The organism is Prevotella sp. PTAC, assembly GCF_013166535.1.
GTDB lineage: Bacteria > Bacteroidota > Bacteroidia > Bacteroidales > Bacteroidaceae > Prevotella.
This window is the reverse complement of sequence record NZ_JABKKK010000014.1, coordinates 1-57,671: the sequence shown is the minus strand read 5'-3', so window position 1 is coordinate 57,671 and position 57,671 is coordinate 1. Positions and strand designations below refer to the sequence as shown.

46 protein-coding genes (1 of these 46 running past the window's edge) are annotated in these 57,671 nt (G+C 51.1%); 26 read left to right on the top strand and 20 right to left on the bottom strand.

The features are described from left to right. From pckA to HPS53_RS11110, 21 genes are all read left to right on the top strand, one after another. Window positions 1–1,267, top strand: the 3' portion of a protein-coding gene (pckA, locus tag HPS53_RS11210; protein WP_172206282.1) for a phosphoenolpyruvate carboxykinase (ATP). Its footprint begins 347 nt before the window's first position; the window shows 1,267 of its 1,614 coding nt (coding positions 348–1,614); its start codon lies beyond the left edge, outside the window; it ends in the stop codon at window positions 1,265–1,267. A 403-nt stretch (window positions 1,268–1,670) separates the two neighbouring features. Further along, a complete protein-coding gene (locus tag HPS53_RS11205; RefSeq protein ID WP_172206281.1) occupies window positions 1,671–2,522 on the top strand; it encodes a hypothetical protein in 852 nt (283 codons plus the stop codon). A gap of 25 nt (window positions 2,523–2,547) precedes the next feature. After that, window positions 2,548–3,957 carry an SEL1-like repeat protein gene (locus HPS53_RS11200; protein ID WP_172206280.1) on the top strand — a complete coding sequence of 470 codons (1,410 nt, stop codon included), beginning with the start codon at window positions 2,548–2,550 and terminating at the stop codon, window positions 3,955–3,957. 5 nt (window positions 3,958–3,962) lie between these two features. Then, entirely contained in the window at window positions 3,963–4,790 is an 828-nt protein-coding gene (locus HPS53_RS11195) for a hypothetical protein (RefSeq protein ID WP_146078664.1), read from the top strand. 11 nt (window positions 4,791–4,801) lie between these two features. Next, window positions 4,802–5,449 (top strand): hypothetical protein, encoded by a 648-nt coding sequence (locus HPS53_RS11190; protein ID WP_104369169.1) that lies wholly within the window; start codon window positions 4,802–4,804, stop codon window positions 5,447–5,449. A gap of 42 nt (window positions 5,450–5,491) precedes the next feature. Then, complete coding sequence (locus HPS53_RS11185; RefSeq protein WP_172206279.1) at window positions 5,492–6,142, top strand: hypothetical protein; 651 nt, start codon at window positions 5,492–5,494, stop codon at window positions 6,140–6,142. A 205-nt stretch (window positions 6,143–6,347) separates the two neighbouring features. Beyond that, on the top strand, window positions 6,348–7,226 hold the full coding sequence (locus HPS53_RS11180; RefSeq protein WP_158249560.1) for an O-antigen ligase: 879 nt from the start codon (window positions 6,348–6,350) through the stop codon (window positions 7,224–7,226). Further along, window positions 7,195–7,431, top strand: a complete 237-nt coding sequence (locus HPS53_RS11175; RefSeq protein WP_146078662.1) for a hypothetical protein — start codon at window positions 7,195–7,197, stop codon at window positions 7,429–7,431. The genes HPS53_RS11180 and HPS53_RS11175 overlap by 32 nt, the downstream gene beginning before the upstream one ends. 971 nt (window positions 7,432–8,402) lie before the next feature. Continuing rightward, window positions 8,403–9,791, top strand: a complete 1,389-nt coding sequence (locus HPS53_RS11170; protein WP_172206278.1) for a DUF6242 domain-containing protein — start codon at window positions 8,403–8,405, stop codon at window positions 9,789–9,791. A 65-nt stretch (window positions 9,792–9,856) separates the two neighbouring features. Continuing rightward, a complete protein-coding gene (locus HPS53_RS11165; RefSeq protein ID WP_172206277.1) occupies window positions 9,857–10,543 on the top strand; it encodes a DUF6089 family protein in 687 nt (228 codons plus the stop codon). A 10-nt stretch (window positions 10,544–10,553) separates the two neighbouring features. Continuing rightward, entirely contained in the window at window positions 10,554–11,300 is a 747-nt protein-coding gene (locus HPS53_RS11160) for an isoprenyl transferase (protein ID WP_104369164.1), read from the top strand. Window positions 11,301–11,324: 24 nt separating this feature from the next. Beyond that, the gene (locus tag HPS53_RS11155) at window positions 11,325–13,955 is read left to right on the top strand and encodes an outer membrane protein assembly factor (protein WP_172206310.1); all 2,631 of its coding nucleotides are present in this window, start codon (window positions 11,325–11,327) and stop codon (window positions 13,953–13,955) included. Between the two features lie 71 nt (window positions 13,956–14,026). Next, entirely contained in the window at window positions 14,027–14,560 is a 534-nt protein-coding gene (locus HPS53_RS11150) for an OmpH family outer membrane protein (protein ID WP_104369162.1), read from the top strand. Window positions 14,561–14,603: 43 nt separating this feature from the next. Then, a complete protein-coding gene (locus HPS53_RS11145; RefSeq protein WP_104369161.1) occupies window positions 14,604–15,101 on the top strand; it encodes an OmpH family outer membrane protein in 498 nt (165 codons plus the stop codon). Between the two features lie 147 nt (window positions 15,102–15,248). Next, a complete protein-coding gene (locus HPS53_RS11140; protein ID WP_253942890.1) occupies window positions 15,249–15,854 on the top strand; it encodes an OmpH family outer membrane protein in 606 nt (201 codons plus the stop codon). Between the two features lie 27 nt (window positions 15,855–15,881). Next, the gene (murI, locus tag HPS53_RS11135) at window positions 15,882–16,721 is read left to right on the top strand and encodes a glutamate racemase (RefSeq protein ID WP_104368641.1); all 840 of its coding nucleotides are present in this window, start codon (window positions 15,882–15,884) and stop codon (window positions 16,719–16,721) included. A 644-nt stretch (window positions 16,722–17,365) separates the two neighbouring features. Then, a complete protein-coding gene (locus tag HPS53_RS11130; RefSeq protein WP_104368644.1) occupies window positions 17,366–17,686 on the top strand; it encodes a metal-sulfur cluster assembly factor in 321 nt (106 codons plus the stop codon). Between the two features lie 74 nt (window positions 17,687–17,760). Then, complete coding sequence (locus HPS53_RS11125; RefSeq protein ID WP_104368652.1) at window positions 17,761–18,525, top strand: UDP-2,3-diacylglucosamine diphosphatase; 765 nt, start codon at window positions 17,761–17,763, stop codon at window positions 18,523–18,525. A 153-nt stretch (window positions 18,526–18,678) separates the two neighbouring features. After that, on the top strand, window positions 18,679–20,175 hold the full coding sequence (locus HPS53_RS11120; protein ID WP_172206276.1) for a lipopolysaccharide assembly protein LapB: 1,497 nt from the start codon (window positions 18,679–18,681) through the stop codon (window positions 20,173–20,175). 147 nt (window positions 20,176–20,322) lie between these two features. Next, window positions 20,323–20,685: a DUF3244 domain-containing protein gene (locus HPS53_RS11115; protein WP_172206275.1), complete on the top strand. Its 363-nt coding sequence runs from the start codon at window positions 20,323–20,325 to the stop codon at window positions 20,683–20,685. Between the two features lie 94 nt (window positions 20,686–20,779). Continuing rightward, on the top strand, window positions 20,780–21,169 hold the full coding sequence (locus HPS53_RS11110; RefSeq protein WP_104368647.1) for a hypothetical protein: 390 nt from the start codon (window positions 20,780–20,782) through the stop codon (window positions 21,167–21,169). On the opposite strand, the gene HPS53_RS11105 is transcribed toward HPS53_RS11110, so the two are convergent. The 7 genes from HPS53_RS11105 to HPS53_RS11075 all read right to left on the bottom strand — a co-directional run bounded on the left by HPS53_RS11105 (window position 21,166) and on the right by HPS53_RS11075 (window position 30,680). Further along, window positions 21,166–22,359: an acetate kinase gene (locus tag HPS53_RS11105; RefSeq protein WP_104368648.1), complete on the bottom strand. Its 1,194-nt coding sequence runs from the start codon at window positions 22,357–22,359 to the stop codon at window positions 21,166–21,168. The two genes, HPS53_RS11110 and HPS53_RS11105, sit on opposite strands and share 4 nt — an antisense overlap. 25 nt (window positions 22,360–22,384) lie before the next feature. Continuing rightward, window positions 22,385–23,395 (bottom strand): phosphate acetyltransferase, encoded by a 1,011-nt coding sequence (gene pta, locus HPS53_RS11100; protein WP_104368649.1) that lies wholly within the window; start codon window positions 23,393–23,395, stop codon window positions 22,385–22,387. A gap of 191 nt (window positions 23,396–23,586) precedes the next feature. Next, window positions 23,587–24,363, bottom strand: coding sequence for a diadenylate cyclase CdaA (gene cdaA / locus HPS53_RS11095; protein WP_104368650.1), 777 nt, complete (start codon window positions 24,361–24,363; stop codon window positions 23,587–23,589). A 118-nt stretch (window positions 24,364–24,481) separates the two neighbouring features. Continuing rightward, the gene (locus HPS53_RS11090) at window positions 24,482–25,393 is read right to left on the bottom strand and encodes a dihydropteroate synthase (RefSeq protein WP_172206271.1); all 912 of its coding nucleotides are present in this window, start codon (window positions 25,391–25,393) and stop codon (window positions 24,482–24,484) included. A 179-nt stretch (window positions 25,394–25,572) separates the two neighbouring features. After that, window positions 25,573–28,179 (bottom strand): chitobiase/beta-hexosaminidase C-terminal domain-containing protein, encoded by a 2,607-nt coding sequence (locus HPS53_RS11085; protein WP_172206269.1) that lies wholly within the window; start codon window positions 28,177–28,179, stop codon window positions 25,573–25,575. Window positions 28,180–28,290: 111 nt separating this feature from the next. After that, the gene (locus HPS53_RS11080) at window positions 28,291–29,343 is read right to left on the bottom strand and encodes an acetylornithine carbamoyltransferase (protein ID WP_172206267.1); all 1,053 of its coding nucleotides are present in this window, start codon (window positions 29,341–29,343) and stop codon (window positions 28,291–28,293) included. Window positions 29,344–29,438: 95 nt separating this feature from the next. Further along, window positions 29,439–30,680 (bottom strand): glutamate-5-semialdehyde dehydrogenase, encoded by a 1,242-nt coding sequence (locus HPS53_RS11075; protein ID WP_172206265.1) that lies wholly within the window; start codon window positions 30,678–30,680, stop codon window positions 29,439–29,441. 939 nt (window positions 30,681–31,619) lie between these two features. Here HPS53_RS11075 and xyl3A point away from each other — a divergent pair. The 3 genes from xyl3A to HPS53_RS11060 all read left to right on the top strand — a co-directional run bounded on the left by xyl3A (window position 31,620) and on the right by HPS53_RS11060 (window position 37,814). Then, window positions 31,620–34,208 carry a xylan 1,4-beta-xylosidase gene (gene xyl3A, locus HPS53_RS11070; protein ID WP_172206263.1) on the top strand — a complete coding sequence of 863 codons (2,589 nt, stop codon included), beginning with the start codon at window positions 31,620–31,622 and terminating at the stop codon, window positions 34,206–34,208. A gap of 129 nt (window positions 34,209–34,337) precedes the next feature. Further along, window positions 34,338–36,278: a family 43 glycosylhydrolase gene (locus HPS53_RS12510; RefSeq protein WP_216651926.1), complete on the top strand. Its 1,941-nt coding sequence runs from the start codon at window positions 34,338–34,340 to the stop codon at window positions 36,276–36,278. 87 nt (window positions 36,279–36,365) lie between these two features. Continuing rightward, complete coding sequence (locus tag HPS53_RS11060; RefSeq protein WP_172206261.1) at window positions 36,366–37,814, top strand: family 43 glycosylhydrolase; 1,449 nt, start codon at window positions 36,366–36,368, stop codon at window positions 37,812–37,814. Between the two features lie 202 nt (window positions 37,815–38,016). On the opposite strand, the gene HPS53_RS11055 is transcribed toward HPS53_RS11060, so the two are convergent. From HPS53_RS11055 to HPS53_RS11000, 12 genes are all read right to left on the bottom strand, one after another. After that, entirely contained in the window at window positions 38,017–39,399 is a 1,383-nt protein-coding gene (locus HPS53_RS11055; RefSeq protein ID WP_172206259.1) for a pectate lyase, read from the bottom strand. 351 nt (window positions 39,400–39,750) lie between these two features. Next, window positions 39,751–40,818: a glutamate 5-kinase gene (gene proB / locus HPS53_RS11050; RefSeq protein WP_104368295.1), complete on the bottom strand. Its 1,068-nt coding sequence runs from the start codon at window positions 40,816–40,818 to the stop codon at window positions 39,751–39,753. A gap of 28 nt (window positions 40,819–40,846) precedes the next feature. Beyond that, complete coding sequence (locus tag HPS53_RS11045; protein ID WP_172206257.1) at window positions 40,847–42,541, bottom strand: AMP-binding protein; 1,695 nt, start codon at window positions 42,539–42,541, stop codon at window positions 40,847–40,849. Between the two features lie 65 nt (window positions 42,542–42,606). Further along, window positions 42,607–43,161 carry a helix-turn-helix domain-containing protein gene (locus HPS53_RS11040; protein WP_104368257.1) on the bottom strand — a complete coding sequence of 185 codons (555 nt, stop codon included), beginning with the start codon at window positions 43,159–43,161 and terminating at the stop codon, window positions 42,607–42,609. 180 nt (window positions 43,162–43,341) lie between these two features. Then, window positions 43,342–44,139 (bottom strand): pyrroline-5-carboxylate reductase, encoded by a 798-nt coding sequence (locus HPS53_RS11035; RefSeq protein WP_104368262.1) that lies wholly within the window; start codon window positions 44,137–44,139, stop codon window positions 43,342–43,344. A 61-nt stretch (window positions 44,140–44,200) separates the two neighbouring features. After that, window positions 44,201–45,346 carry an aspartate aminotransferase family protein gene (locus HPS53_RS11030; protein ID WP_172206255.1) on the bottom strand — a complete coding sequence of 382 codons (1,146 nt, stop codon included), beginning with the start codon at window positions 45,344–45,346 and terminating at the stop codon, window positions 44,201–44,203. Window positions 45,347–45,384: 38 nt separating this feature from the next. Further along, entirely contained in the window at window positions 45,385–46,353 is a 969-nt protein-coding gene (gene argC / locus HPS53_RS11025) for an N-acetyl-gamma-glutamyl-phosphate reductase (RefSeq protein ID WP_104368259.1), read from the bottom strand. Further along, a complete protein-coding gene (locus HPS53_RS11020; RefSeq protein ID WP_104368260.1) occupies window positions 46,347–46,538 on the bottom strand; it encodes a PspC domain-containing protein in 192 nt (63 codons plus the stop codon). The genes argC and HPS53_RS11020 overlap by 7 nt, the downstream gene beginning before the upstream one ends. Window positions 46,539–46,544: 6 nt before the next feature. Further along, on the bottom strand, window positions 46,545–47,744 hold the full coding sequence (locus HPS53_RS11015) for an argininosuccinate synthase (RefSeq protein WP_172206253.1): 1,200 nt from the start codon (window positions 47,742–47,744) through the stop codon (window positions 46,545–46,547). A gap of 212 nt (window positions 47,745–47,956) precedes the next feature. Continuing rightward, complete coding sequence (locus tag HPS53_RS11010; protein WP_172206251.1) at window positions 47,957–48,547, bottom strand: GNAT family N-acetyltransferase; 591 nt, start codon at window positions 48,545–48,547, stop codon at window positions 47,957–47,959. 59 nt (window positions 48,548–48,606) lie between these two features. Continuing rightward, window positions 48,607–49,083 carry an arginine repressor gene (locus tag HPS53_RS11005; protein WP_172206249.1) on the bottom strand — a complete coding sequence of 159 codons (477 nt, stop codon included), beginning with the start codon at window positions 49,081–49,083 and terminating at the stop codon, window positions 48,607–48,609. Window positions 49,084–49,224: 141 nt separating this feature from the next. Further along, window positions 49,225–52,551, bottom strand: coding sequence for a hypothetical protein (locus HPS53_RS11000; protein ID WP_172206247.1), 3,327 nt, complete (start codon window positions 52,549–52,551; stop codon window positions 49,225–49,227). Window positions 52,552–53,919: 1,368 nt separating this feature from the next. Here HPS53_RS11000 and HPS53_RS10995 point away from each other — a divergent pair. Continuing rightward, complete coding sequence (locus tag HPS53_RS10995; protein WP_172206245.1) at window positions 53,920–55,716, top strand: hypothetical protein; 1,797 nt, start codon at window positions 53,920–53,922, stop codon at window positions 55,714–55,716. A gap of 32 nt (window positions 55,717–55,748) precedes the next feature. Then, window positions 55,749–57,149, top strand: a complete 1,401-nt coding sequence (locus HPS53_RS10990) for a DUF5723 family protein (protein ID WP_104368234.1) — start codon at window positions 55,749–55,751, stop codon at window positions 57,147–57,149. Window positions 57,150–57,216: 67 nt separating this feature from the next. Here HPS53_RS10990 and HPS53_RS10985 read toward each other — a convergent pair whose 3' ends face one another. After that, window positions 57,217–57,438, bottom strand: a complete 222-nt coding sequence (locus HPS53_RS10985; RefSeq protein WP_172206243.1) for a hypothetical protein — start codon at window positions 57,436–57,438, stop codon at window positions 57,217–57,219. Between the last annotated feature and the right edge of the window lie 233 nt (window positions 57,439–57,671).

Genomic DNA, 57,671 nt, shown 5'->3' with positions numbered 1-57,671 from the left:
TGTGGACGGTTTCTGCGGCGCGAACGTCGACACACGTATGGCCGTTCGTTTCATCGTAGAGGTGGCATGGCAGGCACACTTCGTGAAAAACATGTTCATCCGTCCGACAGACGAGGAGCTTGAGACATTCGAACCTGACTTTATCGTATACAACGCGTCTAAGGCCAAGGTTGAGAACTACAAGGAGCTGGGCCTCAACTCAGAGACAGCCGTTGTGTTCAACGTGACAAGCCGCGAGCAGGTAATCATCAACACATGGTATGGCGGTGAGATGAAGAAGGGTATGTTCTCGATGATGAACTACTATCTGCCTCTCAAGGGCATGGCTTCGATGCACTGCTCTGCCAATACTGACCTCAACGGCGAGAACACGGCAGTGTTCTTCGGTCTGTCGGGTACAGGCAAGACAACTCTGTCTACCGATCCGAAGCGTCTGCTCATCGGCGACGACGAGCACGGATGGGACGACAACGGTGTGTTCAACTTCGAGGGCGGATGCTACGCCAAGGTCATCAACCTCGACAAGGAGAGCGAGCCGGATATCTTCAACGCCATCAAGCGCAACGCGCTGTTGGAGAACGTGACTGTGGCTGAGGACGGCAAGATCGACTTCGCCGACAAGAGCACCACAGAGAACACACGTGTGTCTTATCCTATCGACCACATCAACAACATCGTTCGCCCGAAGAGCGCGGCTCCCGCGGCCAAGAACGTGATATTCCTCTCTGCCGACGCGTTCGGAGTGCTTCCTCCCGTGTCTATCCTGACTCCGGAGCAGACGAAGTACTACTTCCTCTCCGGCTTCACGGCAAAGCTCGCAGGTACCGAGCGCGGCATCACCGAGCCTACACCAACATTCTCTGCCTGCTTCGGCCAGGCATTCCTTGAGCTGCACCCCACAAAGTATGCGGAGGAGCTGGTGAAGAAGATGGAGAAGAGCGGCGCGAAGGCTTACTTGGTGAATACCGGTTGGAACGGAACGGGCAAGCGCATCTCAATCCGTGACACACGCGGTATCATCGATGGAATACTCGGTGGCGCTATCCTGAACGCTCCCACAAAGAATATCCCTGTGTTCAACTTCGCCGTTCCCACAGAGCTTGAAGGTGTTGACACAGGCATCCTCGACCCGCGCGACACTTACGCCGACGCTTCCGAGTGGCAGAAGAAAGCCGAAGACCTGGCCGCACGCTTCCAGAAGAACTTCGTGAAGTACACAGGCAACGAGGCCGGCAAGGCGCTCGTGGCGGCAGGTCCGCAGCTGTAAGAGGCAAAATTTGAATGTTTATATAAGTAAAATCTCCCGCAGGGCAAGCTGTCCCTGCGGGAGATTTTTTTGTTGTGATGGAGTTTTTATAAAAAGGCGCCTCCCCTGTCATTATGGGATTTTCGGAAGTTTGTCTGGAAATTTGGCTTGGCAAATCACCTGTAGGATTTCTTGTGACTCCTTACCGCCATTTTGTATAAAAGGCTGCCGGAATTTGGATTTGTAAGTTCTTTTTATTATATTTGCGGCGGAAATCGGCATAATCATGAAATATTGTGAGAAACTTTCTTGGTATTATCCATTATGCTTACGGAAAGAGACGCCTTGTCATGTCTTGTCCTGATAAAAAGTGATGACGGCAAGATATAGGGCGATAATTAATGAAAAACAATTAACTAAAAAGATGATGGGAAAAAGAGTCTTGTCGTGCGTGCTGACAGTCATTGTGACTTTGGGGGCATACGCACAGAATGAGTTTACCGACAGTGAGCGCAAGGTTTTTGAAGAACATGAGAACGAGATAATATCCCGTTCAAGGATTGCCGGTGAGGACGCACATGCGGAGCTGTGCATGAAATACAATGTTCCTAAAAGCCAAAGTGAGAAATTGGCCTCCATGCTTGTGGAAAGAGAACGGCGGAAAGCGGTCTACGACTATATCTATCCATCGTCGCCGCGATTAAGGGCACAAGCCAAATTGTCTGTCGACAGTGTATATCAGTATCATGTAGACGAGATATTGATTCCTTATAACAAGATGTCGGGAGAAAACATTACGTTTCTGTTGCGCAGGCGCAAGGCATTCAGGCTTGATGACGCACAGTATGAATACTTGATGAAGCATGCGGTTGAAATGTGCCATAAGATGCGTAAAGACCGCAAGGCTGATGTCTGGGACGAGGAAATGGCCGTAATGCGGAATACGCTCGGGAAAAAGATGTTCAACAGTTTCCTGATACAGAAAAACGCTTCCGTAGTGACGAAACGTATGAAAGAGTCATGGAAGAAGTTGCGGGACGCCGGATTGACGGAAGAGCTTGACAGTGTGTCAGACTGTGCCCGCATGTATATGTTCTATATGGAACAAGAGAAAATAAAGAGCGTATATAAGAATTTTTCGACTGAACGGAAGAAAAGATTGGCGGAAAACGACAAGCAGATGCCGAAAGCGGTGAAGATGTATTATGCCCTGGCAAGAAAGGAGCGTGAAGCGAAGAAATCCGAGAGCGAAGAGACAAAGGGACTCGTATGGTAGCGACTATGATATAACCGGAATAATTATGAAGTACTTTATAGGAAAAGTCATGACCGTAGCGTCCGTGCTGCTGTTTGTCGTGGCGGTATGCAATGCGGCGGCAGATGATAAAGTGATAAAGGCTGTCGAAGTGCTTAAAGGAATGGATGGCGCGGGCAACAAGGCGGAGGCTGTAAATATTCTCCGCATTGCGGCAGAACAGGATTCCAATATATATGCGATGAATGCTCTTGGAATAGTTTATATGAACGGTATCGGTACAGAACGAGACACGACGGCGGCCACGATGTGGCTTGAACGTGCCGGAGAACATGGTTCAACGATCGCTCTTCATAATTTAGGAATGATGTATAAGTATTCACGTGGCGGAGTGAGGCAGGATTTCACACGGTCTTACGGATATTTCTCCAAAGCCGTGGATGCAGGTTCGGTGATGGCGCTATACGATAAGGGTTACATGCTGTATAAAGGCCTGGGATGTGCCCAGGACTACAAGCAGGCCATAGACTTGTTCAGGCGTGGTGCCGACAAAGACCATGCTCCGTGTCTTTATATGCTTGGATTGTGCTACCGTAATGGTTATGGAGTTGAGCGTGACGAGGAACGTGCCATGTTCTATCTTGACCGTGCGGCAATGTTTAATTATCGTGACGCGGTGGAAGAACTGAAAAGAGTAAATCCGGAAAACAGCATAAATGACATGGTTGTCATTGTCGAACAGTCGATGGAAGTACCGGAAACAATGCCGGGAATAGCCCCGGCGGCAGTGGATACATCGTCGCTTGCAGGTAACTATCAGGGTGTTCTTGTGGTTTATGATTGGAGCGGACAAAATGTGATTGACCGTCGACCGCTATCTGTGAATATGAAGATGAATGGCGGGTGGCTTCATGGATATTGGTGTGAAGGTAAAGACACTGTCGCTTTCCGGGCGTCGGTATCGGAAAACGGGCGTATAGAGTTTCTCAGCGGCATGACGCGGCAGACAGACAGGTATATGACAAAGGACTCTGTGCTTTATAGATTTGAGAGTGCGGATGTAAATGTAGGAGAAAATTCCGTGACAGGAAGTATCAGGCTCTATTCTGTTTCCGAGCAGGAACCGCAACGGCCGATGTATATATGTCTGCAAAAAGATTATTCTGATGGAGATATAGCAAACGAAATTGCTAAAGACGATACACGGCTCTACGCATGGCCGAATCCTTTCTCAGGAAATGTAACACTTGGTTTAGATTTGTCAGAATCTGTTGAATCCGGTTCTATAACTCTTTATAGCCAGTCTGGTATGCCGGTATTTGCAGCGACTCTTGGCGCGTTACAGCCTGGCAAGCATTCGTTTACGGTGGCACCCTCTATACCTGAGGGGGTGTATGTGCTTCATGTAACAGCCGGAACCTGTCATTATAGAACTGTTGTTGTGAAGAAGAACTGAATAAAATGAAAAAGTATATATTATTTTTAATACTTTTATTAAATTTGTTGCCTGTTTTCAAAGACGGACAAATAGAAGTTGGAATGTCAACGGCTTCTGCTCAAAGGATGGGTAATGAGGGCGGTGATTACTACATTTGTGATGATGAGGAAATAGGAGAATATGTATCTTATTATCCATGTGACCAAGTAATTTGTATCATGCCGTGTCCTCATTGTGACGATTCTTTTCCTTGTGATGAAGCTGGATTGCATGAATGTAATAATTCCGGTGGAGGTGATGAATGGGAAGATGGATGGCATGACGGTGGAGGCAGCTCGACCGGTGGAGGCGGTGGTTCCTCTTCGGGAGGAAGTTCAACCGGCGGTTCTTCTCAAACAAGTAGCCATAAAAAGACAGCTTCACAGATAACAAATATGGCTAAAAGTGTAGCCAAGAGTATTCCGGGGACGGATGCACAATGTAGCGAAGGAGTGAGAAGAGCTTTTAAAAGTCTATTTGGTAAATTGCCGGCCGGCATGAATTGCAATGCAAACAGTATGGTAAAATATTGGATGAATAATCCTTCTTTGTGGCAGGAAATAGCAATGTCACAAGCTCAAGGATATGCAAATCAGGGCTATTTTGTTGTGGCGGGGTGGATAAACCCATCTGGTGGTTCTGGTCATGTTGTTGTCATTGTTCCGGGAACAGAACGTTATAGTGAAAATTGGGGTAAAAAAGTTCCTAATACAATGGATACAGGTTATAATATGAGATCAAGTTCCCAAAAATTAAGCAACAGTTTTGCAAGGGAAAAAATAAGTGGAGTTAAGTTCTTTTTATATAAATAATATCATCAATCATGAAACAAGTTTTTTTATTTGTTATTCTTTTTGTCAGTGTCACATCTTATTCACAGAATAGTAAGACATTGATATATAATGAAAATAGTATAATTGCAGTGACAAACAATGTAGAGTCTTTTGATAATTTATCTCGAGCGGATATTACTCCATACACATTGAAACATACGGAATCGGTAACTCAATACGGTTTGACTTATACTGTAAATGTGCTCAGATATAAAGGATGGGAAGATGAGACCGGCGACTATAATGTGATAGATATCAGTTCAGGAAGTTATAAATCACAGTTCACTTATGATGAAGGTTGGGACTACTTTTATTGTGAGAATGAAGCTGTTAATACGCCTAATAAGTCATTTTATGCCGTGAATCTGTCATCATCTTGTATGGCTTTGGTTTTTGTCGGAGTCAGTATAGCAAGTCAGCCACCATTTATAACGGTTATTGTTCTCAGGGATCGAAAAGCGGAAATTGTGTATAATAAGCCGGCGTTTATGAAAGATATACAAACAGCAGGTAAAGAAACAAGATTTATATTAAGACTTAACACCATTGAATATGATGAAAATAACAAGCCGTATGAAAAAGAGGATTTGGCAACATTGTCGTTTGGAGACGGCAAAATATATTATATGAAGAATTAATAAAGTATACTTATTATACTATATAAGTAAAACAAATTAATTATGAAACGATTATTAATATTAACAATTAGTGTCGTTTTCGGAATTTTGTCGTATGCGCAGACATCGGTCTTCTCATACGGGGAAGATGGAACGATCAAAGCGAAGTCGGCTTTCTTGGATCCGATTGATACAAATCCGAACAAGACGGCTTCATGTCCTTTGATAAAAGAAGTATCCCTGCCTATGTCTTCTTTTAAATATTCTGTCAAGTTGAAAGGATATGAAGGTTGGGAAAATGAACCGGGAGATTATCATGTGATAGAGATATTGTGTAACGGTAGATCTGTTTTTGAAATGAGATATGATGACGGGTGGAATTATTTTTATTTGGCAAAAGATTATATTAAAAGTCCTAATACACCTTTTAAAGAATTCAACCTTTCTTCTGATTGCAAGGCATTGGTGTTTACCGGTATAACAATAGGCAGTCAGCCGCCATTCACAACGATTGTCATTCTTCGTAATGGTAAGGCCACTTTGGTATACAATAAAGAGGGATATATAAATGATATGGAAACAATAGGTAATGTTGTGAAACTAAAGTTACAGCTAAATACTGTTGAATATCATGACGACAACATACCTTACAATGAAGCTGAAGTTGCAGAATTGGAAATTAAGAACGGCATGATTTATTATACCAATAAATAATACTCTAAGCAAAAAGATGAATGTTCATAATGTAATGAGTAATATGTCAGCAATAGTTTTTACTTTGCTGTGTGTTCTATGTACTGTGGACACTCATCTTTTTGTGTATCCGTCTTTATCAAAATCGCTTGCATTTTCCCTCTGTTCTTTGTTTCTTGCGATTTGTTCTATGATGATATGTGTGAGAAAAACCACCGTTACACTGATGAGTGTGTTTATGACGATATGGGGAATATATATTGTTATATACGGACTTTTCGTCCCTGCCGAGACATATCGCATGTATTATATGTTATCCGGCATTGTCTTCTTCCTTGCGATGTCGGGACTTTTGCGTATAGGATTAAATTCCTTTCGTCAAGTAGGCAACGGACTTTTGCTTATCGCTTGTATTCATATCATCTTTGTTGCGGGGCAAAAATTAGGATTGATAGATCCGTTGTCGGACTATTTCCAAATAACGGGATCTAATGAAAATCCAAATATCACGGCAATGTATATGGTAGGCGTGTTACCTCTTATTTATGGCAGAATGTCTGAAAGGAGAGGGCGCATCCTGTACGCTGCATTAGGATTGGTCGTCATTGGCTTGCTGTTAGCTCTCCGTTGCCGTACGGCGTGGATAGGTTTCATGGTAATGGTTGCGGTATATGGCTTTATGTCTGAGTGTCTGCGACAGCGTGTCATGCAGCTAAGTATCGGCAGGAAGATAACTGCATGTATTGTGGCCGTTTGTTTAATTACCACAGGAGCGGTGTTTGCGTATAAACTCAAAAAAGACTCTGCTGATGGCCGTATGCTTATATGGAAACTTTCTGTGCAGATGATATATGAGCACCCTCAGGGCTATGGATACGGCCTTTTTGAACGCAACTATAATTTACGGCAGGCAAAGCATTTCGCTTCAGGGGAGCAGTCGCTTGAAGAATGTCATAATGCTTCGTTTGTCTCGATGGCATATAATGACTATATAGAGCAGGCCGTAGAGGGTGGTGTGGCCGGAGTATTCCTGTTCTCTGCTTTTTATGTTATAATGATCTTGAAAGCATATCGTGACAAGGATAAGATTTACTCCAAAGTCTGATACGAACAATGTTGAGCCAGGACATTTATACGAACTGTATTATTTTGATATAGGATGGCGTCTTGCGGGGCGTGAAGTGGCAAAGTGCAATCACCTTGTCTTTGACGGAATACCGTCAGGTGCCTTGTTATTGTTAAAAGACAGGACAAAAGGACATGAGGAGCGTATATTTGAATATCGTGACAACAGACAGGTATGGTATTGAACTTGGTAAGCACGCTTCCAGAAGAACTTCGTGAAGTCGCGGGCAACGAGGCCGGCAAGGCACTCGTTGCGGCAGGTCCGTAGCTGTAAGAAGTAAAATTTGAATATTTATATAGGTAAAATCTCCCGCAGGGTAAGCTGTCCCTGCGGGAGATTTTGTTTAAAACGGCATGTTGTTGCCTTTTATGCCGGTGCATGTACTGATCTAAGGCAATTTGTTTTCTTGTTATACAGTATGGGACTATGTTTAACCATGTGGTTTGCTTGTGTTGCCAGGTATATTCTGTCGGTAACGATACCATGTATGACTGCCGCCTTAACCTGTGTTGTTCGCAATCATCAAATGGCTGTCAGGTGGTTAGAAGTCAATAGAATATCAAAGTTTCTTCATTTTTTTTGTGTATGATTAACGTGAAATTCTTTTGTAACGGCCTTTCTTTTAATGCGGTTTTATATATAGTATTATATATCAATGTGTTTATGGGTTAATTGTAGCGCATACGTTATAAAACATGTTGATGCAGCACTCTAAAAACATTGAATTTTGACTTATATCAAAAATAAAAGTGAATATAAAATAAACGAGGTGAAAATATTTGTGTGCGAACACAGAAATAGCTAACTTTGCATCGTGTTCGTGAGAATACATTGTTATTCATTAGGTTAGTAGTTAATAGATTTTTAAGGTAAAGATTATGTTATTAGATTTTCAGACAACGGACTTGAAGGCATGAAACCGCTATTGCGGTGTCGCAAGTGATGCTTGCGATCGGTGCCGGAAGACGTTACGAAGGAGTGCGGAGTGAGTGAGTCATACCGCACTCTTTTTTATGCTACTTTCATTCCTTTTAAACTAACAGAACTTAAAATAAGGCGCATTATCACATATTTTACTTAATAAAACAATTAAAAATGCGGCTATTTGCGGAATTGTGATTAAATTTGCAGCTAAAAATTAAAATTAAAACATTGATGAGAAAGTACATCAGTACTCTATGCCTGCTCTTGTCGGCGGCATTTATCCTGCCTTCATGTATGAACGAAGATGAAGTCAGCGTAACACTCTATGACGATACAGCCATCACAGGGTTTCATATAACAAGCGCAAAAATAACAAGACATACCCTCTCTTCAAAAGGAGAGGACTCCACCTTTATCATCACGGACGAGACGGTTAGCAGGTTTCCGTTCAGCATAGACCACCAGCGTGGCGAGATATACAATGTGGACTCGTTGCCGTTGGGCACTGACGCGGAGAAACTTCTCTGTGCATATTACACGAAAAACAACGGATATGTGCTCATTGAGAATGTGCTGAACGACTCGGTGAAGTATTTCTCAACCACTGACTCGACCGATTTCAGGGTGCCGAGATATGTGCAGGTACATGCGTCGGACAACAGTTCGTCACGCAGATACCGCATAACCGTCAACGTGAGGCAGGAGGAAACGGGCGTGTCGAAATGGAGCAGATTGCCCGATTGCGAATATTTCAAAAGCATGAAAGGCGTGAGGATTCTCGCCGACGGCAATGCTGTATATGCTTTTGGAAGCGACGGGACAAACACGTCGGTATATGCTTGCGACATAACGGACGGCAGCGTGTGGACGCAAAGAAATGTCACTCTCGGAGCGGATATATATAATAATGTGACGGTGAGAAACGATTCGCTGTTCATTCTCGATGGGGAGACGGTGAAAGTATCGGCAGACGGCGGACAATCGTTTGCCGACCTGGCCGCATCTACCGGTCTGGCGCGTCTCGTTGGATGCGGCACGACAGAGTTGCACGCCATCTATGCAACCGGCGAACCGGCTGTCTCTACAGACGGCGGACGCACGTGGGCGGCCGATAGGGCTGAGGCTGACAATGCCGCCGACAAGGTCATGTTGCCCGCATATGCGGTGAGCTACGACTGTTCGGCATTCAAATACAACGATAATACAGACTATGCCGTGATGGCCGTGACCCGCAATGAGACGGATGCCAACCCTATGGTATGGAGAAAGATCGTTGAGTACGGTGCGGGAAGCATGCCGGGCAAGTGGGTGAATATCGGTAAGGACGACTCTTACCGCTATCCGTTGCCGGCAATGAAGAGTCTTTGTCTGTTCGGGTTCGGCGGCAATCAGTATGCCGTGGGACTGAAAGCGGTCGAAGACGGCGGCGGTACCATTCTCTCGCCGATATATGAAAGCCGAGACGGAGGCATCACATGGAAAGCCAACAAAAAGCATACCCTGCCTGAAAGCATTGACAATGCCGCCACGTCGGTGGCCGCCGTGACGGATATGAACGGTAATATATGGATTGTCTGCGGCGGTACGGGGCAGGTATGGAGAGGAAAGCTCGGTGTCTGAACCGTCCGGAAACAATAGGGATACACGAACTAAGCGTTGTAAACGGCGCGCAAATAATGAAATGAATGAGGTACCTTGTAGTCATAATCACCATCTGTATGCTGTCGTTTACCAGGGTAGCGGCACAGGAAGAGCCCGAGTACAGGGCCGAGATTGGTGTGGGCGCAGGGCTGATGACATATTTTGGAGACTTCAACGGTAGTCTGACAAAAAACATGCAACCGGCATTCTCTCTCGTAAGCAGGTATAAGTTCAATCCGCGCATGGCGCTTGCAATGAGCGTGACACACGGCAAACTGAAGGGAACGAGCGACAACACCGAGACGTGGTATCCCGAGACGAGCGATAAGACTATAGAGTTCAACAACGCGACCACCGACATAGGGTTGCGGTTTGAGTATAATTTCTGGCCATACGGCACGGGGCGTGAGTATCGGGGCGCACGCCCGTTTACCCCTTACGTGGCGATGGGACTCGGCACGACGATAGCCAAGACGCAGGAGAAAAGCGTGTTCACGGCCAATATCCCGATTGGAGCCGGAGTGAAATACAAGATAGGCCAACGGCTGAACCTCGGACTTGAATGGATAATGAGCTTCTCGCTGAGCGACAAACTCGACGGTGTGGAAGACCCATACGGCATAAAGAGCAACGGAATGTTCAAGAACACCGATTGTTATAGCACGCTGCGACTGTCTGTCACGTATGACATCATGGCGAAATGCAAGACTTGTAATAACGATAGAGACTGAAAGAATAAATATGACAGGCCAAATAGACATGGAGCGCATACCGCGCCACATAGCCGTGATAATGGACGGAAACGGACGCTGGGCCACACAGCACGGGCGTGAACGCAGTTTCGGACATCAGGCGGGAGTGGAGGCAGTGCGCCGCATCACGTCGGAGTGTACACGACTGGGTGTGAAATATCTTACGCTATATACTTTCTCGACAGAAAACTGGAACAGGCCTGCCGATGAAATATCGGCGCTGATGGGACTGGTGCTCACTTCGCTCGAAGACGAGATATTCATGAAAAACGATGTGCGTTTCAGGGTTATCGGCGATATGAACAGACTGCCCGAGGCAGTGAGAGAGAAACTGCGTGAGACGGAGGAGCACACCGCCGGCAACAAAGCGATGACGATGGTTGTCGCATTGAGCTACTCGTCTAAGTGGGAGATAACGAACGCGATGCGCCAAATAGCCGGAGAGGTGCAGGCGGGAACGCTATCTCCCGACAGCATTGACGAGCAGACCATAGGCAGACACATGCAGACGGCGTTCATGCCGGATCCCGAATTGCTCATACGTACAGGCGGAGAACAGCGCATATCAAACTATCTTCTGTGGCAGATTGCCTATTCCGAACTGTATTTCTGCGACACGTTCTGGCCCGATTTCGATGAGAAAGAGCTGCATCGCGCCATCGGGAGCTATCAGGGCAGGCAGCGTCGGTTTGGCAAGACAGGAGCGCAGGTGGAGAAAGAGGAGAACAACAAGTAAACAACAATGAATAATAATCATATAATGTGTCACATAAATAAGATATTGCTGCTGATTGCCGTCGCGCTGGGAATGACCTCGCGGGTGGCCGCTCAGGAGAAAATCGTAAATCCGGACATCTCTTATTCTGGAACTCCCAGGATATGCATAATAGACGGAATAACCGTCAAGGGTGTGCAGGAATATGAGGATTACATGCTCACGGGACTATCCGGACTCTCCATCGGACAGCAAATCAGCGTGCCGGGCGCTGAGCTTACGGAGGCCGTGCGCCGCTATTGGCGCCACGGCCTGTTCTCCCAAGTGTCCATAACGGCAGACTCTATCGTAGGAAACAGAATATATCTGTGTGTCAATCTCGCCCTGCGCCCGAGGGTAAGCACCATCAACTACACCGGATTGAAGAAGTCGGAACGTGAGGATATGGAGGCGAAACTGGGCATTATGAAAGGTAGTCAGATTACGCCCAACATGATAGACCGGGCCAAGATACTCGCCAAAAGATACTTTGATGAAAAGGGCTACAAGAACGCCGAGATAAACATAACGCAGCGCGACGACGTGACTGGCAAGAACCAGGTAATTCTTGATGTGGATATCGACAAGAAAGACAAGATGAAAGTGCGGCAGATCACCATAGAAGGCAACAACAACCTGAGCGCGTCCAAAATCAAGGGCGGACTGTTCCGCAAGGGTGCCTTTGCCAAGACACACGAGGCCGGCAAGCTGTCTTCTTTCCTGAAATCAAAGAAATTCACCACCGAGAGATACGAACAGGACAAGCTGAATCTTATAGACAAGTATAATGAGCTGGGTTACAGGGATATGGCCATACTCGAGGACAGTGTCTGGAATCATGACGAGAACCACGTGAACATTTATGTCAAGATAGATGAAGGCCAGCGATACTATATCCGCGACATCACGTGGGTGGGCAATACAGTGGTCACGACCGACATGCTGAACTACATGCTGGGCATGAAGAGAGGCGATGTGTACGACCAGAAGAAGCTGAACAAGCGTCTGCGTGAGGATGAAGACGCCGTGGGCAACTTCTATTGGAACAACGGTTATCTATTCTACGAGCTTGACCCTGCGGAGGTCAATATCGTGGGAGACTCCATCGACTTGGAGATGCGGATCACGGAAGGCCCCAAAGCCCATATCAACGCTGTGAGAATATTCGGTAACGACCGTCTTTATGAAGAGGTGGTGCGCCGCGAACTGCGTATCAAACCCGGCGACCTGTTTTCCAAGGATGCGCTGATGCGCTCGGCGAGAGAAATAGCCTCCATGGGATTTTTCGACCCGGAGAAGGTCGAGCCGGACATCAAGCCTAATCCGGACGACGGTACTGTTGACGTGAACTGGCCTCTTGAGCAGAAGTCCAACGACCAGGTCGAGCTGTCGCTCGGTTGGGGACAGACCGGTGTCGTGGGCCGTGTGTCTCTCAAACTCAACAACTTCTCGATGCGAAACCTGTTCGGACGCAACAAGATGCACCGCGGAATAATGCCTATCGGCGACGGTGAGCAACTTGCGCTGAGTGCCCAGACCAACGGTACATATTATCAGTCGTACAGCCTTAACTACTCGGCTCCGTGGTTCGGAGGCAAGCGTCCCGACGCATTTAACGTCGGAGTGTCTTATTCAAAGCAGACCGACGTGTCGAGCAACTACTATAACAACAGTTGGATGAACAACTATTACGGCTACTACGGAGGTTACGGCAGCTACAATAACTACTACAACAACTACGAGAGCTATCTCGACGACGATAAGTACGTACAGCTTCTCGGCCTCTATCTCGGCTGGGGCAAGCGTCTGCGCTGGCCAGATGACTACTTCCAACTCTCGGCAACCCTCGCTTATCAGCGCTATATGTTGCGCGACTGGCGTTACTTCATAATCTCAAACGGTAATTGCAACAACATCAACCTGGGCATCACCTTGTCGCGTGTAAGCACCGACAACCAGCTCTTCCCCCGTCGCGGTTCGGAGTTCATGGCGTCGGTCACCCTCACGCCGCCATGGTCGGCATTCGACAACAAGGATTACAGCAACCTCGCCACAAACGCCAACTCGGCCACTTTCGAGGCCGAACAGCAGGAAAAATACCGCTGGATAGAGTATCACAAGTGGAAGTTCAAGACCAAGACATATACCGCGTTGACAGGCGGCACCAAGTGCTTTGTGCTCATGACGCGTGTGGAGTTCGGCTTGCTCGGCTCGTACAACAGCCATAAGAAATCACCCTTTGAGACATTCTACATGGGTGGCGACGGTATGAGCGGCTACTCGACCGGATATGCCCAGGAGACGATCGGACTGCGAGGCTACGAGAACGGCTCTCTCACACCTTACTCGGCACCCGGATATGCCTATGACCGCTTCACGCTCGAACTGCGCTATCCGTTCATGCTTGGCAACACCACCATTTACGGCCTGGCGTTCCTCGAAGGCGGAAACGCATGGAGCGAGACGAAGAAGTTCAATCCGTTCGACATGAAACGCTCGGGCGGAGCGGGTGTGCGCATCTTCCTGCCCATGGTCGGTCTGATGGGTATCGACTGGGCTTACGGTTTCGACAAGACACTCTCCACGGGCGTGAAGGGCGGCAGCCAGTTCCACTTCATTCTCGGACAGGAGTTCTGATATAGTGCGGCAGCGGGCTCGTATGCCTGTCTCGCCACCGCGTATTATTCACCAACTAACAGTTAAGAACCATGGGAAAGAAACTTATCAACACACTCAGGGCGATCATGCTGGTAGCGGCCATCGCCCTGTTGCCCACTGAGGCAGGCGCACAGAAGTTCGCGCTTGTAGACATGGACTACATATTGAAGAACGTTCCGGCCTACGAGCGTGCCAACGAGCAGCTCAATCAGGTCTCCAAGAAATGGCAGGCAGAGGTGGAAGCCCTCGCCACCGAGGCCCAGACAATGTATAAAAACTACCAGAACGAGGTCGTCTTCCTGTCTCAGGAGCAGAAAAAATCCCGGCAGGAGGCAATAGTGGAAAAGGAAAAGCAGGCAGCCGAACTGAAAAAGAAATATTTCGGGCCGGAAGGTGAGCTGTTCAAGAAGCGTACCAGCCTGATGACTCCTATACAGGAAGAGATATACAACGCGGTGAAAGACATCGCCGACCTGCGCGGCTACCAGCTTATCCTCGACAGGGCGAGCGATGCCGGGATTATATTCGGAAGCCCGAAGATAGACATAAGCAACGAGGTGCTGCAAAAGTTGGGATATAACTGATGGGATTAAGAAAATATCAATAACAAACAAATATAAAACGACAATGAAGAAATTAATTTTAATGCTCATGTTGTTCGCTCCCGTGGCCACATTCGCCCAGAAGTTCGGACACGTGAACGTGCAGGAGATTATCCAGGCGATGCCTGAGTACACAAAGGCGAAAACAGAAGTCGACGCCCTTCAGAAACAGTATGAGGACGACTTGAAAGGCATGCAGGACGAGCTTACCAAGAAGTCGCAGGCATACGAGACGGAGCGCGAGAAGCTGCCCGAGAATATCCGTCAGCGCCGCGAGCAGGAGCTGCAGGAGATGTATCAGAAGATACAGCAGAGCTATCAGGACAACCAGCAGGCTCTCGGCAGGGCATCGCAGGAGAAGATGCAGGCTATCACCACCAAGATCGTCGACGCCATCAAGCAGGTGGGTCAGGCAGGAGGATATGTCTACATAATGGATATCGCAGGCGGAGTGCCCTACATCAGCACGACACTCAGCACAGATGTCACCACCCAGGTGAAGACACAGCTCGGGTTGAAATAATTCCGAGAGATAAATGCCGCAGACAGGCGCAACCGGAACAGCCCGTGGCTGACGGATGCGGGTCTGCGGTTTTTGTTTTAACATACCGCTCGCCGGAACACAAATAGCGGCCTGCGGCAACCGAAATCCTCCCTAAAAGAACACATCATGAGACGATTTATGATTATCATGACGGCAATGGCGGCGCTGTCGGCAACCGCGCAGACAGAGAATGCCGCCCGTCAGGCGGATGAAGCCGGAGCGCCCGCCGCAACATCCGTGCACGGCAACCGTGCAGCCGCAGCGCCATTGGAGCGCCAGCAGGCGGTACAGACATTGAAATTCGGCTACCTGAGCTATGATGCCGCCTTGCGGGCGATGCCCGAGTATGCCGAAGCCGGCCGCCAGTTGAGCGAGCTGAGAGCCAAGTACGATGCCGAGGCCAAGCGGGTGGAGACGGAGTTCAACAAGAAATACGAGGAGTTTCTCGAAGGGTTGAAAGACTTTCCGCAGACCATACTGCAAAAGCGGCAGAGCGAGTTGCAGGAGTTTCTCGCCCGAAACATAGCTTTCAAGGAAGAGAGCTCACGCCTGTTGGCGGCGGCCGAGCGTAACGTATACTCTCCGCTGCACGACAGGTTGGCTGCCATACTGAGGAAAATAGGCGAGGAACGGGGCTATGCCTTTATCGTGAACACGGACAACAACTCGTGTCCGTTCATCAGCCGGGCCGTGGGCGAGGATATCAGCCGGGCCGTGGCCGAACAGTTCTGACATGCGGCCAAGACACACAAGCGAATAATGAGAACACTGCCATCAGCTCCCGGACCGATAGGTATCTTCGATTCCGGCTACGGCGGACTGACAATCCTTCACGGAATACGCCGCCTGCTGCCGCGATACGACTATCTGTATCTCGGCGATAACGCCCGCGCCCCATACGGGACACGCTCGTTCGACGTGGTTTATGAGTTCACCCGGCAGGCTGTGATGAGACTGTTCGACATGGGCTGCCATCTCGTCATTCTCGGGTGCAACACCGCCTCGGCGAAAGCCCTGCGGACCATACAGCAGAACGACTTGCCCGCCGTTGACCCCTCACGCCGTGTGCTCGGAATCATCCGCCCCACGGCAGAGATTATAGGCTCCATCACCCGATCGCGCCATGTGGGCATACTCGCCACAGAGGGCACGATAAGGAGCGAGAGCTACAACCTCGAAATAACAAAGCTGTATCCCGACATACATGTCTCGGGAGTGGCATGCCCGTTCTGGGTGCCGCTCGTGGAGTATAATGAGGGGGACAGTCCGGGTGCCGACTACTTTGTGAAGAAGCGGATAGACCAGCTCATGTCGCTCGACGGCGATATAGACACCATCATCCTCGGGTGTACCCACTACCCGCTGCTGATGCCCAAGATACGCCTTTACACGCCCGCCGGGGTGACGGTGGTGTCTCAGGGCGACTATGTGGCGGCCAGTCTGAAAACATATCTCGGGCAGCATCCCGAGATGGACCGCAAGTGTTCCACAGGCGGCAGCGTGCATTATCTGACAACGGAGAACCCCGACAAGTTCAGGGAGTCGGCCAGCATATTTCTCAAAGAGCGGATAGGCGTGGACAGCATCACCCTGCCTTGACGGCCGGCATGTCCGGGGATGGTCTTGAGCCGTGCGAAAGGTTATAAACCGGTTACGCCCGCTTTCCGAACATATCGGGAAAGCGGGCGTAACCGGTTTTTGTACGAATAAAATCATGTATTTGACACATCGTTTTCTGTTGAAATAGAAAGCGAAGACGATACACACCGCTATATGCGATGCGATATGTTCCCTGTTTCAAAATGATAGTTGCGCCGATTTTCCGCAACGGGATGCCCGTCGGAGTGTGATTAGCCGCTAACCGCGTCGCGTTTAGATACCCGTTGGCTTGCATTTAGCGTCTAAATGCAAGCCAACGGGTATCTAAACGGAAAAAGATTTCAGATAGATGGCGTTGGTTTGGTATGGGAAGTAATATGTGAAAGACATATTAGGCTGGCATACAGGTGGTTGCGTAAAACAGCCCAAAACTCGCTTATTTTAGGCCGTGGGATTTACATTTTGAAACAAACGAATTATGAGAGGTGTTTTGTAAAGATAGTTGATAGTTTTGCGTAGCATGTTTTTTCAAGCGTGGGGTATGCCGGGGTGAGTCCAGAATCCCTTCTCCAAAAAAACTCGTTACGATGCCATATTCTCGCAAAATCTCCGTAAATTTGTAACGAAGTAAAAAAACAAATGTCATGACACAGGAAGAGAAAACAAAGATAGAAGAGAGAATAGTGGACGTGCTCAAAACGGTTTACGACCCTGAGATACCGGTGAACATATATGACCTCGGACTGATATACAAGGTTGATGTCAAAGACGGCGGCGAGGTGGAGGTGGATATGACGTTCACTGCACCGTCGTGTCCGGCGGCCGACTTCATACTTGAAGACGTGCGGCAGAAGGTGGACAGCGTCGAGGGCGTGGCGAGCGCCACCGTGAACCTCGTGTTCGAGCCTGAGTGGGACAAGAGCATGATGACCGAAGAGGCCCGTGTGGAGCTGGGATTCGAGTGATGTCCGTGCCGGTGACGCCTCCCGGGGCACACCGGCCGGCTAAATCCGTTCACCTTAATAAATCCGTAAAGCGTATGAAGCCAATATATTTCATTTCCGATGCCCATCTCGGTTCTCTCGCCATAGAGCACGGGCGGATGCACGAGCGCAGGCTCGTGCGGTTTCTCGATGACATAAAGCACAAGGCGGCGGCGGTATATCTGCTCGGCGATATGTTTGATTTCTGGTACGAGTACCGCACGGCGGTGCCGAGGGGATATACCCGTTTTCTCGGCAAGCTGTCCGAACTGACCGACATGGGCGTGGAGGTACACTTCTTCACGGGCAACCACGATATCTGGGCCTACGACTATCTTGAAAGCGAGTGCGGCGTGACGCTGCACAAGCGGCCGCTCACCACCGAGATATACGGCAAGACGTTCATGCTCGCCCACGGCGACGGGCTGGGCGACCCCGACCGCAAGTTCAAACTGATACGCAGGGTGTTCCACAACGCCCTGTGCCAGCGCATGTTCTCCGCCCTGCACCCACGCTGGGGGCTGGCTTTCGGCCTGGCCTGGGCACGCCACAGCCGCATGAAGCGGCCGGATGGAGAGGAACCGCCATACATGGGCGAAAACCGCGAGCATCTCGTGCTATACACCAAGGAATACATAAGGAGCCATCCGGATATCGACTTCTTCATCTACGGTCACCGGCACATAGAGCTTGACCTGCAACTGACAAAGAAGGCGCGTATGCTTATCCTCGGCGACTGGATAACACAGTTCACATACGCCGTGTACGACGGGGAGCACATGTTTCTCGAAGAGTATGTTGAGGGCGAGAGCATGCCGTAACCATCGCTCCGGGGCCACACGAAAAGCAATAACCGGCGACAAGCAATGAGGCATCGACACATAACAACAATCTTTTTGCTATGTATATTCATTATACTTGCGTCGTGCAGCCGACATTATGACCTGCCCGGGCGTCTGACGTCTATATACGGTATGATAGAGACTGACCCCGACGAGGCTGAGACCCGCATCGCCGCCATGGCCGACAGCATGGCTGCCGCCCCGTTGCCCGAGCGCATGTATTTCGACCTTCTCAGGCTCAAAGTCATGGCCTACACATATCATGAGTACACATCGGACAGCATCGCAGTGCGTCTCGTGCGCTATTATGAGGACGAGGACGACGAACGTATGCTGCCCGAGGTGTACTATTACGCCGGAAAGGTGTACAAATCGCTGCGCGACAACCCGCAGGCCACAGACTATTTCCAAAAAGCCGCCGACCTGCTGCCCGACGAACCGAGCCGGCTGAGGAGCAGAATATACTATCAATTAGGAGATATTTATAAATTTCAGGTAATGCCTGAAAAAGCTTTGGAAATGTATAAAAAGTCATACATAGACGATAAGCATCTCAAAGACACCACAAGTATGATTTTCTCTTTGCGCGATGTCGGCAGCATGTATCGGGCAAAGAAAGAGTTCAACCCGGCACTTCATTTTTACAATAAAGCATTGGCCTTGACCCGTGAGCAGGGAAATAAAGACATGGAAGCCACCGTTTGCGGACAGATGGCAAAACTATACATTTATATTTCGGATTTTGAGACTGCTAAAAAGTATCTTAAAATATCGACAGACTACGATGACCCGTACGACAGAAACAGCATACTTGGCATTAAGGCCAGCCTTTATCGTGAAACCGGGAATATCGATTCTGCCGTTTATTGTTATCAGAAGCAGATAACCGGGAATGATATTTACGCAAGACGGGAAGCATACAGGGAGCTTGCCGAATACAGCATGTCCAAAGGCGAACAAGGCAAGACATTTCATTACTTAAAGCAATTCCAGATGACAACCGATACCATACAGCAAATAACATCGGCCGAAGCCGTTGCACAAGCTGATGCCGCATATAACTATAAGTTGCGGGAGAAAGAGATAATTAGGTTGAAAGAGGGAAAAAAGAACATGCACAGCCTCATAATCCTTATATTGGCAGTTGGTATTACTATGACAACTATATTTTTGCTGATAATAGTATATTATAAGCAGAAGAGAGCTTTGCTGAGATATAAACTTGAAAGGTATAAGGCTCTGGTATTGCAAGAGAATGAAAGGAAAAAACATGAAAATGATACGGGAAAGGAAATAGAAGATTATGACATATACAAGAATATTGTATACTTAATTAATAATCCTGTATCGAATAGGCGTTTACGCACCGAAGATTGGGAAGAATTGCGCAAAGCGATAAATGAAGTGTCACCGGATTTCGATCAGAAGCTGAGCGAATTGTGTAAAATGAGCGAAAAGGATTACCGTCTCTGCCTGCTTTTGAAGGTCGGTATATCATTGAGCGACATCAAAGAGTTTATCAATCTAACGGGTTCGGGAGTATGTTCGGCACGGAACAAACTTTATAATCGTGCTTTCGGAGAGAAAAAGCACCCAGAGGAGTGGGACAAGATAATACGCTCATTATAAATAGCTTACACGAATTTGCGGACAGTTTTGCGGACAAGTTTTACTTCGCTAAAATAAATTGCGGACAGTTTTGCAAACTTGATTTCTTTGTGTTTAATCGATTTATTCATACTTTTGGCGATGAAAATGAATTAAATGATAAAGCGTATGAAAGCAAATCTATTAACAATGGCAGCCTTTATGATAATCTGCGGCAGTATTATGGCAAAAGATGTTATTCCGTTAGAGGAGCTAATTGAAAACAACGGTAAAGGTAAACCTAATATAACAAATAATCCGGAAGTGTCATACGAGGATGGAACCATTGAAATTCGGTGCGACTCTACGATAGAAAATGCTACTGTATCTATTAAAGATGAATATGACAATACAATCTATATGACAATGGGAAATATCGGAAACACTCCTCAACAAATAAACATTCCGGAGGATGTAGACAATGAAAAAGTATCCATCGAAATCATTACGGACGACAAAGCATTCAAAGGGGAATTCTTGATAGAAAAATAATTATATTTATTTCACATAAAAAAAGAAAAAGATTATTCTATTTGTTTAAGCATGTTTGCTGGTGTTGTATAGTTGTGATAATGAAGAGAGGGTCATGAACAAAGACTCTGAGGTTGACAATGTAATGTTGACTTACGGTGTGGACACAGACCTGCTAAACAGTATTAACGCTAATTTGGCGGAACGCTTAGGGACTGATACCAGAACAACCGTAACAATGACAGAACAGGAAGCACAGGAAATTTTATCGCCATTGGTACAGCAAGGATGTGAAATGAGAAATGAACTTGTGCAGTTAGCGGAAGATGAAAAGATTGACTTATCAGCTATGGAAGTGAAAGAGTTGAAAGATATGAACGATTACGATGTTTGTCAAGTTTTGTTGTTCTCTTTGCAACAGAATGTTTTTATCATGATAGCGGGCGGCCATCTGATGGCCGCCCGCTGTCTTTTTGCTCGTTTCGGCGAGTGTATTGCTTCTTAGAGCAGCTCCATTGTGTCTGTGGCAATCATCAGTTCCTCGTCTGTGGGAACGACAACGACCGTCACCTTGGAGTCGGGAGCGGATATGATTGTTTCCTCACCGTGTACGGTGGCGTTCTTCTCGTTGTCGAGTTTCACGCCCATCCACTCCATGTCGCGGCACACTTCCTCGCGCATGTTTGCTTGGTTCTCGCCAACTCCGGCAGTGAACACGATGATATCCGTGCCTCCCATGGCGGCAGCGTATGCGCCTACATATTTCTTTATGCGGTAGAAGTACATGTCGAGAGCGAGTCGGGCTTTCTCGTCGCCGTTCTTGGCCGCGGCGTCAATCTCGCGCATGTCGCTTGAAATGCCGGTGATACCGAAAAGGCCGCTCTTTTTATTGAGCAGGTTGGAGATGCCGTCGGCATCGAGACCGAGCTTTTTCTGGATGAAAGATACCGCTCCTCCGTCGATGTCGCCCGAGCGGGTGCCCATCATCACGCCTTCGAGCGGGGTGAGACCCATTGTCGTGTCTATGCACTTGCCATTCTCAACGGCGGCCACTGAGCCTCCGTTGCCTATGTGGCAGGTGATGACGCGCTTCTCCTCGGGCTTCACGCCGAGAAACTCGCATACGCGCTTTGACACATAGCGGTGGCTCGTGCCGTGGAAACCGTAGCGGCGGATGGCATACTTGTCATACAGTTCGTAAGGTATGGCGTACATATACGCCTTGGCGGGCATCGTCTGGTGGAAAGCGGTGTCGAACACTCCTACCTGCGGCAGGCCGGGCATCAGCTCGCTCACGGCGTTTACGCCTTTGAGGTTGGCGGGGTTATGGAGCGGTGCGAGGTCGCTGCACTCCTCGAATACTTTGAGCACTTCGTCCGTCAGCACCACGCTCTTGTTGAACTTCTCGCCGCCATGCACCATGCGGTGACCGACAGCATCAATCTCTTTGAGGTCTTTGATAACTCCTATTTCGGGGTCGGTGAGCAGACTGAAAATGAACTTCACTCCCTCTGTATGCTCGGGAATGTCGTGCATTATCTGCTTTTTCTCGCCGTTGGCGAGCTTCACTTTCACGAAAGCGTTGTCGAGTCCTACGCGCTCGGCGCCGCCCGATGTCATCACTGAGCGGTCGTCCATGTTGTACAGCGCGTACTTGATAGACGATGAACCGCAGTTCAGAACCAAAATTTTCATTGTTTTTTATTTAAAGTTTATTTCCTTATTTCTTTGCGTCCATTGCCTGGCAGGCGGTTATTGCCACCATCTTGTATATGTCGTCTACCGAGCATCCGCGGCTGAGGTCGTTCACCGGGCGTGCGATGCCTTGGAGGATGGGGCCGAGCGCCTCTGCGTCACCCAGTCGCTGAACGAGTTTATAGCCGATGTTTCCCACTTCGAGATTGGGGAATACGAGCACGTTGGCGTGTCCGGCAATGTCGCTGCCCGGGGCTTTCTTCTCTCCGACAGACGGAACGAGAGCCGCGTCGGCTTGCAGTTCGCCGTCGACTTTCAGTCCGGGATCCATTTCCTTCGCTATTTTTGTCGCTTCAACGACCTTGTCCACTACCTCATGGCTTGCGCTGCCCTTTGTCGAGAAGCTCAACATTGCCACGCGCGGGTCGGCAAATCCTGCCACGCTCTTTGCTGTCTGAGCCGTGCATACGGCAATCTGGGCAAGCTGGTTGGCGTCGGGCATAGGCGTCACGGCCACATCCCCGACCACGAGAATGCCGTTCTCACCGTATTGCGGCTGTTTGGTGATGAGCAGCATCGCTCCGCTTACACAGCTTATGCCGGGGGCGCACTTTATGATTTGCAGGGCGGGGCGCAGGGTGTCGCCGGTGGTGCTGAGCGCGCCGCTGATCTGTCCGTCGGCACCTTCGGTCTTGATAATCATGCAACCGAGATACAACGGGTTCTTTACCAGTTCGCGAGCCTGTTCTATCGTCATTCCTTTCTTCTTGCGGATCTCGGCGAGTTGCTCTGCATATTCCTCTGCCTTGGGATTGTTTTCCGGGTCTATGAGTGTGGCTTTGCCGATGTGCTCAAGGCCGTATTCCTTGCACATGGCCTCTACCTTGGCCGGGTTTCCGATGAGAATGAGGTCTGCTATCTCATCGCGCAGCACCATGTCTGCCGCTTTCAGTGTACGCTCCTCTTCCGCTTCGGGGAGCACGATGCGCTGTTTGTTGTTTTTAGCGCGTTCAATGATTTGTTGTACTAAATCCATAGTTGTTTTTATTATGTGTTTTCTATATATTATCCGGTATAGCTAATTGACTACAAAAGTAAAAAAAATATTCCGAAAAAGTGCTGCCGGTTGAATGGTTTTTAAAGGTTAAAAGGTAAAAAAGTAAAAGGTAAGGCATCTTTAAGCGTAGCCCTTTACCCTTTACCCTTTCAGCCTTTTTACCTTTAAGATTATCCTATCAATTCTCTTGTGAGTATGCTTTCGAGTTTTTCGGCCGACAGCCGTTGTTGAAAAGCCCCGTTGATGGCTGTCGTAATGCTTCCCGTCTCTTCCGATACCACAATTGAGATTGCGTCGCTTTCCTGTGACATTCCCATGGCGGCGCGGTGGCGCAGTCCCAGTTCTTTGGGGATGTCCAGACTGTGCGAGACCGGCAGTATGCAGCCGGCGGCCTTTATCCTTCCTTTTGATATTATCATTGCGCCGTCGTGCATGGGAGAGTTCTTGAAGAATACGTTCTCAATGAGCCGTTGCGTTATGGTGGCGTCTATACGTTCTCCCGTCTCAACAATGTCGTCGAGCGGCGATACACGCTCCATGACAATCAGAGCGCCTTCCTTGCGCCGGCTCATGCTCAGGCACGCAAGTACGATCTGTGTTATCTCTTCCTTCTTTCCTTCCAGTTTTTCATTTGTCTCGGATGAGAAAAGCCGCATCAGCATCTTCATCCGTCGGTTTGTACCGATGCTGTAAAGGAACTTGCGTATGTCGTCTTGAAACAGAATGACGAGACCGATCACTCCGACACTCACCAGCTTGTCCATTATCGAGCCAAGCAGCCGCATCTCCATTATCTGGGAAACGAACAGCCAGAGTACGACAAATACCATTATGCCGATGAACACATTCAGCGAGCGCGACTCTTTCATCAGCCGGTATATGTAGTAGAGCATCAGTGCCACCAGCAGGATGTCTATTGCGTCTTTTATTCCGAATTCGAAAAACATTATAGTCCGTTTGTTGTTTATTTATGTTTGAGTATCATTCTTGCCTGGTGGTATTTCACGTGCAGTGGCTGTTCTGTCAGGCTCATGCCGTGCTTTGCGTTTGGTCGTTGGTATTGTTTTAAAAGTCTTCCGACAGCCCCACAAGCCTCACGCACTCCACCGCCTGGCGCACGTCGTGTACCCTGAGTATCGATGCGCCGCGTGTCAATGCGATGGTGTTTAGTACTGTCGTGCCATTCAGTGAACCGTCGGGAGTGATGCCGAGCGGCTTGAATATCATTGTTTTTCGAGACAGTCCTACGAGTATTGGCAGTCCGAGCACTTGCAACTTGTCTGTCTCGGCGAGCAGTGCATGGTTCTGCTCCACTGTTTTGCCAAAGCCGAAGCCCGGGTCGAGAATGATGTCTTTCACTCCGGCGGCCCGCAGCATGTTAATATCGGCCGCGAAGCCTTTTATCATTTCATGCAATGTGGCACGTACCGACATGAGTATGTACGGCACGCCCAGTAGTCCGGCCATGGTGAACATCGGTGGTATGCTTGTCGCTGTTTCCGGTGACGGTGCCCCGTCGGCCTTTGTTTTTCCCGGTATGGCGTTTCCGGTGGGGGCTATCGGATTGGCGCTTCCGAACGCGCCATTTATATTTCCCGCCGATACGTCATTGATTATTGCGGCTCCATATTCCTCGACAGCCATGCGGGCCACATCCGGCCGGAACGTGTCCACGCTGACAGGCACTCCCGGCGCCTCACGGCATACGATGCCGAGGCCGTGTCGCAACCTGCTCATTTCCTCCGTCTCACTTACCTGTTCGGCTCCCGGGCGTGTTGAAAATGCGCCGACATCGATTATGTCGCCCCCCTGCTCGACTATGTCCTTTGTGCGGGCGGCAATCTCCCTCTCCGTCTGTTTCCGGCTTCCGGCATAGAAGGAGTCGGGCGTGACATTGAGAATGCCCATCACTTTCGGACGGTTGAAATCCATCAGTGTGCCGTTTATGTTTATTGTATAATCTGTTCGCTTGCTCATCGGTGTATGAATACGGTGGCAAAATTAAGCATAATAATCTTAATATGGTGATTATTGAAGTTTTTTTTCTGCAATGATACGGTCAATGCTTGTTATTATAAAACAAAAACGCGCACCGGTCTCTCCGATGCGCGTTTCATTGTATTGTGTGTTACAGGGAATGCCCTTCCCCTCATTGATTACTTCACCATCACCTTGACAGTCTTCACCGTTCCGTCGGCATAGTGCTTGCGGATGATGTTGATTCCCTTGCCAAGAGTGTTCAGACGGACACCGTTAACGCTGAATATCTCGTCACGCACAAGCCCGTCAGAGCCGCCGACATTGTCGATGCCTACCGTGCTTGCGTCATACTTCTTGGAGTTCTCGCCGTTGTTGAGCACGTAGATGTCGTAAACCTGGGCCTTGGTGCTGCCGCTCTTCTGCCATACGCGTACGAAGTACTCGCCTGTCTTGTCGCAAGACACGCGTGTCTTCTTGTAGTAGCGCTGTGTGGATGCCATCGACACGGTACCGATGCTGTCCCATGCCTCGCCGTCGGCAGACACCTGGATCTCGAGGTTGCCCGGATTGCCGTTGTTACCGTTGCCGACGTAAGTAACCACGTCGAACGGAGCGGCATACTTCTCGGTTGTCTCGATAGACGCCGTATAAGGCTCGCCGCTGGTCTTGCCGCCGAATGTGATGCATCCGGTTGTCGGAGTACCGCCAATCATGTCCTCGGCTGTCTCTGCGAAACGGCCTGTTGCGCCATTGCCGACAGCAGCCTCTGCCGTAAGAGTAAGCTCACCTGTTAGCACCTGTCCAGCGCTCTTCAATATCCATCCGTTTGGTGTGTTCGGGTTGATTACGCGAACGGCAGCGGGATCCGGTTTGTAGTAGTATACGATAGAGTCGTTGCCCTGAGAGTCCTTGACGGTCTCGGTGTGGTCAACCTCGTCTGAATAGTATTTCCATGCGTTCTTGCCCCAATAGTAGTAAGCGCTCTCCTTACCGATACCGCCGTTTTCGGAGTTATCCACGAACCAGTCGGCCGAGTTTGCGTCGAAGTGGGTGAGGGTGTCGATACGTATGGTCTGCGCGTTGAGGCTGTTGATTGCCACGTAATCGCTTGCGAGACCTGACTGAACGTATCCCTCGGCAACAGCGAAAGCGTAGATTTCAGTCGGCTCGGCCTTCAGTGTGATAGGCTCGACGTACTTCTGCGCCTTGGCCTTGTCGGTAACCACGCCGTAGCTGTAATAGATTTCGGCGCCTTCGGTTGCGCATGTCAGAGTGACAACGCTGTTGTCGGCATTCTTCTCGATAGAGATTGCCGGAGTGGCAGCCTGTGACATGATAACAACACCGAGTGAGGCAACGCTACTTGGCAAATAACCATCGGCAAGAGAAACGGCCTTCACTGTGCAAGCCTCTGTCAAAGTGAACGGCTCTGTATAGAGTGTGCTTGCCGTTGTAGGCTCGCTGCTGTCTGTTGTATAATATGTCACAGCGCTCTTGTTTGTATTTTCAATTGTGACAACAGTCTCCAAATTCTTGTTTTCCTGAGAAATCAACGGAGCTACGACAGCGGAAACATTTGTCTTTGTCTTGGCGACCATCTTCACCGCATTGCCGAGGATAACGGGCAATATGTCTTGGTTGGCGGCAGCCAGTCCTTCCTCTGTGTAAGGCAGGAAGAGATAAGTGTTGCGGGCCGCATTATGCTGGTGTATGGCGACCGCCTCACCGGCTGTGGCAAGAACGGCATCGTTTGCGAAATACTCACCGAGAGACACTCCGGTGATACCGCCGTCTGTCAACAATTCAAGGCCTGATGTGATATCGAGGTCGGCAAAGAGAGCGTTGTCTGCCATTTCAGTAGGAACAGTGACTGACATTTCCGAAGTAGCTACGGGCTTGCCATATCCCCATGCCTCATACATGGCGGCATTCATGTTGAGTACCGGCTCGTAAGCGATGGCGCTCTTCAATGTGGGAACGATACCTGCATTCGCGGCTACAGACGGAGCGACTACAATAGCGTCATAGTATTGCAGGCTGTCGAGTGTGATGTCGGCAACGGGATCTACCTGAGTCAGTTCCACACCATCGGTGGCACTGAGGAAGATATAGGCCATGTCGGCGTCGATTGTGGCCGCATCTGCTATATAAGCGACTTTCTTCGCTTTCTCCACATCCGGCGCGTCTCCGTCGTCGATGACGATAGACTGGATATCGAGACCACCCATGTCGGTAGAGATGGTGATGTCCACAGAGTCAACGACATCGGCCTTTACCTGCCATACCAATGTGCAGAGACCGTCGGGGCCAGGGCATATGCCGTTTGCCGGTCCGTCGATGTATTCCATGTTGTCATTTCCTTTAAATCCGCGGTCAGTGGCGGTACCGTTGGCAGACTTGGCTACGATTGTGACCTTTTGGCCGGCAGCAAGTTTGGGAAGGCTGAAAGCCATTTTCTTGCGGGCCACACGGATTGTCGTGGGGTCGAGCAGATAGTTGCCGTTGTTTTGCAATCCGCTGGTAGAGAAGTTGATGCCTCTCAACTCTTCGATTACCACCCCGTTTGCCATGAGTTCTCCCGACATCTTGGCATTGTCTTTCCATCCGGTTGTTTCGCCTGTGTTGGCGTCAGTTCGGTTGCTTACCCAGTTCGGGTCGGCGTTCAGGTTGGCTTTTGTCTCGGCGCTGTATCCTTTTGAGAAATCCCATGTCTTGCGGAATTGTGCGTCGACATTGAGAGACATCAAAAGCGAAAACGCCATTAATGTAAACAGTTTTTTCATTTTTTGTAATTTTGGTTTATTGAGTTATTTAGTAGATTAAAATATAGTTGGAGGCCACAAATGTAGTAATAAAATCCTGAATAAACAAATTTTATCCTGTTTTTAAGATACTTACATGCTTTCGAGCATCCTTTTTATCACCACGGAGCAAGATATTTCGCGGTTGGCTGCCTCGGGTATCACGAGCGAGTTTTCGCTCTCTATCACGTCGTCGGTCACTATCAGGCCGCGCCGTACCGGCAGGCAGTGCATGAATTTTCCGTTGTTTGTCACGGCCATGTGGGCCGCGTCTATTGTCCAGCCCGGATCTTTCGACAGGATCTTTCCGTAGTCTTCGGGTCGTGTCACGCCCGGACAGCTCCAATTCTTCGCATATACGAAGTCGGCTCCTTGGAGTGCTTTCATCTGGTCGTACTCGATACGGGCGTCACCGGCAAACTGCGGATCCAGTTCGTAGCCTTCGGGGTGGGTGATGACGAAATCCACGTCTGCGGCGTTCATCCATTGCGCGAATGAGTTTGGCACGGCTTGTGGGAGCGCACGGCAGTGCGGTGCCCAGGTGAGCACTACTTTAGGCCTTTTCGTGGTCTTGGCGGCCGGTTCCCCGCTATTCGTTCCGCAATCCTCACTTTTCGTAAATCCGTTATCCTGACGCTCGCTCACAGGGCGGCAACCGTCCCGGTTCTCGGTGATGGTTATCAGGTCGGCGAACGCCTGCAGTGGGTGCACCGTGGCCGTTTCCATTGCGAAGACGGGCTTCCCGCTATATTTGATAAACTGGTGCAGAACCGTTTCGGCATAGTCGTAGCCGCGGTCTGTGAGGCCGGCAAACGAGCGTACTCCAATCATGTCGCAGTAGCTCGCCATCACCGGTATGGCTTCGAGCAGGTGCTCGCTCTTGTCGCCGTCCATTATCACTCCGCGCTCGGTTTCCAGTTTCCATGCTCCCGCGTTCACGTCGAGCACAATCACGTTCATGCCCAGGTTCATGGCCGCTTTCTGTGTGCTGAGTCTTGTGCGCAGGCTGTTATTGAAGAAAATCATCATCAGGGTCTTGTTCTTTCCCAGATGCTGATATTTGAACCGGTCGTTCTTTATCTCTTGTGCCTCGGCCAGCGCTTGGCGCAGGTCGCCGATGTCTTCCACGTTGATGAATGTTCTCATTGCTGTCTGTCGTTATTGATTGTTATCTCTGTGCCTCTGCCGTGACGGCATGGTCTCATATTGCCGTGCCTGTACGTCAGAGGCTGTCGTTTATTCTATCTCCTTGTTTGTCCGTCACCGTCTATCAGCCACTTGTATGTCGTAATCTCTTCGAGCCCCATGGGGCCTCTTGGGCCGAGTTTCTGGGTGCTTATTCCTATTTCGGCTCCCAGTCCGAACTGTGCCCCGTCCGTGAAACTCGTCGGTGCGTTGACGTATACGCATGCCGCGTCGGCCTGTGAGCGGAACATTGTGGCATGCCTCTCGTCTTCCGTGATGATGCACTCGCTGTGTCCCGAGCCGTACCGGTTGATGTGGGCTATGGCCTCATCGAGGTCTTGCACTGTCTTGACGGCCATTTTATAGTCCATGAACTCCGTGCCGTAGCTGCTCTCGTCGGCCGGCATCAGCAACCCGGCGGGATACTTGCCCCGCAATGCGTCGAATGCCGCTTCGTCGGCGTATATTGTCACCCGGCTTTCCGCCAGCCGCGCGCACAGGTATGGCAAGTCTGCCAGCCGCCTGGCATTTACTATGAGGCAGTCGAGAGCGTTGCACACGCTCACCCGCCGTGTCTTGGCATTATGTATTATGCGCTCGCCTTTATCTCTGTCTCCCGTCTCGTCAAAGTAAGTGTTCACCACTCCCGCTCCCGTCTCGATTACCGGCACCCGTGCCGTGTCGCGCACGAAGTCTATGAGTCTCCTGCCGCCTCTCGGTATGCACAGGTCTATGTATCCCACGGCACCGAGCATCTCGGCCGTAGCCTCGTGTGTGGCCGGCAGCAGTGTGACCGCCTCCGGGCAAACCCCGTGCCTTGACAGCACGCCGTGTATCAGTTTTACGGCGGCCCTGTTGGAGTGTTCCGCGTCGCTTCCGCCTTTGAGCACACATGCGTTTCCGCTCTTGAAACATAGCGCGAAAACGTCGAACGTCACGTTAGGCCGGGCCTCGTATATCATGCCAATCACGCCGAAAGGCACGCTTACACGCCTCAGGCGCAGTCCGTTGTCGAGTGTCCGCTCCGTCAGCGTGCGTCCCAGCGGCGATGGCAGCCGGCTCACGTTGAGCATGTCGGCCGCTATGGCGTCGAGCCGTTCGGGCGTGAGCAGTAGCCGGTCGTAGAGCGGGTTGCCCCGTCCCATCTTCTTCAAGTCCCCGGCATTGGCTTCCAGTATCTCGGTCTTGCATTCGGTAATCGCCGCCGCCACGTCCGTCAGCACCTCGTTTCGTTTCTTGTCGGTGAGCAGTGCCAGACTGCGGCTTGCCGTCTTGGCGGCCGTTAATATTGATTTCATATCGGTAGATTATTTTATTTGGCTGATATACAGAATGCCGATGCCGGTTGTCTTCCGGCAATCGGCATCCGTTATCGTTGTTGCAAAAATAGTGTTTTATTTCCTTTCGGCCAAGTTTTGGTGCCGGTTTTGCTCTTACATTTTGCCTTATCGGTAAATTATCGCATATAATTAGTATGTTTCACCGTATATTTATCGTTTGATGACTTGGGTATGGTGGCGAGACGGTTTTCCGCATCAATGATTTGCCTGTGGTAGGCGTGCCACTGTGCCTGTTGGCTTTCACATCGTCATAATGTCATGCCGGTGAAGTAGGAAAGGCCTGTTCCGATACTATTTTGTACGAATAAAGTCACGGATTTAACACTTTGTTTTTCGTTGAGATAGAAAACGAAGACGATATACACCGCTATATGCGATGCGATATACCGCTTTTCGACGGATGGCGAAAGGCGTTTTTTTCCGCAACGGGATGCCCGTTGGAGTGCGTTCGGTTGCCGGTCGCGTCGCGTTCGGCATCCCGTTGGCTTGCGTTCAGCGTCTGAATGCGAGGCAACGGGACGTTAAACGCAAGAAATAGTGAGGGTAGGTGTGGTGGATATGGTAGGGGATGTGGGTTTATTGGGTGCATTTTGTTGATATACAGATAGTTGTGGAAATCTGTCCATGATTCGCTTATTTTCGGCTGTCGCCTTTTTAATTTTAAACGGTTGAAATATGAGAGGCGTTTTGTAAAGATAATTGGTGGCGGTGCCAAGACCGGTTTTCATTGTGCCGATGCGTTGTTATGGATTTTCATCCTTTGCGTGACAAATTGTCTGTGACGTGTCTTTTTGGTTAAATAACGTAAAAAACCGGATGTGGTATCCGTTGTACACTTGTTTTTGTTAACTTTGTGACTTGAAGAATCTTTATCTTAATAAAAAAAACATGTGGCCTATGAAATCAAGAATATTATTGCTGTCGGCAATGATGTGCGGTGCCATTGCCGTGAGTGCGCAGACACTTCCGTATCAAAATCCAGAACTTACCGCCCGCGAGCGGGCCGTTGACTTATGTGCCCGGCTTACCCTTGAGGAGAAAGCCGCGCTGATGCTCGACGACTCTCCGGCAATACCGAGGCTTGGCATAAAGCGGTGGCAGTGGTGGAGCGAGGCTCTGCACGGTGTCGCCAACATGGGAGGAGTGACTAATTTTCCCGAGCCGATAGGCATGGCCGCCTCGTGGAACGACGCACTGGTATACCGTGTGTTCGACGCGGTCAGCACCGAGGCGCGCGCCAAGTGGAACGAGCTGACGGCCCGTGGAGGCGATGTCACCCGCTTTCACGCCCTGTCGGTGTGGACTCCCAACGTGAACATTTTCCGTGATCCGCGCTGGGGACGCGGACAGGAGACATACGGCGAAGACCCTTACCTGACGGGAGTGATGGGCAGTGCGGTGGTGCGTGGCCTGCAAGGCCCGGAGGACTCCAAGTACCGCAAGCTGTGGGCGTGCGCCAAGCACTATGCCGTGCATAGCGGACCGGAGTGGAGCCGGCATACGGCCGACATCAACAACATATCAGCCCGAGACCTGTGGGAGACCTATCTGCCTGCCTTCAAGACTGTGGTCGAGGATGCACGGGTGCGCGAGGTGATGTGCGCCTACCAGCGTTACGACAACGAGCCTTGCTGTTCGAGCACCAGGCTGCTGCAAGACATACTGCGCAACGAGTGGGGGTTCGACTATCTTGTGGTGAGCGATTGCGGCGCGGTGACCGATATCCACGCCAATCATAAGGTGGCGAGCGACGCCGTGCACTCGGCGGCCCGCGCCACGCTGGCCGGAACAGACGTGGAGTGCGGCTTCGACTATGCCTACAAGAGCGTTCCGGAGGCCGTCCGTCGCGGACTGATAACGGAGGCGGAGGTAGACAAGCATGTAGTCAGGCTGCTTGAAGGGCGCTTCGACCTCGGCGAGATGGACGACCCGTCGCTCGTGTCGTGGAGCAAGATACCATCGTCGGTGCTTGAAAGCAAGGAGCACCGCCAACTCGCTCTCGACATGGCTCGCCAGACAATAACGCTGCTTCAGAACCGGAACGGCATACTGCCGCTTGGAAAAGGCGAGAGGATAGCCGTCATAGGGCCGAATGCCGACAACAAGCCCATGATGTGGGGAAACTATAACGGAACGCCTACGACCACCGTCACCATTCTCGACGGCATACGGCGGGAAAACAGGAAGGTGGTGTACCATCAGGGTTGCGACCTTACCGACAGCCGCATCGTGACCCCGCTTTTCGACGAGTGCTCTTTCGAGGGGCGCAAGGGATTTAAGGGAACGTTCTGGAACAACACCGCACGCGAGGGCAAGCCTGTTGCCACGGAATACTACACGCAGCCTTTTGCCAAGACAACGGCAGGCAACTACCAGTTTGCCCCTGGCGTGAACCTTACTGATTTCAGTGCCCGGTATGAGACGGTGTTCCGTCCAACGAAGTCGGGCGAGGTGGTTATCAACGTGGAGTCGGTAAGTCGTTTCGACGTGGTTGTCAACGGCGAGGTGAAGGTGAGGCACGCCACGTGGCGCACCACACCCACCCGCACGCCTATAAAGGTGGAGGCCGGGCGCGAGTATAAGATAGAGATACACTTCGCCCACATGCCCACTTACGGAGCGAGCATCAAGGTAAACATAGGCACCGAGTCGGAGATTGACTACTCAGACATAATCGGACGGCTGAAAGGCATAGACAAGGTGGTGTTCGTAGGGGGCATCGCCCCGAGTCTCGAAGGGGAGGAAATGCCCGTGGAGATAGACGGATTCAAAGGCGGCGACCGCACTCATATAGAGCTTCCGGCCGTGCAGCGCGACTTCTTGAAGGCTCTCCGTGAGGCCGGCAAGCGGGTCGTGTTTGTGTGCTGCTCCGGCTCCGCCATTGCGTTGAGGCCCGAGACGGAGAGCTGCGAGGCGATAGTGCAGGCATGGTATCCCGGCATGGAGGGCGGCACGGCTGTCGCCGATGTGCTGTATGGCAGGGTGTGCCCGTCGGGTAAATTGCCCGTCACGTTCTATTCGTCGTCCGACCAGCTCGGAGACTTCGAGGATTACCGCATGGAAGGCCGCACATACCGCTACATCCGTAGTTTCAAGCCTCTCTTCCCGTTCGGTCACGGCCTGTCGTATACCACGTTCGACATCGGCGAGGCAAGGCTGTCCTCAACCACGGTGGGTACCGGAGGCGTGACTATGGAAATACCGGTGACGAACACCGGCACTCGCGACGGTGCCGAGGTGGTGCAGGTATATGTGCGGAACCCTGCCGATCCGGAAGGTCCGATGATGCAGTTGCGTGGTTACTGCCGCCTCGATGTCAAGGCGGGAAAGACCGCCACGGCCTCGATAGCCCTCACGTCCAAGTCGTTCGAGTGGTTTGACGGGCAGACGAATACCATCCGTGTCAAGCCCGGAACGTACGAGCTGCTCTACGGCAACTCGTCTGCCGGGGAGGCGTTGAGAAGGGCGACGGTCACGGTGGAATGAGAAACAGGGTGTTGCCTTGCGGCTTTTGTCAGCGTGGCAACACCCCGTTTTGATACGCATATATGCTTCTTTCCGTAATAGACGGGCGAATTTCCCGATACATACAAACTCTTTTTTTATATATATCCAATGTGTAAAAGAATTTTTCATGCACTGGTTCTGGCAGCGTGCGTCACGGCGGCACATGCGCAGAACCCCATAATCCGCAACCAGTTTACGGCCGACCCCACGGCCAGAGTGTTCAACGGGCGTGTATATCTCTTTCCGTCGCACGACATCATAAGTCCCGTAGCGCCGGAGAAACGTTGGTTCGCGATGCCTGATTACCACATGTTCTCGTCGACAGACCTCGTTGAGTGGACCGATCACGGCGTGATCCTCTCTCAGGAACAAGTGCCTTGGGGCGATCCGGCCGCTTACTCCATGTGGGCGCCCGATTGCGTGGAGCACAACGGCAAGTACTATTTCTTCTTTCCCGACGCCCCCAAGACCGAGCCCGGCCGGCGGCGTGGGTTCGGAATAGGCGTTGCCGTAGCCGACGGGCTGTTCGCCCCGAAGTTCGTGCCGCAGGACAAGCCCATAGAGGGCGTTTCCGGGATTGACCCTTGCGTGATGAAGGCGGCCGACGGACATCACTATCTTTTCTGGGCGGCCGGCGGACTGGTTGTAGCCCGGTTGAAAGACAACTTGCTGGAACTTGACGGAGAGCCGCAGCGGATAGGCGGATTGCCCGACGGGTTCAAGGAAGGGCCGTTCGCGTTCGAGCGTGGCGGGAAGTACTATCTTACTTACCCGTGGGTGAGACATGATGGTGGCACTGAGTGCCTGGCGTATGCCATGGCCGACAGCCCCATGGGACCTTATACGTATAAAGGCATAATCATGGGCGAGTCGCCCTCCGGGTGCTGGACAAACCATCACAGTATAGTCATGTTTAAAGACCAGTGGTATCTGTTTTACCATCACAACGATTACAGTCCGTCGTTCGACAAGAACCGTTCGGCATGCGTCGACTCGCTTTTCTTCCGCCCCGACGGCACAATCAGCGAGGTCGTTCCTACACGGCGTGGCGTGGGCGTCAGCGATGCCCGCAAGCCGGTGCAGTTGGACAGGTATAGCGATATAGGAGGCGGAGCCGCCATTGAGTATCATGACACAGCCGACTGTTTCCGCGGTTGGAAGACGGTATTTGCCGGGCGGGGCGCCTGGGTGAGATATAACCATGTGGACACGAAGAGCGGTTGCGCGGAGAATGTATGTCTGCGGGTGAAGACCACGGGCAAGGCACGTTTCGCGTTGCGGCTCGGAAGCTACGAGACCATGCTCGATGTGGACGATACCCGGGGAGAATGGCAGGAGAAGGACATCAGCGTAGGCACGATGCCTGAGGGTGTCAGCGACCTGACGCTGACACTGCAAGACGGCAGGGACGCCGAGGTGGACTGGCTGTCGCTGACCGAACAGCCGCGCGAGAGGTATTTCGTGAAGCCCGCCACAGGAAAGACTTCTCCCGACAGTGACGGATTTATACGCCGGTGGCTGCTGTTGGAGCCGATAGACAAGCCCAACAGGAGCAACACCGTGTTTACTGACAGTTACCTGCGGGAGCACCTCAACATGACTTACTATGACGGACAGGACGCCATGCTGCCAAAAGACGGAAGCCGGGTGACGGCCGGCGGCCGGCAGCTCACGTGGCACGCGATGGAGAGCAACCGCTTCAACGTGAAACTGTTCCGCTTTGCCACGGGACTGGAGAAACGTGAGTATGGAGTGCTGTTCCATGCTGTTACCGTGATAGACTGCGACCGTGACATTGCCGACGTACGGCTTGCGGCAGGCTCCAACTCGGCCTCGATGTGGTGGATAGACGGTGAGGAAGTATTGCTGCTCTCAGGCGACCGCCGCATGGTGAAGGATGATGTGGTGTCGCGGAAGCTCACGTTGAAGAAAGGAAGGCATGTTTTGCGCGGGGCTGTTATAAACGGGCCGGGCATGAGCGATTTCTGTGTGCGCTTCATCGACGGCAAGGGGCGGCCCGTCACCGGTTATAAGGTGACCCTGAAATAGGCAATGGGGCTTCAAGCCACGGTCTTGCACGTTTGGAAAAACAATAATAATGACATTCAATCACTGAACATCAAACACTGAACATCAATGAAAAAGATATTATCGGCAATACTTCTCGGGCTTCCTCTGGCCGCAATGGCGCAGACAGGACAGCCGTGGATACACGACCCGTCGACACTGGCCGAGTGCGACGGCAAATACTACACGTTCGGCACGGGCGGCGGCGGACTGATAAGCGACGACGGTTGGTCGTGGCATGGCGGCGGGGTGCGTCCCGGCGGCGGTGCGGCACCCGATGTGATAAAGATAGGCGACAGGTATCTTGTGGTATACGGAGCCACGGGCGGCGGTCTCGGCGGCGGGCACAACGGCCGCATTCTCACCATGTGGAACAAGACACTCGACCCGCGGTCACCCGATTTCCGGTACACGGAGCCGGTGGAAGTGGCCTCGTCAGACGGACTGGAAGACAACGACGCCATAGACCCGGGAGTGCTTCTCGACCCCACCGACGGACGGATGTGGGTGTCGTACGGCACATATTTCGGAAACATACGCCTCATAGAGCTTGACCCGAAGACGGGATTCAGGGTCAAGGGAAACAAGGCCGTGGACATAGCGATAGACTGCGAGGCCACGGACCTTATCTATCGTGACGGCTACTACTATCTGCTCGGCACCCACGGCACATGCTGCGACGGGGTGAACTCCACGTATAACATCGTCTGCGGGCGCAGCCGTAATGTGACAGGGCCTTATATGGACAATGTGGGCCGCTCGATGCTGGAAGGCGGCGGCAAGATGGTGGCAGGCGCTGAGCCTCGGCGTGTGGGAGCGGGACACTTCGGGCGCACGGTCGTCGACGAGGGTGTCGAGGTGGCGTCGTTCCACTATGAGGCCGATTTCGACCGCAGCGGCCACTCCGTGCTGGCTGTCCGCCCGCTGCTGTGGAAAGACGGCTGGCCTACCGTGGGACGCAGTTTCCGTGAAGGCAAATACTCGATTCTCTCCTGTCGCAGGGAATATGCGCTCGAACTGGCTGTCGACTTTGTGCGCATAGAGCGGAAAAACCGCATGGGCTGGCACAACATATCTCCCGACGCGCCTCTTGAGCGTATACCCGACCAGACTCTCGATGAGGTTGGGGCATCATGGCCCGAGGGCGGTATTGGCGTGCGCACGGGCGATAATATGTTCCGTCCGCACCAGTTGTGGAATATCGAGGCCGTGCCCGGGGCGGGCGGGTATCTCAGTAATCCGTATTTCAAGATTACCATAGCCGGAACAGACCGCGCCCTTTGCGCCACGGGCGACATGGAAGTGGCGTCTGTTCCGGCCTTTACGGGAGCCGACAGCCAGTTGTGGCGCATCGAGCAGTTGACCGACGGCACGTTCCGCATCATGCCTAAAGGAATACCCGGACAACCGGGAATAAACAAAAAGTATGTGCTTTACTCCGTGGGTGACAGTACGCCCACACTCGCGCCGTACGATTTCGGTACGGACAACTCCAAATGGATATTTTCCGGAGAGTGACACTTTTTCACGGCCGGTGATTTGATTTCTTTACGGCATCTTGTCATCGGCCTTATGTTTTCTTTGAAGTATCGGGCTATACCCGGCAGCGCAAAGCGCTTTTACCGTAAAAAATCTTTCGCTTCCTCTATCTGCGGCAACCTTTGAATACTGTCGCATATAGAGGGAGTGATAGATTCTGTGATAGGAGATTGGCCGCTAATTATTTTCCGGCAACCAATCCGTTGAGATACATTTCTATGTTGGTGAACGACTTGTCGAGGCCGTATGCGGCAGCGTCAGCAGCATCGTTGGGATTCAGACCGTGCGCAAGTTCCCAGGTGTCGGGCATTCCGTCGCCATCGCTGTCGGGCAGAGCCTTTCCTCTTTTCAGTTCCGGCCAGCCCCCTGCGTCTTCCGGAGTGTTGATGATGCCGTTCTTTCCGAACGTACCTATGCCCTCTTTTACCTGCCGCAGTACCTCGCTGTCGTATGTGTCTCGCGAGAGGCTGCACCCTACGGAAGCCAGAATCCTGAGGTAAGCCTCGGCCGGGGTATCCTCGTCTATCGGCTCGTATGGGAACGGGGTGACTACAAGGCATGATTGGCTTTTCTCGCCTTCGGTGGGAATGGCTTCCGGTGAGATACCCCTCGTCTTCCTGGCGTTTTTCTGCGCCGGTACGTATTGCAGTCCGGGCCGATCGGATACGCCGCTGCGGTTGTCGGCTGTCACGGCGTCGTCTCCTTCCATCACGTTTCCGGCAACGTAATAGCGTCCGGTGCCGTCTGCCGCGACATCAAGCAACCTGTGATGTTCGGAAGCCGGGCCAGGCTTATAATAATTGTTCACCATGTTTATCTCTCCGTGATGTCCGCCGCCGTATGCGGTCTTGAAACCCCAGTTATACACCACGTTGTTGCGGTAGTCGACCCACTTGGTGCCGTCGACCGAGGCAAAGCGCGGGTTGCGGCTTGCGTGGTTGGCGAGCATGTTGTGGTGGAATGTGGCTTTGTAGCCTCCCCAGATGCCGCCGAACCCGTGGCTGCCCTTGGTGTGTACAGACCTGTTCAGGCTGTGCGACACGAGGCACCACTGCACGGTGAGGTTCTCGGTCTTGTAGATAGAAAGGCACTCGTCGATGCTCCAGCTCACAGACAGGTGGTCGAGAATGACATTCTTCTGTCCGTAGCGTCCGCCTCCCAGTCCGTCGCTGTCCCGGTTGTGCCTGTCGCCGACCCGCACACGGATGTAGCGGACGATGACATTGCTCGCATTCACCACCAGCGAGTAGTCTTTCAGGCAGATACCGTCGCCCGGGGCCGATTGCCCGGCGATGGTGATACTGTCGTTGTTTATTCGCAACGGAGATTTAAGTTCGATGGTGCCGTCTACTGCGAAGACCACGATGCGCGGGCCTTTCTGCTCCACCGCCGCTCGCAAGCTTCCCTCGCCGCTGTCGTTCAGGTTGGTAACCGTGATTACACGTCCGCCTCGTCCGCCGGTAGTATACTTGCCGTAACCCTCCGCTCCCGGAAAGGCTATCGGCTGAGCCTGCATGCCGGCACCAGCGAAAAGCAGGCATGCAGTTAGTAAAAAGTATCTCATAATCAGCTGACTGTTTGTTGTTTAATCTGAGTTTTAATAAATATAAGTTTTTAGATAGTTTGTTATTATGGATTTGTTTCGGTTTCTTTACTTTGCTCTCGGGCAAGAGATAACCGCCGGTAATCACGAATACAATGTTAAAGTTACTGATTTTTCCAGTTATACAGGTTGTTTTAACAAACTTTTCGACTCATTTTCGGCTTACCATGTATCTTGATGACCGTGCCGGGTATGAAGGGTAGATGTGAATAAAGCGGCTGTCCAACAGCCCGGGGATAAACAAAAGCTGTTCAATGTCACGGGTTGTGATATTGAACAGCTTATGAACAGGCGTCGGACGGAGGCCGTTCGCTATTCCATGTACAGATAATCATAATGTATTATCGGCTTCACGTCGTGCTTGCCGATGAGCGTTGCGGCCTCAACGGAGGAGTATGAGCTGCGGCCTATGCCGATGCGGGTGCCTCGGTTGTCGATGATTGATATGATGTCGCCCTCTTCAAAGTCTCCCTCTATGGCAGTGACACCGACCATCAGCAGGCTCACGGCACGGTCGCCGCACAGTGCCGAAGCGGCCTTTTCGTTCACACGGACCGCGCCTTTTGCGAAACTCGCGCTGTGGGCAATCCATTTTTTGACGTTAGAAACGGCTCCGGTGTTCGGTGTGAACTCGGTGTGAGGCGTGTTGCCGGGGTCGAGAGCGAGGCTGATGAGTATGTTGTCGCGCTTGCCGTTGGCTATGACCACTTGTATTCCCTCGTCAGCCACCTTGCGGGCTATGCCGCATTTGGTTGTCATTCCGCCGCGGCCGAAACCGCTTTTCTCCTGTCTTATGTATTCGTTCAGGTCGCGTCCGGGGCTTACCGTCCTTATTACCCGTGACGAGGGGTCGTGTGGTGAGCCGTCGAATATTCCGTCGATATTGCTCAGTATTATCAGTTTGTCGGCATCCATCATGGATGCTATGAGGCCCGACAGTTCGTCGTTGTCGGTGAACATCAGTTCGGTGACACTCACGGTGTCGTTCTCGTTGACTATCGGTATCACCCCGTTGCCGAGCATCACGGTCATGCAGGCACGCTGGTTGAGATATTCGCGGCGGGTGGCGAAGCTCTCTTTCATAGTCAGCACCTGCCCCACGTGTATGTGGTATTCGCGGAACAGGTCGTAATAGAGGTTTATCAGTTTTGCCTGCCCGAGGGCAGAGAACAGTTGCCGCTGTTCCACGCTGTCGAGCTTGTGGCTCACTTTCAGTTCACTACGTCCGCAGGCCACGGCTCCGCTTGATACGAGTATTATCTCGTGGCCGTTGTCTCTCAGCCATGCCACTTGGTCTACGAGAGCCGACATGCGGGTGATGTCGAGCCGGCCGTCGTCGCGTGTGATTACGTTGCTGCCTATCTTGATTACTATTCGCATAACCGTGAATGTGTGTTGCCGGTGGTTTTTAATCGTTTTTTTTCGTCGTTTCCGGATGCATGTCTTTCTCTCTTATCTCCACGCGGCGTATCTTTCCGCTGATGGTCTTGGGCAGTTCATCGACGAACTCTATTATGCGGGGATATTTGTATGGAGCCGTTTCGCGCTTTACGTGGTTCTGAAGCTCCTTTATCAGTTCCTCGCCCCCCCTGTTTTTCCATGTGTCTTTGAGTACTACCGTGGCCTTTACCACCATTCCCCGTATATCGTCGGGTACGCCGGTGATGGCGCACTCGATGACGGCGGGGTGGGTCATGAGGGCGCTTTCCACCTCGAACGGCCCTATTCGGTAGCCGCTGCTCTTTATCACGTCGTCTATACGGCCGACGAACCAGTAATAACCGTCCTCGTCGCGCCATGCCACATCACCGGTGTGGTAATATCCGTCGTGCCACACGCGATGTGTCAACTCATCGTCGCGATAGTATTCTTTGAACAGCCCGATAGGCTTTTCCCCTTCTCCGTTTTCATCGTTGACCCTTATTACAATCTCTCCGTTCTCACCGTCTTCGCATGGTGTGCCGTCGGGTTTTATCAGAGCGATGTCGTATTGCGGGTTAGGCAGTCCCATGGAGCCGGGCTTCGGCTTTGTCCATGGCATCGTGCCGAGTGTCATTGTGGTCTCGGTCTGTCCGAACCCTTCCATGAGGTGTATGCCGGTAAGCTGGAGAAACTTGTCGTATACGGCAGGATTGAGGGCCTCGCCGGCCGTGCAGCAATAGCGCAGTGATGACAAATCGTATCGTGAGAAATCTTCGTGTATCATGAAACGGTATACCGTGGGCGGCGCGCAGAATGATGTTATGCGGTATTGTTCTATCCTGCGTAGTATTTTGTCGGCGGTGAACTTCTCGTGATCGAATACGAATACGGCCGCTCCGGCAAACCACTGGCCGTAGAGCTTGCCCCATACGGCTTTCCCCCAGCCTGTATCGGCCACCGTGAGGTGTATGCTTTCTTCGGTGAGATTGTGCCAGAACACACCGGTGGTAAGATGTCCGAGGGCATAAAGGAAGTCGTGTGCCACCATTTTGGGCTTTCCGCTCGTGCCGCTCGTGAAGTACATCAGCATCGTGTCGTCGTTGGCGTTCACCTGCTCGGGACGTGTGAAAGCCGGCGCCGATGCCCATTCGTCGTGCCAATTATGGAAGCCGTCCTCTTGTTCGGGACCTATGCTGACGAGAGTTTCCACGGTGGGACTGTCGGGCAGCGATTGCTTTACCTGCCGCATGACGTACTCTTCGCCCACGCAGACGATCGCTTTGATGCCGGCGCGGTTGTTGCGGTATACAATGTCGTGGGTGGTAAGCATGTGCGTGGCTGGAATAGCCACCGCACCAATCTTGTGAAGAGCGAGCATTGACAGCCAGAACTCGTAGCGGCGTTTGAGAATCAGCATCACCATATCGCCGCGGCCGATACCGAGTTGTGTGAAATATGCCGCCGTGCGGTCGCTCTGCTCTTTTATATCCTTAAATGAGAACCTGATGCATTCGTCATTGTCGTTGGTCCATATCAGCGCCGTCTTGTCTGGCTTTTCCTCTGCCCAGGCATCCATGACGTCATAAGCGAAATTAAAATTTTCGGGTATTATGAAGCGGAGGTTGTTTATGAAGTCGTCTTGCGACGTGAATGTCGTTTGTCTTAAAAATCTTTCAGTCATGGTTATAAAATCTTTCAACCATGGTCATAAAATCTTTCAACCATGGTCATCCCTCTTTTTTACCTTTAAATGATTATGGCGAGAAACTTTACCGGGCGTCCGCCGAGCGCTCTCATACAGTGGGGCTGGCTGGCATCGAAGTATATGCTGTCGCCCTCTGCCAGTTCCATAACCTTGTCGCCTATGGTTATTTCGAGACGGCCTTCGACCACGTAATCAAACTCCTGGCCGTCGTGCGAGTTCTTATTGTATTTCTCTCCTTCGGGCAGAGGATCCACCTGTGTCATGAACGGGTTCACTTTCCGTCCGCGGAAACCGCTTGCCAGACTTTGGTATTTATATTCTTTTCGCCGTTCCACGCTCAGGCCTTGGTCCTTGCGGGTGAGGAAATAGCTGCTCATGCGTGGCTCTTCGCCGAAGAGCAGCACGTCGAGCGATATGCCGTAGCGTTTTGATATCTTTGATAGACGATATACGGAAGGGTCTGCCTGTCCGTCTTCGATCTTCATATAATGTTCGAGCGATATGTCGCATAGCTGCGCCACTTCTTCCGCCGGAATGTCGAGAACCTCGCGTAATCCGCGCAGCCGTTCGCCGATTTGTTTTATTTGTTCGTTCATGGTCGCTTGTCTTGTTCTGTTATTATACGTATTTTTTGTTTTTGCCACTGTTTGTCTCCTTCATGATATGAGGCATTTTGTTTTGCTCTCTTTGCATGGATGGATGACGTACCGTAGCCGAAAGTTTCTTTTTGTTTCTTGTCCTCTTGTGGAATAAACTCTAAAATGTATGGCAATATATCATTTCATTCCGGCTTTCAGGCCCCGTATCACAGCACTTGTAAATCCGGCGTGTTCCATTTCGTTGAGGCCTTTTATGGTGACTCCGCCCGGAGTTGTGACCTTGTCGATCTCCACTTCAGGGTGATTGCCGTTGGCTATGAGCAGGTCTACCGCGCCTTTCACCGTCTGGAGCACAATACTCTTGGCCTCATCGGCTTTAAATCCAAGCTCCACCCCACCTTCCGCTGCCGCCCGTATATATCGCATCGCGTATGCGATTCCGCATGAGGCGAGGGTCGTTCCGGCGGCGAGCAACCGTTCTTCGGTAATGATTGCCCTTCCCATGCAGTCGAACAGCTCTTTAACCTTGTCGGTATCGTTTGCCGAGGCTTTTACCGGTACGATGAATGTCATCGAGCTTAGTTCGGCAATTGCGATGTTGGGGATGGCAAGGAATATATCGGGCAGCTCATGGTCTCGCACGTCACCGTCGCCAAGCCATTCCTTAATCTTTTCCGATGTGATGCCTGCCGCCACTACCACGACTGTCTGCCTGTCGTAGTCCATGTATGGCTTTATGGATTTTAGCACTGTTTCCACAAGCCACGGTTTCACGACCACACATATAGTGTCCGCACCCGACACCGCGTCGCGGTTGTCTGTAGTCACGTTTACTCCCATTTCTGCGAATGAGTCTATTGTGCTTTGCGACGGGTCGGCCACGGTGATGTCTTTGGCATCGTGTGTTTTGCCTCTGAGCAGCCCGCGTACCATTGCGCCTCCCATTGCTCCCGCCCCGATAACTGAAATCTTCATTTGCGTTTTATTTATTCCATAAACATCTGATGCCGTCAGTATGGGCGTCAGGTGCAGGTTGTCATACTGTTTGTTTTAGAACCCTTTTGAGCCTTTCGATAAACTCGTCCGCCATGTCTTTTGTGAAGCAAAGAGGCGGAAGCAGTCTCAATGTGCCCGTTCCGGCACATCCTGTGAATACATGCTCGTTGCGCAGCAGAGCCTCGCGCACCGCTTTGTGCGGCATGTCGAGTTCGATTCCGATCATCAGCCCTCTGCCACGCACCTCGGTGATATGGCATTCTTGTTGTTGCAGTTCCCTCAGTTTATCCATCAGATACTCACCGGTGGCGTGTGCGTTGTCCACCAGGTTTTCGCTTTCAATGACGTCAAGTACCGATATGGCTGCCGCACATGCGAGATGATTGCCGCCGAAAGTGGTGCCGAGCTGCCCGTATTTCGGTGCGAAATCGGGTGAGATGAGCACCGCTCCCATCGGGAAACCGTTGCCAATGCCTTTTGCCGCGGTTATGATGTCGGGGCGGATGTCGAGCCACTGGTGGGCGAAGAACCTCCCGCTGCGCCCGTATCCGCACTGTATCTCGTCGGCGATGAGCACCGTTCCGTTTTCACGGCAGGCCTCGGCCAGTCCTTGCGCAAACTCTTTGTCTGCCATTCTGATGCCGCCCACACCCTGTATACATTCGATTATGCAGGCACACACATCGCCTTTGGACAGTTCGTCCCGCCATGCGTCGAGGTCGTTGAGCGGCAGGTATGTGACGTGCCCGTTGGCATTGACGGGCGCTATGATATTGGGGTTGGCCGTGGCTTCCACCGCCAGCGACGTGCGTCCGTGAAAAGCTTTCTCTGCCGACAGTATCCTTGTGCGTCCGTTTGCGAACGATGCCAGTTTCAGTGCGTTCTCGTTGGCCTCCGCTCCGCTGTTTATCAGAAACAGTTGGTAGTCTTCATATCCCGATGCTTTGCCCAGCCTGTCGGCCAGTTCGGTTTGGAGGGTGTTTATCACTGAGTTGCTGTAAAAGCCCAGTTTGCCCAGTTGGGCGGTTATCTTGTTGGTATAGTGCGGATGACAGTGCCCTATGCTGATTACGGCATGTCCTCCGTATAGGTCGAGATATTCCGTGCCTTTGTCATCCCAGACGCGGCATCCCTCACCTTTTACAATGTTGATGTCGAATAACGGGTAAACGTCAAATAGTTTCATGCTTTTCTTTTTTTACCGTACTTGTCTTGTCCGTGTTTTTAAAATGCGCTTGGTTTAAGTCTCAGGCCGGCCGTCTCGTCTATGCCGAACATTATGTTCATGTTCTGTACCGCCTGGCCCACAGCGCCTTTAAGCAGGTTGTCGACGCAGGAAGTGATGAGCAGTTTGTCGCCGTGCTTGTCGCAATGTACGAGACACTTGTTTGTATTCACCACTTGCTTCATGTCTATTGCCTTGTCTGCATAGTGCGTGAATGCCGCATCGGCGTAGAACTTTTTGTATCCCGCCACGATGCTTTCCATGTCGGCATCTGTCCGTACAACCGAGGTAGCGAATATTCCGCGTGCGAAATTGCCTCGATACGGTATGAAGTCTATCTCTGCGTCAAGTGTGCCCTGAGCATGGCGCAGGCTCTGTTTTATTTCCGGCACATGCTGGTGGGTGAATGCCTTATATATGCTCATGTTGTCGGTGCGCCATGAGAAATGTGTCGTCGACGTGGGTTTCTGTCCTGCTCCGGTGCTTCCGGTGATGGCGTTTACCATTACGTCTTTCGTAATCAGTCCCATCTTTGCCGCCGGCAACAGTCCGAGCTGTATGCAAGTGGCGAAGCATCCCGGGTTGGCGACATGCTGTGCGGCCGCTATTTTATCCTTGTTCAGTTCCGGCAGGCCGTATGTGTAGTCGTTGCCGGGGGCTTCTATGCGGAAGTCTTGTGCCAGGTCTATAATCTTTACGTTTGCCGGCACGTCGTGTTCTTTCAGGAAAGCCTCGCTCTTGCCATGCCCGAAACAGAAGAACAGCACGTCCGTATCGCTGAAAGGCATGTCGGCCGTGAATGCCATGTCCGTCTCGCCGTATAATCCTCCGTGTACGTCGGCAATCTTGTTGCCGGCATTGCTCTCGCTGTTGACGAACACTATCTCTGCTTGCGGATGGTTGATGAGCAATCTTGTCAACTCGCCTCCGGTGTAGCCGGCTCCGCCCAATATACCGATTCTTACCATTGTTGATGATTTTTAGGTGCGAGTAGCCATATCAGCAGGTAGGTGACGAGACCGGCTCCGTAGCTTAATATGAATGCGGCGAAAGCAATGCGGACTATTAGCGGGTCTATGTCGAAGTATTCGGACAGCCCACCGCATACACCGCCTATTTTCTTGTCTGATGATGACAGATAGAACTTTTTCATGCCTTTTTATCTGTTTTCGTCTTTATGTATTCCGTAATACATTCTCAGCGGGGTGCTCAGTACCTTGATGAATCCTTTTGCCTCGTCGGCCGTCCATCCCCGTTGCATTTCTCCATACTCGCCGAGCTTAGACTTGGTGAGGTCGTCGGGCGAGTCGATGCCAACGGTGTCGAACCCTAACGGGCGGAGGCGCAGTATGGCCGTGCCGTTCACGTTGCGTTGTGACGACGTGAGCATAGCCTCTATGTCGGCCATCACAGGCTCGAGATACTGGCTCTCATGCAGGAACATACCGTACCAGTTGGCCACCTGGTCTTTCCAGTATTGCTGCCATTTGCTCAGTGTCGACTTCTCGAGCAGGCGGTGTGCCTCGATAATCAGTTTGGGAGCTGCGGCCTCGAAGCCCACGCGTCCTTTTATGCCGATGATGGTGTCACCCACGTTGCAGTCGCGGCCTATGCCGTATGCGGCGCCTATCTCTTCTATTTTCTGTATCGCCGCCACCTTGTCGTCAAACAATTCGCCGTTGACTGCTGTTATTTCGCCTTTTTCGAAAGTTATTTTCAGGAGCTGCTCTTCTTTTTGTGTCACGTGTTTGAGATACGCTTCCTCGGGCAATCCCTGTGTAGGGTCGAGCAGTTCGCCTCCGCAGATGCTTGTACCCCATATACCCACGTTGTAAGAGTATTTAAGTTTGGTGAAGTCGGCGGTAAATCCGTGCTCGTTCAGGTAGTCCACCTCCTCCTTTCGTGTGAGCGCCTTGTCTCTTGTGAGCGTGATGATCTCCACCCCGGGAGCCATCACGAGGAATGTCATGTCAAATCGTATCTGGTCGTTGCCTGCTCCGGTAGAGCCGTGCGCTATTGCGTCGGCGCCTATCTCGTTGGCATATCGTGCTATGGCAATGGCCTGGAATATGCGTTCCGAAGATACGGATATCGGGTAACAGTTGTTCCGCAGCACATTGCCGAATATCATGTATTTCAACGATTTGTCGTAGTACTCCTGTGTCACGTCGAGCGTGGCGTACTTCACGGCGCCGAGTTTGTATGCGTTCTCTTCGTTGGTCTTAAGCTGTTCGGGGCTGAAACCGCCCGTGTTGGCGCATGCGGCATATACGTCGTATCCGTCTTGTGCCAGCTTCATCACTGTATACGAGGTGTCTAATCCGCCGGAAAAGGCCACCACTACTTTCTTGTTTGCCATATTTTAATTACAAATTATTTAAATGAAGAGTGAATAACGAAGACGTATTGATGAGCGAAGCGAGTGATTTGCTATCTCTGTTCCTTTTCGCCTATTCACGTCTTGAAAGCATTTGTCTTAACTTCTTTAACTCCCTTAACTCCTTTAACTCCCTTAACTCCTTTAACTTCCTTAACTCCTTTAACTTCTTTAACTCCTTTAACTTCCTAACCTCACTTCTCTATCTCCTTTATTCTGTCGAGCACTTCCTGCGGCAGCTTGGCCGGCAGATGCTCTTCTGGATCGTACAGCATCGCCGTGCAGATGCAGTATTTGCGGCCGGTGCGTTTCAGCACGTCCACGTTCACGCACCCTTCGCATCCCCGCCAGAACGCCTCGTCGTCCGTGAGGTCGGCGAATGTCACGGGCTGATAGCCCAGCCGGGTGTTCATTGCCATTACGGCTGCACCGCTTGTCAGGCTGAATATCTTTGCGTGCGGCCACCGTGTGCGTGCCAGTGTGAATGTCATGTCCTTAATCCTCTTTGCCACTCCCATGTCTCTGAAGTCGGGGTGTACGATGAGGCCCGACGTGGTGACATACTGTTTGTTGCCCCATGTCTCTATGTAGCTGAATCCAGCGAACTTCTCGCCTTGCAGCGCTATCACGGCCTTTGCCTCTTTCATTTTCGTTGCCAAATACTCATGTGTGCGCTTGGCTATTCCCGTGCCACGCACCGCCGCCGCCGCCGCGATTGTTTCGAGAATGGTGTCCACATACTTCTCGTGTTCGGGAGCGGCCACTAATACATTGATATCTTCCATCGGTCTTTTTAGAAAAAAAACTGTCGTCTCTTACCTTGTCGTATCGTTGTTACCGTCTGTTATTCCATGTTGGGCACGACCTTGCTCAGCGCGTCGGTCACTTCCTCTTCGCCCGCTCCCTGCCTGATGACGATGAATATGGTGTCGTCTCCGGCTATCGTGCCGATAATCTGCGGTATTTTGCTGTTGTCTATGTTGTAGGCTATGCTGCCGGCATATCCGGGGCGTGTCTTTATCACGCCCATGTTTCCCGAGAATGTTATGGATACGAAGCCTGGTACCTTCATCATCTCCTTTACCTGGTTAGGGGTGCTCACGCGTTTGTACATCGTCACGTTTGGCAGCACGTATATGTAGTCGCCGTTCATAGTGGCGGCTTTCGCCACTTTGAGTTGCTTGAGGTCACGGCTCAGCGTGGCCTGTGTCAGTTTGAAGCCCTCGTTTTGCAGTGCGTCGAGCAGTTCTTCCTGGCTGCCCAGCTCCTGGCTCGAAATAATCATTCTCAGCGTTTCAAGTCTGTTCTTCTTTATCTTCATGTATGTATATTTATGCAAATACAGGGCAAAGATACGTATATTTATGCAAACGCACAAGTGTTTATGCATAAATTTGCAATAACAAACACAAAAAGGCCGCCTACATGAGGCGACCTTTTATGTTTGTCAGGCGGTGGTTGGTTATTTGATTACAACCTTCTTGCCGCCGATGATGTACAGACCCTTGGCCAAGCCGTTGAGCGACTCGCCTGCGTTGCGTACCTTGACACCGTTTATTGAGTAAACATCGTTGTTGATGTTCTTCACGTTGTTGGTCACGCCGTTGATGCCGTCTGTCTTCTGGTAGTCGGTGATACCGATTGTGTAGATGTGGCAACCGTTGGTGTTTGTCAGTTTGACGTCTACCGTCTCGGCGTCAGACTCGGGAACAACGACACGGAATGTCTCGAATGTTGTGGGAACGCACTGGGCGAACTCGGTTCCGTCAACGCTCAGCTTCAGGCCGCGCGCGTCTGTGCTCTTGTGGGATTCGAGACCGATTTCGATTGTAGCGCCCGGCTTCACACCAGGAATTACGAACGAGAAGTCCTTGCCGCCAATCCACAGATATGCCGGACCTGCATATGTTCCGAGGGTTGTCTCGGGATAGTTGAGGGCTATCGCGATCGATCCTGCACCAACCTTGTCGAAGAGCAGACCTGCTGTCTCGGCAATCTCATGGCCGTTGGCCCAGAGCGACTGTGCCTCGGTGATTTCTGTTCCATACCAGTATACGGCGCCGCCTCTGTCGGGTTCGGCTTCGCTCGGGCCGGCAACCTTCTCGTAGCTGCGCCACGGAGTCACTGCGGGATATTTGCCGTCAGCGTCGGGTTCTACTGTCGCTGCCTCTGCTTTCAGGTCGTTTGCGGTCTCCTCGCTCCACTTGGTGAAGTCCCAAACCACGGGTACTTCCTGCTGCTCTTCCTTGGCAACGATTTCCATCGGATAGAGTACGGTAGCGCCTTCGGCGTTCTTGTATACGAGGGCAGTCATGCTCTCGATAGCCGGCAGGTTGTAGCCCTCTCCGCTTTCGCTCATGTACTCGTCTGTCAGGAAGCTCCAGCCCGGGGTCATCATCACGTCCTCTACCGCTATTTGCTCCTCGTTCTGTGTGGCTGTGAACGTGCGCATGCCTGTGGCTTCGAGCGTGATGTCCTTGATGTCTACAATCTTGAAGAGGTTCTCTTCTTTCTTGGCGTCTGCTATGGTAGCCTCGGCATGAGCGATTTCCGTATCTTCAACGGCCGTAACCTCGTCGCCGGTAGCGCCGGTATTCTCGCTGTCGCTGAATGTCGGTACACCGTTTATCACGCTGTATATACCGGTCACCTTACCTGTCACGGCTTTGCCTTCCGACGCTCCGAGCTCCATGAGCATGCTCATCACGCCCGAACCCAGTGCCACGGCACCGCTGGCGTCTTCTATCACGCTCACTCTGCCGCTAAGGCCGCTGGCACCTCTTGATACAACGACTTTGGTATTGTTCAGTGTCAGAGTAGCCTCTGTCTCGTCGGCGAGAGCCTTCAGGGCTGCGATGTTCTCGGCAACCGCGATTGCGGGAGCGGGAGTATAGGTCGTGGTGTTCTCGTCAGCGTCTTCGATTGTTGCCTCAATCTTGTTGATTTGAGTGTTTCCTGCGATGCTCAGAACAACGTTTGTTGAGTTTCCTGTCCACTCGGATTTGTCAGAGACAGTACCGTTGAATGAGTTTTTTGCATTCCATTTCTTTTGTGATATGGTCAAGCTCTTGATAGCTTTGCCCTCAGCTGCTTCCAATGTCAGCGTGCCGCTGTATACACGAAGCTGCGGACCGGCTGTTGTGCCCCAGAAACGGTTCTCGGCGCTGTTGCCTTCTTCTTTCGGGCTGATTGTCAGTGTCAGGTCACCGGCATTTATAACCTTGTTCTCTTTGATGTCACCGTCGGTAGCTGAGCTGGAAGATACTGCATAGGCAGAGTCGTTGAAGTTGATAGTTACGGGGCCGGCCGGCTCGATCAGCTCGGCGTCACCAGTCTTCTGGATGTAGATAAAGTCTACTCCCATATTGTTGTTGCCGCCTTTTGCGAGCAACATGCCTGTCTCCTTATTGTTCAAGGTGAACTCGTCGGATTTTCCCTGTACCCAGTTTACGGCTGTTGCGGTGAATGTGAATACGGTGTCTTTTCCTGCGATGTAGTTCCACTCGGAAGCCGGTGTCTTGGAAACGTCACAGATGACGGTCGTCAGTGTGTACTTTCCGTTGGGCAGTTTGGTGAACTCAACGTCTGACTCGGCAGCATAAGCGGAAGCGCCGTTGGAGCTGCGTATCTTGGTGTTGTTGTTTGTTGTGAGTGTAAGGCCTTCGATGTCCTCTGCCTCAGAGAAATAAACGACGTTCTCTATGCTTGTGGGCTTGAAGACAATGTTCTTGGCCATGTTGTCCTCGCTCAATGTCATTGAGAAGCAATATCCTTTCTTGTCGGAGCTGAGTTTGCCGGATTCATACAGTGTCCCGTCTACATTCACGTATGTGGAGTATGCCATGGCGAATGTCTCGGCCTCGAAATTCTGTCCTGTCTTGAGCACTTTCAGCACGTTGTCGCTTTCATCGACAGCATTGATGGTATAGTTCCATGTGGCTGCCTCGCGGAATGTAACCGTGATTACGGTAGAAGCGTCTCCCGCGACGGTCTTGCCCTCTGCGTCGTCGCTTACGTAGATGTATTTCTTTGTCTTGTCAGCGTTGTAGATGCTTGCTTTGTCGGCGTCGGTGATTGCAAGGGCGGCGCCTATCGACTCAGAGCGGGTCTCGCTCTCTTTCAGCTCGTTTCCGTTGCCGTCAACATATTTTACTGTGTATGTCGATGAGGCGGAAGCGTCTATGGCTTCGATTGTGAGCGTGATGTCGGTTATCTCCTGCTCACGGCCGGTGTATGTGAATATACCGAAACCGATGGTGTTGTCAGTCGATGCGGCAAGCTGTTCCGTGACGTCTTGCGTGAGTTCTACTCTTGAGGTCTTGACATTCACACCGTCGCCATTGAGGCCTGTGGCGTTGAGTGTTTCGGCCTTGTTCGTGTTTGCCCATGTGGCTGTGGTTGCGTCCCAGCCTGTTCCTATGTGGGCTATCTGCACGTTTGAGTTTTTGCCTGACACTGTACACTTTGAGAAGAATTTGAGTGTGGCTTTTTTCAGTGTCTTTCCGGTCATGAACTCGGAAGCGTCAAACTTGGTGATTACTACCGGGGAGCCTTCATAATTGGCCAGCATGTTTGAAAATGCCCCCCCCGAGATTTTCGCTTGTGAGCATCTCCATGCCGTAGCGTCGGCATTGAAGAGTACTGTCTCCTCGTTTTGCGCAGTTTTTCCGTTCGCTTGTATAACGGTGGTCTGTGCGGGTGTCAGTACCGTTTCCTCGGCCTGAGATACCAACGGGAAGAAAAGAAATGCCATCAATGTCAATAGCAAAGATGTAGATAATTTCTTCATAATTTTTTGTTTGGTTTTAATTGTGGTTTTTTGCATGTGCCTTTTTGCCCTGTGGGCACATTTGGTGATTCTTGTTTTTCTTGTTTAGCGACGTCCCGCAGGGCGCTTGGCCTGCTGTCGGCAAAGCCGGGACTGTCGTTTACTGTGCGGCTTCTGTTTTAGTTCGATTTAACGTTTGTTTAAATTTTATATTATTCAGTTAGTAATTTCCGCCGCTAAGTTAATAAATTATATAATGTGTCGGGGTGGATAATAGTGTTTTCAATGTCTTTTTATCAAAAAAATAAGTATAAAAAATGTTTCAAAGGCACTGCCAAAGATAAAAACGATGCCTTTGAAGGCTGTGATGTGGAATAAGGTAAAGAAGCGGTGCGGGCATGATGATATGTCGGCGGCCGGTAGCGTGGTAGGTGGCATATTGTATGAATAAAGTCATGGATTTGACACTTTGTTTTTTAGTAAAATAGAATTGTGGGTGCGATATGTACTTCGATACGGAATGCGATAGAGTGGTTTTTGATGGCCGGTGATCTTGTCTTTTTATTGCAACGGGATGCCCGTTGGTGTGCGTTTGGTTGCCGGTTGCGTAGCGTTTAGATACCCGTCGGCTTCCGTTTAGCGTCTAAATGCGAACCAACGGGACGCTAAATGAAAGAAACGCGGGAGCGTGGGGATCCGGTTTTGTTGGGAAAAGCCGGCGCTGTGGGTGTATAGGGTTGATATACAGGTTGTTGTATAAAGCTGCTCAAAATCCGCTTATTTTCGGCCGCAGGATTTTAATTTTGAAACGGCCGAGTTTTGAAGATGTTTTTGTTTGATAATTTCATAGAGGGAGGAATCGGGATGGATATGTCTCATGAGGGAATGGACATGATGCTGTGAAATAATCCTTTCTGCATGTATCCTTTTGACATATCCCACGAATTTTGTATGATTGTGGAATTGCGGCCGGATGTCCTTGCCGGGATATAGTGGAACGGTTCGCTATCCGGATGTGTTTTTCGAATGATGGTCGTTTTGTGTGGCTCACGAAGTTGGTCGGTGTTGCATGCGGAAAACCGTTATTTGAAAATATTTCATATCCGGTTATGTCTCTTTTAACGAAATTTGCATTATCTTTGCACAAGATAGGCTTCGCCTCAGCAACTGAAAACAAGTTTTCGTTGCGTTCGGCTTGCGCTATCTTTGCACAAAATAAGCTATGGCCAGTACGGGTCGACGGGCGGAGCGAATGATTTGGAGCGGGGCTGATCCGTTCGGGTCAGACTGTTTTTCAGAAGGCGAGCCACGTCTCGGTGACAAGGGCGATGCGGAAAGCCTGCCGTATGAAATAAGAAATAAATTCAAAACTAACATAAAAATTTAGGAATGAGATTCTATTTATTTGATGCTAAATGGCTGGCACCGCTGATGGTGTCGGGTGTGGTTGCCGTCGCCGGTTGCACGGACGACAAGTATGACCTTGACGAGGTCGACATGACCGTGGGTATAGGCAATGGCGAGTTGACATTGCCGGGCAGTTCGACGACAAACATAACGTTGGACGACATTCTCGACATTGACGATTCGGAGTGCGTGGTGACAGATGAGAACGGCGACTATGTGTTCAGGCAGGCCGGAGCCGATGTTGAGCCGGTGAAGGTGCGCATAGAGCAGATTGTGATAACGGAAAATACCAGTCAGTCGTTTGACGTGGTATTTGACACTCCCGACCTGGGAGGCATACCCAACGTGCCGGGTAGGGTGACACTGCCCGCGGAGACCAGGACAAACGGTAAGGTGCATGTGTTCGATTACAGCGACGACAATGCCCCGGAAGAGCTTGTCAGCCTGAAAGGCGCCACGGTGACGGAGGATTTCGAGCTGAGGGTAAAATTCTCGCAGGATCTCAAGAAATTCGTGCCACAGCTCACCGAGCTGACCGTGCGCTTCCCCGCATACATGGTGGTGACCGGCATACAGGCTCCGGCTCACACGCAGAGCGGGGCGGAGTTGTCTTTCAAGAACGTGGGCACGGCCGGCGACCTGGTGATAAAAGGCAGCGTGGCCCGTCTCGACTTCACGGCCGATGACACGAGCCTGGGCAAGCTCGAACTGAAAAAGAACAACGGCAAGACGAGCATCGATCTCAGCGGTAGCGTGATGGTGTCGGCGGCATTCAGGGAGATGGTGCTCGACGGATCGCCGCTGGGCAACGCACGGTTCTCGGTCAGCAGTGATGTGGCGATGAGCAGGTTTGTGGTCACATCGGCCGAGGGACAGTTTGACCCTACGATAGACCTTACCGACCTCGGTGATGCCGACATCACCGGAGTGCCGTCGTTCCTAGAAGAAGACGGGGTGGTGATAGACCTGTACAATCCGCAGATATTGCTTACCCTCGACGGAGACATGGACGTTGACGGAAAGGTGAGAGGCACGCTTACGGCATATAAGGACGGTGCGGTATTGAAAATGCTGAACGTGCCGGAGATGGCAATCAACGCAAACAGCAAGACGAGAATATGTATCTGCCGGGTGAACGACGCTGACGTGCTGGCAGGCGGATATGACCAGGTGGTGGTTGTGCCCGGACTGTCTGACCTGATAAAGACCATTCCCGACAAGGTGACCTTCAGCGCGGTGGCAAAGGCAGACAAGGATAAGGTGGTGGAGTTTAAGCTCGGACATGACTATATGATTAAACCGTCTTATGCGATAGAGGCTCCGCTGGCGTTTGCCGATGACGCTTGCATCGTGTATACGGACAGTATCGACGAGCTGAGCAGCGACCTCGAAGACATCGACCTTGGCAACGACGCGAGACTCGAAATCACGGCCGATGTGGAAAATCACGTGCCGGCATATCTCGAAGTGACAGCGGTGGCATTGGATGTCGCCGGTCGTGAGCTTGCCCCCGGCAAGGTGAAAGTGGATGTGGAGGGTGTCATAGCAGCATACAACGGGAACCGGTCGGTATCGACACCGCTCAAAATAACGGCTAAACAGCAGACTAAAGGTGCGTTGAAGGAACTCGACAAGATCAAGTTCACGATCAAGGCAGTGGCCAAGACGGCGGGCGCACCCGCAGTGACGGGGCAGACGCTCAACGCGACGAAGCACTATATCAAGGCGGACAACATATCGGTGAAACTGAAAGGAAAGGTTACGGTAGACCTTAACTAACTTACACATTATTATATATAATAGCGAAAGACATGAATTTATCATATAGACATATTTTGGCCGCGGCCATGATCGCGGTCGGCGGCACAATGACGGCACAGACTTTAAACTCGGCTTATTTCACCGATGAATATACTTTCCGGCACACGATGAATCCCGCATACGGCAATGAGGATAACTATGTGTCGGTGCCGGCGCTCGGTAACATCAACGTGAAGATGCAGGGAAACTACGGATTGGGCGATATCCTCTTCGACAACCCTACACCGGGAGGCAAGAGGCTCACGACGTTCATGCATCCCGACATATCGGTGAGCGATGCTCTTGGCGGACTCGGAACGGGCAACAACCGTGTGCTCGCCGACGTGAACATGACTGTGCTGTCTGCCGGCTTCAAGGCTTTCGGCGGATACAACACCGTGGAGCTTAACACGCGTGTTAACGTAGGTACGTCGCTGCCTTACGGACTATTTGAGTTTGCAAAGAACATAGGCAACAACAACTATGACATCGGCGACATAAACATAAACACGCAGGCTTTCGCAGAGCTCGCTTTCGGACACTCACGGCAGATAAATGAGAAGCTGAGAGTGGGGGCGAAGCTGAAATTCCTTTTCGGTGCGGGGCGTGCCGATTTGCGGATGAAAGGCATGAAGGCCGAGCTTGCGTCAGACAAGAAGTGGATTGTGTCCGGACAGGCGGAGGCTAATGTGTCCATGAGCGGGTTCACATATATTTCGGAAATGAAAGACTATGAGAGTGAAGGTGCCGGACAATATGAGGCCATCAACGATATCGACATCGACGGTGCTGGTCTCGCCGGCTTCGGTATGGCTGTCGACCTTGGCGGTGTTTACAAGATAAATGATGATTGGACGGTGAGTGCGTCTTTGATCGACCTTGGTTTTATCAGTTGGAGCAGCAATGCGCGTGCGGTGAATGCGGCAGACAAATTTGAGTTTGACGGATTTCACGATGTGGCTGTAAGCTCGTCAAAGGGTGACAAGCTCGATGATATCTCGGACGGGTATGCCGATCAGATAACAGACTTCATCAACCTGAAAGACCAGGGCGATACGGGCGGACGGACAACCGGAATAGGAGCGACGCTCAATTTCGGAGCGGAATATACTTTGCCGGTATATAAGAAAGTGAAGTTCGGCGCACTTAGCACAACGCGTATCCGTGGGGCGTATTCGTGGACAGAGGGCCGTATAAGCGCAAACTACACTCCGCTCAAATGGCTGGATGGCGGTGTCAACTTCGCTGTCAACAGTTTTGCGGCGAGCATGGGATGGGTGCTTAACATACATCCGAAGGGATATAATTTCTTTATCGGTATGGATCATATCCTCGGCAAGACCGCCAAAGGCGTGTGTGTGCCTCTCAGCTCAAACGCTCATGTGGCGTTGGGTATGAACATCACTTGGTAATCAACTTATCCTAAGTAATACATTATATAATTAATGGGGCGTCGTATTCGCGATGCCCCATTAATTATTATTGCGATGCTTTTGATTGTATTGTCTTTGTCACTTGTTTTTTATTCTTCCTTTCCTTGTCTGTTCTTTTTCTGTTCCTTTCTTGTTTTTCTCTTTCTTTCTCTTTCTCCTTCCTTGTTTTTTTTGCTGTTTTTTTTCTTTGGCCTGTCCTTCTTTTCTCTCCTTCTTTCTTTTTTCTGTCTTTTTCCCTTTTTCTTTCTTTTTCATTTTCATTTTTCATTTCCTTTTCTTTTGTTTGTTTTTTTGTGTTTTTGTCTTGTTTTCGTGCCGTTTTCCTTGACCTGTGTCAATTTAGTATAAAATTACCGTTGTTTTTCGAATTTTTTCTTAAAATTATTTGGTTTGTGTCCTTAAAGTCCTTACCTTTGCATCCGCTTTCAGGGTTGAAGCCCTGGTGAGCGTTAAGAGAGAGTTCTTTGACAGACTGAATAACAGAGAAAGTAGTAGTACAAG

Excerpts from the sequence above, each read along its gene's own strand:
- HPS53_RS11205 (WP_172206281.1), top strand. The coding sequence starts at position 1,671 with ATGATGGGAAAAAGAGTCTTGTCGTGCGTGCTGACAGTCATTGTGACT.
- HPS53_RS11200 (WP_172206280.1), top strand. The coding sequence starts at position 2,548 with ATGAAGTACTTTATAGGAAAAGTCATGACCGTAGCGTCCGTGCTGCTG.
- HPS53_RS11195 (WP_146078664.1), top strand. The coding sequence starts at position 3,963 with ATGAAAAAGTATATATTATTTTTAATACTTTTATTAAATTTGTTGCCT.
- HPS53_RS11190 (WP_104369169.1), top strand. The coding sequence starts at position 4,802 with ATGAAACAAGTTTTTTTATTTGTTATTCTTTTTGTCAGTGTCACATCT.
- HPS53_RS11185 (WP_172206279.1), top strand. The coding sequence starts at position 5,492 with ATGAAACGATTATTAATATTAACAATTAGTGTCGTTTTCGGAATTTTG.
- HPS53_RS11180 (WP_158249560.1), top strand. The coding sequence starts at position 6,348 with ATGAGTGTGTTTATGACGATATGGGGAATATATATTGTTATATACGGA.
- HPS53_RS11170 (WP_172206278.1), top strand. The coding sequence starts at position 8,403 with ATGAGAAAGTACATCAGTACTCTATGCCTGCTCTTGTCGGCGGCATTT.
- HPS53_RS11165 (WP_172206277.1), top strand. The coding sequence starts at position 9,857 with ATGAGGTACCTTGTAGTCATAATCACCATCTGTATGCTGTCGTTTACC.
- HPS53_RS11160 (WP_104369164.1), top strand. The coding sequence starts at position 10,554 with ATGACAGGCCAAATAGACATGGAGCGCATACCGCGCCACATAGCCGTG.
- HPS53_RS11155 (WP_172206310.1), top strand. The coding sequence starts at position 11,325 with ATGTGTCACATAAATAAGATATTGCTGCTGATTGCCGTCGCGCTGGGA.
- HPS53_RS11150 (WP_104369162.1), top strand. The coding sequence starts at position 14,027 with ATGGGAAAGAAACTTATCAACACACTCAGGGCGATCATGCTGGTAGCG.
- HPS53_RS11145 (WP_104369161.1), top strand. The coding sequence starts at position 14,604 with ATGAAGAAATTAATTTTAATGCTCATGTTGTTCGCTCCCGTGGCCACA.
- HPS53_RS11140 (WP_253942890.1), top strand. The coding sequence starts at position 15,249 with ATGAGACGATTTATGATTATCATGACGGCAATGGCGGCGCTGTCGGCA.
- murI (WP_104368641.1), top strand. The coding sequence starts at position 15,882 with ATGAGAACACTGCCATCAGCTCCCGGACCGATAGGTATCTTCGATTCC.
- HPS53_RS11130 (WP_104368644.1), top strand. The coding sequence starts at position 17,366 with ATGACACAGGAAGAGAAAACAAAGATAGAAGAGAGAATAGTGGACGTG.
- HPS53_RS11125 (WP_104368652.1), top strand. The coding sequence starts at position 17,761 with ATGAAGCCAATATATTTCATTTCCGATGCCCATCTCGGTTCTCTCGCC.
- HPS53_RS11120 (WP_172206276.1), top strand. The coding sequence starts at position 18,679 with ATGATAGAGACTGACCCCGACGAGGCTGAGACCCGCATCGCCGCCATG.
- HPS53_RS11115 (WP_172206275.1), top strand. The coding sequence starts at position 20,323 with ATGAAAGCAAATCTATTAACAATGGCAGCCTTTATGATAATCTGCGGC.
- HPS53_RS11110 (WP_104368647.1), top strand. The coding sequence starts at position 20,780 with ATGAACAAAGACTCTGAGGTTGACAATGTAATGTTGACTTACGGTGTG.
- HPS53_RS11105 (WP_104368648.1), bottom strand. The coding sequence starts at position 22,359 with ATGAAAATTTTGGTTCTGAACTGCGGTTCATCGTCTATCAAGTACGCG.
- pta (WP_104368649.1), bottom strand. The coding sequence starts at position 23,395 with ATGGATTTAGTACAACAAATCATTGAACGCGCTAAAAACAACAAACAG.
- cdaA (WP_104368650.1), bottom strand. The coding sequence starts at position 24,363 with ATGTTTTTCGAATTCGGAATAAAAGACGCAATAGACATCCTGCTGGTG.
- HPS53_RS11090 (WP_172206271.1), bottom strand. The coding sequence starts at position 25,393 with ATGAGCAAGCGAACAGATTATACAATAAACATAAACGGCACACTGATG.
- HPS53_RS11085 (WP_172206269.1), bottom strand. The coding sequence starts at position 28,179 with ATGAAAAAACTGTTTACATTAATGGCGTTTTCGCTTTTGATGTCTCTC.
- HPS53_RS11080 (WP_172206267.1), bottom strand. The coding sequence starts at position 29,343 with ATGAGAACATTCATCAACGTGGAAGACATCGGCGACCTGCGCCAAGCG.
- HPS53_RS11075 (WP_172206265.1), bottom strand. The coding sequence starts at position 30,680 with ATGAAATCAATATTAACGGCCGCCAAGACGGCAAGCCGCAGTCTGGCA.
- xyl3A (WP_172206263.1), top strand. The coding sequence starts at position 31,620 with ATGAAATCAAGAATATTATTGCTGTCGGCAATGATGTGCGGTGCCATT.
- HPS53_RS12510 (WP_216651926.1), top strand. The coding sequence starts at position 34,338 with ATGTGTAAAAGAATTTTTCATGCACTGGTTCTGGCAGCGTGCGTCACG.
- HPS53_RS11060 (WP_172206261.1), top strand. The coding sequence starts at position 36,366 with ATGAAAAAGATATTATCGGCAATACTTCTCGGGCTTCCTCTGGCCGCA.
- HPS53_RS11055 (WP_172206259.1), bottom strand. The coding sequence starts at position 39,399 with ATGAGATACTTTTTACTAACTGCATGCCTGCTTTTCGCTGGTGCCGGC.
- proB (WP_104368295.1), bottom strand. The coding sequence starts at position 40,818 with ATGCGAATAGTAATCAAGATAGGCAGCAACGTAATCACACGCGACGAC.
- HPS53_RS11045 (WP_172206257.1), bottom strand. The coding sequence starts at position 42,541 with ATGACTGAAAGATTTTTAAGACAAACGACATTCACGTCGCAAGACGAC.
- HPS53_RS11040 (WP_104368257.1), bottom strand. The coding sequence starts at position 43,161 with ATGAACGAACAAATAAAACAAATCGGCGAACGGCTGCGCGGATTACGC.
- HPS53_RS11035 (WP_104368262.1), bottom strand. The coding sequence starts at position 44,139 with ATGAAGATTTCAGTTATCGGGGCGGGAGCAATGGGAGGCGCAATGGTA.
- HPS53_RS11030 (WP_172206255.1), bottom strand. The coding sequence starts at position 45,346 with ATGAAACTATTTGACGTTTACCCGTTATTCGACATCAACATTGTAAAA.
- argC (WP_104368259.1), bottom strand. The coding sequence starts at position 46,353 with ATGGTAAGAATCGGTATATTGGGCGGAGCCGGCTACACCGGAGGCGAG.
- HPS53_RS11020 (WP_104368260.1), bottom strand. The coding sequence starts at position 46,538 with ATGAAAAAGTTCTATCTGTCATCATCAGACAAGAAAATAGGCGGTGTA.
- HPS53_RS11015 (WP_172206253.1), bottom strand. The coding sequence starts at position 47,744 with ATGGCAAACAAGAAAGTAGTGGTGGCCTTTTCCGGCGGATTAGACACC.
- HPS53_RS11010 (WP_172206251.1), bottom strand. The coding sequence starts at position 48,547 with ATGGAAGATATCAATGTATTAGTGGCCGCTCCCGAACACGAGAAGTAT.
- HPS53_RS11005 (WP_172206249.1), bottom strand. The coding sequence starts at position 49,083 with ATGAAGATAAAGAAGAACAGACTTGAAACGCTGAGAATGATTATTTCG.
- HPS53_RS11000 (WP_172206247.1), bottom strand. The coding sequence starts at position 52,551 with ATGAAGAAATTATCTACATCTTTGCTATTGACATTGATGGCATTTCTT.
- HPS53_RS10995 (WP_172206245.1), top strand. The coding sequence starts at position 53,920 with ATGAGATTCTATTTATTTGATGCTAAATGGCTGGCACCGCTGATGGTG.
- HPS53_RS10990 (WP_104368234.1), top strand. The coding sequence starts at position 55,749 with ATGAATTTATCATATAGACATATTTTGGCCGCGGCCATGATCGCGGTC.
- HPS53_RS10985 (WP_172206243.1), bottom strand. The coding sequence starts at position 57,438 with ATGAAAAATGAAAATGAAAAAGAAAGAAAAAGGGAAAAAGACAGAAAA.